The organism is Burkholderia anthina, assembly GCF_902498995.1.
In the GTDB taxonomy this organism is placed as follows: domain Bacteria; phylum Pseudomonadota; class Gammaproteobacteria; order Burkholderiales; family Burkholderiaceae; genus Burkholderia; species Burkholderia anthina.
Genome location: NZ_CABVLY010000012.1, coordinates 55706 through 113376 on the forward strand (window position 1 = coordinate 55706; position 57671 = coordinate 113376).

General features: G+C 66.1%; 49 protein-coding genes (2 of these 49 running past the window's edge). 38 read left to right on the forward strand and 11 right to left on the reverse strand.

All coding sequences use genetic code 11. The features are described 5' to 3' along the window. The 4 genes from BME24068_RS16980 to BME24068_RS16995 all read left to right on the forward strand — a co-directional run. Positions 1 to 171: the 3' portion of a MarR family winged helix-turn-helix transcriptional regulator gene (locus BME24068_RS16980; RefSeq protein WP_096506737.1), read on the forward strand. It extends 468 nt beyond the left edge of the window; the window shows 171 of its 639 coding nt (coding positions 469-639); its start codon lies off the left edge, out of view; it ends in the stop codon at positions 169 to 171. Between the two features lie 28 nt (positions 172 to 199). Further along, positions 200 to 910 (forward strand): glutamine amidotransferase, encoded by a 711-nt coding sequence (locus tag BME24068_RS16985; RefSeq protein WP_096506791.1) that lies wholly within the window; start codon positions 200 to 202, stop codon positions 908 to 910. A 194-nt stretch (positions 911 to 1104) separates the two neighbouring features. Next, complete coding sequence (locus BME24068_RS16990; RefSeq protein ID WP_174926763.1) at positions 1105 to 2217, forward strand: NADH:flavin oxidoreductase/NADH oxidase; 1113 nt, start codon at positions 1105 to 1107, stop codon at positions 2215 to 2217. A 179-nt stretch (positions 2218 to 2396) separates the two neighbouring features. Next, positions 2397 to 2918, forward strand: coding sequence for an SET domain-containing protein (locus tag BME24068_RS16995; RefSeq protein WP_096506735.1), 522 nt, complete (start codon positions 2397 to 2399; stop codon positions 2916 to 2918). A gap of 112 nt (positions 2919 to 3030) precedes the next feature. Here the strand turns inward: BME24068_RS16995 and BME24068_RS17000 are convergent, their stop codons facing one another. Then, a complete protein-coding gene (locus BME24068_RS17000; RefSeq protein ID WP_096506734.1) occupies positions 3031 to 4515 on the reverse strand; it encodes a sensor histidine kinase in 1485 nt (494 codons plus the stop codon). 115 nt (positions 4516 to 4630) lie between these two features. Continuing rightward, on the reverse strand, positions 4631 to 5323 hold the full coding sequence (locus BME24068_RS17005; protein WP_006401494.1) for a response regulator: 693 nt from the start codon (positions 5321 to 5323) through the stop codon (positions 4631 to 4633). Positions 5324 to 5445: 122 nt separating this feature from the next. Here BME24068_RS17005 and BME24068_RS17010 point away from each other — a divergent pair, with 122 nt between their 5' ends. Further along, positions 5446 to 5676, forward strand: coding sequence for a DUF3717 domain-containing protein (locus BME24068_RS17010; RefSeq protein ID WP_069746363.1), 231 nt, complete (start codon positions 5446 to 5448; stop codon positions 5674 to 5676). A 92-nt stretch (positions 5677 to 5768) separates the two neighbouring features. On the opposite strand, the gene BME24068_RS17015 is transcribed toward BME24068_RS17010, so the two are convergent. Together BME24068_RS17015 and phhA are read right to left on the reverse strand one after the other, a co-directional pair. Next, positions 5769 to 6077 (reverse strand): 4a-hydroxytetrahydrobiopterin dehydratase, encoded by a 309-nt coding sequence (locus BME24068_RS17015; RefSeq protein ID WP_096506733.1) that lies wholly within the window; start codon positions 6075 to 6077, stop codon positions 5769 to 5771. A 119-nt stretch (positions 6078 to 6196) separates the two neighbouring features. Beyond that, complete coding sequence (gene phhA, locus BME24068_RS17020; RefSeq protein WP_096506732.1) at positions 6197 to 7123, reverse strand: phenylalanine 4-monooxygenase; 927 nt, start codon at positions 7121 to 7123, stop codon at positions 6197 to 6199. 106 nt (positions 7124 to 7229) lie between these two features. Between phhA and BME24068_RS17025 the strand changes: the two genes are divergently transcribed. Further along, positions 7230 to 7715, forward strand: coding sequence for an Lrp/AsnC family transcriptional regulator (locus tag BME24068_RS17025; protein ID WP_006408082.1), 486 nt, complete (start codon positions 7230 to 7232; stop codon positions 7713 to 7715). A gap of 42 nt (positions 7716 to 7757) precedes the next feature. Here the strand turns inward: BME24068_RS17025 and BME24068_RS17030 are convergent, their stop codons facing one another. Together BME24068_RS17030 and BME24068_RS17035 are read right to left on the reverse strand one after the other, a co-directional pair. Next, positions 7758 to 8291, reverse strand: coding sequence for a class IV adenylate cyclase (locus BME24068_RS17030; RefSeq protein WP_096506731.1), 534 nt, complete (start codon positions 8289 to 8291; stop codon positions 7758 to 7760). Between the two features lie 174 nt (positions 8292 to 8465). Continuing rightward, complete coding sequence (locus tag BME24068_RS17035; RefSeq protein WP_096506730.1) at positions 8466 to 9365, reverse strand: LysR family transcriptional regulator; 900 nt, start codon at positions 9363 to 9365, stop codon at positions 8466 to 8468. A gap of 350 nt (positions 9366 to 9715) precedes the next feature. Between BME24068_RS17035 and BME24068_RS17040 the strand changes: the two genes are divergently transcribed. The 25 genes from BME24068_RS17040 (at position 9716) to BME24068_RS17160 (ending at position 38942) form a co-directional block, all read left to right on the forward strand. After that, positions 9716 to 11404 carry a GMC family oxidoreductase gene (locus BME24068_RS17040; RefSeq protein ID WP_174926764.1) on the forward strand — a complete coding sequence of 563 codons (1689 nt, stop codon included), beginning with the start codon at positions 9716 to 9718 and terminating at the stop codon, positions 11402 to 11404. 469 nt (positions 11405 to 11873) lie between these two features. Continuing rightward, positions 11874 to 12653 (forward strand): ABC transporter ATP-binding protein, encoded by a 780-nt coding sequence (locus BME24068_RS17045; protein ID WP_096506728.1) that lies wholly within the window; start codon positions 11874 to 11876, stop codon positions 12651 to 12653. Further along, positions 12650 to 13405: an ABC transporter ATP-binding protein gene (locus BME24068_RS17050; RefSeq protein ID WP_096506727.1), complete on the forward strand. Its 756-nt coding sequence runs from the start codon at positions 12650 to 12652 to the stop codon at positions 13403 to 13405. Before BME24068_RS17045 ends, BME24068_RS17050 begins: the two co-directional genes overlap by 4 nt. Before the next feature lie 77 nt (positions 13406 to 13482). Further along, positions 13483 to 14682: an ABC transporter substrate-binding protein gene (locus BME24068_RS17055; protein WP_174926765.1), complete on the forward strand. Its 1200-nt coding sequence runs from the start codon at positions 13483 to 13485 to the stop codon at positions 14680 to 14682. 114 nt (positions 14683 to 14796) lie between these two features. Next, positions 14797 to 15681, forward strand: a complete 885-nt coding sequence (locus BME24068_RS17060) for a branched-chain amino acid ABC transporter permease (protein ID WP_096506725.1) — start codon at positions 14797 to 14799, stop codon at positions 15679 to 15681. After that, positions 15681 to 16655, forward strand: a complete 975-nt coding sequence (locus BME24068_RS17065; protein WP_162826215.1) for a branched-chain amino acid ABC transporter permease — start codon at positions 15681 to 15683, stop codon at positions 16653 to 16655. Before BME24068_RS17060 ends, BME24068_RS17065 begins: the two co-directional genes overlap by 1 nt. Before the next feature lie 1118 nt (positions 16656 to 17773). Next, entirely contained in the window at positions 17774 to 18931 is a 1158-nt protein-coding gene (locus tag BME24068_RS17070; protein ID WP_096506722.1) for an ABC transporter substrate-binding protein, read from the forward strand. 198 nt (positions 18932 to 19129) lie between these two features. After that, positions 19130 to 20185, forward strand: a complete 1056-nt coding sequence (locus BME24068_RS17075; RefSeq protein ID WP_174926766.1) for a branched-chain amino acid ABC transporter permease — start codon at positions 19130 to 19132, stop codon at positions 20183 to 20185. A gap of 4 nt (positions 20186 to 20189) precedes the next feature. Continuing rightward, entirely contained in the window at positions 20190 to 21974 is a 1785-nt protein-coding gene (locus tag BME24068_RS17080) for a branched-chain amino acid ABC transporter ATP-binding protein/permease (RefSeq protein ID WP_174926767.1), read from the forward strand. Further along, on the forward strand, positions 21974 to 22729 hold the full coding sequence (locus BME24068_RS17085) for an ABC transporter ATP-binding protein (protein WP_096506790.1): 756 nt from the start codon (positions 21974 to 21976) through the stop codon (positions 22727 to 22729). The genes BME24068_RS17080 and BME24068_RS17085 overlap by 1 nt, the downstream gene beginning before the upstream one ends. Before the next feature lie 551 nt (positions 22730 to 23280). Beyond that, complete coding sequence (mnmG, locus tag BME24068_RS17090) at positions 23281 to 25251, forward strand: tRNA uridine-5-carboxymethylaminomethyl(34) synthesis enzyme MnmG (RefSeq protein WP_096506719.1); 1971 nt, start codon at positions 23281 to 23283, stop codon at positions 25249 to 25251. Continuing rightward, the gene (gene rsmG / locus BME24068_RS17095) at positions 25248 to 25934 is read left to right on the forward strand and encodes a 16S rRNA (guanine(527)-N(7))-methyltransferase RsmG (protein WP_096506718.1); all 687 of its coding nucleotides are present in this window, start codon (positions 25248 to 25250) and stop codon (positions 25932 to 25934) included. The genes mnmG and rsmG overlap by 4 nt, the downstream gene beginning before the upstream one ends. Positions 25935 to 25984: 50 nt before the next feature. Continuing rightward, the gene (locus tag BME24068_RS17100; protein ID WP_096506717.1) at positions 25985 to 26764 is read left to right on the forward strand and encodes a ParA family protein; all 780 of its coding nucleotides are present in this window, start codon (positions 25985 to 25987) and stop codon (positions 26762 to 26764) included. A gap of 31 nt (positions 26765 to 26795) precedes the next feature. Continuing rightward, entirely contained in the window at positions 26796 to 27689 is an 894-nt protein-coding gene (locus BME24068_RS17105; RefSeq protein ID WP_006482728.1) for a ParB/RepB/Spo0J family partition protein, read from the forward strand. Positions 27690 to 27702: 13 nt separating this feature from the next. After that, positions 27703 to 28833, forward strand: coding sequence for an SLC13 family permease (locus BME24068_RS17110; RefSeq protein ID WP_174926768.1), 1131 nt, complete (start codon positions 27703 to 27705; stop codon positions 28831 to 28833). 565 nt (positions 28834 to 29398) lie between these two features. Continuing rightward, the gene (locus BME24068_RS17115) at positions 29399 to 29935 is read left to right on the forward strand and encodes an ATP synthase subunit I (RefSeq protein WP_096506715.1); all 537 of its coding nucleotides are present in this window, start codon (positions 29399 to 29401) and stop codon (positions 29933 to 29935) included. Positions 29936 to 30046: 111 nt separating this feature from the next. Continuing rightward, positions 30047 to 30898 carry a F0F1 ATP synthase subunit A gene (gene atpB / locus BME24068_RS17120; protein ID WP_096506714.1) on the forward strand — a complete coding sequence of 284 codons (852 nt, stop codon included), beginning with the start codon at positions 30047 to 30049 and terminating at the stop codon, positions 30896 to 30898. A 77-nt stretch (positions 30899 to 30975) separates the two neighbouring features. After that, positions 30976 to 31245 carry a F0F1 ATP synthase subunit C gene (atpE, locus tag BME24068_RS17125; RefSeq protein WP_025990054.1) on the forward strand — a complete coding sequence of 90 codons (270 nt, stop codon included), beginning with the start codon at positions 30976 to 30978 and terminating at the stop codon, positions 31243 to 31245. 128 nt (positions 31246 to 31373) lie between these two features. Continuing rightward, positions 31374 to 31844: a F0F1 ATP synthase subunit B gene (locus BME24068_RS17130; protein WP_096506713.1), complete on the forward strand. Its 471-nt coding sequence runs from the start codon at positions 31374 to 31376 to the stop codon at positions 31842 to 31844. A 2-nt stretch (positions 31845 to 31846) separates the two neighbouring features. Then, positions 31847 to 32386, forward strand: a complete 540-nt coding sequence (locus BME24068_RS17135) for a F0F1 ATP synthase subunit delta (protein ID WP_096506712.1) — start codon at positions 31847 to 31849, stop codon at positions 32384 to 32386. A 48-nt stretch (positions 32387 to 32434) separates the two neighbouring features. Then, the gene (gene atpA / locus BME24068_RS17140) at positions 32435 to 33976 is read left to right on the forward strand and encodes a F0F1 ATP synthase subunit alpha (protein ID WP_174926769.1); all 1542 of its coding nucleotides are present in this window, start codon (positions 32435 to 32437) and stop codon (positions 33974 to 33976) included. 69 nt (positions 33977 to 34045) lie between these two features. Next, complete coding sequence (gene atpG / locus BME24068_RS17145) at positions 34046 to 34921, forward strand: F0F1 ATP synthase subunit gamma (protein WP_174926770.1); 876 nt, start codon at positions 34046 to 34048, stop codon at positions 34919 to 34921. A gap of 66 nt (positions 34922 to 34987) precedes the next feature. Continuing rightward, positions 34988 to 36382: a F0F1 ATP synthase subunit beta gene (gene atpD / locus BME24068_RS17150; protein ID WP_174926771.1), complete on the forward strand. Its 1395-nt coding sequence runs from the start codon at positions 34988 to 34990 to the stop codon at positions 36380 to 36382. Between the two features lie 159 nt (positions 36383 to 36541). Beyond that, entirely contained in the window at positions 36542 to 36967 is a 426-nt protein-coding gene (locus BME24068_RS17155; RefSeq protein ID WP_096506708.1) for a F0F1 ATP synthase subunit epsilon, read from the forward strand. Between the two features lie 247 nt (positions 36968 to 37214). Beyond that, entirely contained in the window at positions 37215 to 38942 is a 1728-nt protein-coding gene (locus BME24068_RS17160) for an AMP-binding protein (RefSeq protein ID WP_174926772.1), read from the forward strand. Between the two features lie 726 nt (positions 38943 to 39668). Here the strand turns inward: BME24068_RS17160 and BME24068_RS17165 are convergent. Then, positions 39669 to 40472 carry a transporter substrate-binding domain-containing protein gene (locus BME24068_RS17165; RefSeq protein ID WP_174926773.1) on the reverse strand — a complete coding sequence of 268 codons (804 nt, stop codon included), beginning with the start codon at positions 40470 to 40472 and terminating at the stop codon, positions 39669 to 39671. Between the two features lie 149 nt (positions 40473 to 40621). On the opposite strand from BME24068_RS17165, the gene hemE reads away from it, so the two are divergent. The 4 genes from hemE (at position 40622) to BME24068_RS17185 (ending at position 49979) form a co-directional block, all read left to right on the forward strand. Next, a complete protein-coding gene (hemE, locus tag BME24068_RS17170; RefSeq protein ID WP_096506704.1) occupies positions 40622 to 41716 on the forward strand; it encodes a uroporphyrinogen decarboxylase in 1095 nt (364 codons plus the stop codon). A gap of 448 nt (positions 41717 to 42164) precedes the next feature. Next, entirely contained in the window at positions 42165 to 44426 is a 2262-nt protein-coding gene (locus BME24068_RS17175; protein WP_174926775.1) for a primosomal protein N', read from the forward strand. 396 nt (positions 44427 to 44822) lie between these two features. Next, positions 44823 to 48755 carry a trifunctional transcriptional regulator/proline dehydrogenase/L-glutamate gamma-semialdehyde dehydrogenase gene (gene putA, locus BME24068_RS17180; RefSeq protein ID WP_096506702.1) on the forward strand — a complete coding sequence of 1311 codons (3933 nt, stop codon included), beginning with the start codon at positions 44823 to 44825 and terminating at the stop codon, positions 48753 to 48755. Between the two features lie 84 nt (positions 48756 to 48839). Then, complete coding sequence (locus BME24068_RS17185; RefSeq protein ID WP_096506701.1) at positions 48840 to 49979, forward strand: branched-chain amino acid ABC transporter substrate-binding protein; 1140 nt, start codon at positions 48840 to 48842, stop codon at positions 49977 to 49979. 125 nt (positions 49980 to 50104) lie between these two features. Here BME24068_RS17185 and BME24068_RS17190 read toward each other — a convergent pair whose 3' ends face one another. Continuing rightward, positions 50105 to 51622, reverse strand: a complete 1518-nt coding sequence (locus BME24068_RS17190) for a class I adenylate-forming enzyme family protein (RefSeq protein WP_174926776.1) — start codon at positions 51620 to 51622, stop codon at positions 50105 to 50107. A gap of 43 nt (positions 51623 to 51665) precedes the next feature. Then, positions 51666 to 53318 (reverse strand): acyl-CoA dehydrogenase family protein, encoded by a 1653-nt coding sequence (locus BME24068_RS17195; protein WP_174926777.1) that lies wholly within the window; start codon positions 53316 to 53318, stop codon positions 51666 to 51668. A 151-nt stretch (positions 53319 to 53469) separates the two neighbouring features. Here BME24068_RS17195 and BME24068_RS17200 point away from each other — a divergent pair, with 151 nt between their 5' ends. The 3 genes from BME24068_RS17200 (at position 53470) to BME24068_RS17210 (ending at position 56510) form a co-directional block, all read left to right on the forward strand. Further along, positions 53470 to 54150, forward strand: a complete 681-nt coding sequence (locus tag BME24068_RS17200; protein WP_174926778.1) for a TetR/AcrR family transcriptional regulator — start codon at positions 53470 to 53472, stop codon at positions 54148 to 54150. A 304-nt stretch (positions 54151 to 54454) separates the two neighbouring features. Continuing rightward, a complete protein-coding gene (locus BME24068_RS17205; RefSeq protein WP_174926779.1) occupies positions 54455 to 55609 on the forward strand; it encodes a pyridoxal phosphate-dependent aminotransferase in 1155 nt (384 codons plus the stop codon). A gap of 112 nt (positions 55610 to 55721) precedes the next feature. Then, positions 55722 to 56510: an ABC transporter substrate-binding protein gene (locus BME24068_RS17210; protein ID WP_096506696.1), complete on the forward strand. Its 789-nt coding sequence runs from the start codon at positions 55722 to 55724 to the stop codon at positions 56508 to 56510. 93 nt (positions 56511 to 56603) lie between these two features. Here the strand turns inward: BME24068_RS17210 and BME24068_RS17215 are convergent, their stop codons facing one another. Beyond that, on the reverse strand, positions 56604 to 57176 hold the full coding sequence (locus BME24068_RS17215) for a PadR family transcriptional regulator (protein ID WP_174926780.1): 573 nt from the start codon (positions 57174 to 57176) through the stop codon (positions 56604 to 56606). 68 nt (positions 57177 to 57244) lie between these two features. Next, on the reverse strand, positions 57245 to 57671 hold the 3' portion of the coding sequence (cadR, locus tag BME24068_RS17220) for a Cd(II)/Pb(II)-responsive transcriptional regulator (protein WP_011350541.1). The gene runs 5 nt beyond the window's last position; the window shows 427 of its 432 coding nt (coding positions 6-432); the start codon falls outside the window, past its right edge; the stop codon is at positions 57245 to 57247.

Here is a 57671-nt window from a genome sequence, read left to right on the forward strand (position 1 = left end):
TGCCTGACGTGCTCGTCGTTCCAGCCGGGCAAGCCGTCGAAGAAGACGCTGCACCACTGCGCGACGCTCGACATCTCGATGGCCGACAGCGATCTGCGTCTCGACTGTTCGGTGCACGAAGAAGCCGACGCGGCGACGCAAAAGAAGACCTGGAAGATTTTCGCCGGCTGACGTCCGTCGATCGACCGGGAGGCCGATGATGAACGCTGAAGTCGTGGCGATCCGCCATGTGCATTTCGAGGACCTCGGCAGCTTCGAGCAGGTGCTCGGGGAGCGCGGCCGCCGGGTGCGTTACGTCGACGTCGGATCGTCGCGCTTCGAGGTGCTCGACGCGCTGCAGCCGTCGCTGTTCGTCGTGCTCGGCGGCCCGCTCAGCGTGTATGACGATGCGCAGTACCCGTCGATCGCGCCGCTCGCGGCGCTCGTGCGCCGGCGTATCGACGCGGGCCTGCCGATCCTCGGCATCTGTCTGGGCGCGCAGTTCATCGCCCGTGCGCTCGGTGCGCGCGTCTATCCGGCGGCGCAGGCGGAACTCGGCTGGGCGCCGCTGACGCTCACCGACGCGGGCCGCGCGTCGCCGATGCGCCATCTCGATGGCGCGGCGACGTCGATGCTGCACTGGCACGGCGATACGTTCGACCTGCCGGGCGGCGCGATCCATCTCGCGTCGACGCCCGTGTGCCGCCACCAGGCGTTCGCGTGGGGGCAGCACGTGCTGGCGCTGCAATGCCATCCCGAAATCCGCGCCGACCGCTTCGAACCCTGGCTGATCGGGAACGCGGGCGAAATCGCGTCGACGCCGGGCATCGACGCGCGCCAGCTGCGCGCCGATACCGCGCAGCATGGTCCCGCGCTCGAGACGGCCGCGCGGCGCATGTTCGCGGAGTGGCTCGACAGCGTCGGGCTTTGATCCGGCGCATTCCGCGCCAAGCGTGACCGGCTCGCAGTCGAGCCGGCTTCACCACGCATCCTGCATCGCCAGCGGCCGCGCGCCAGCTCCGACTCCGACCTGACCATCCGCTTACTGCCGATCCGGCCGCCAGCACGCTTGAAGGCTGCGTGCTACGCTCGTCCGCTCTTTCCCTTTCCTGGCGAGCGGCATCCATGACTGCGCTGTTTTCCCCGTTCACGCTGCGCGGCGTGACCCTTCCGAACCGGATCGTGATCTCCCCGATGTGCCAGTACTCCGCCGAGCGCGGCGAGGCGACCGACTGGCACATGATCCACCTCGGCCATCTCGCGCTGTCGGGCGCGGGCCTGCTCTGCATCGAGGCGACCGCCGTCGAACCCGACGGACGCATCACGGCCGGCGACCTTGGTTTGTGGGACGACGTGACCGAAGCGGCGCTCAAGCCCGTGCTGGCGTCGATCCGCAAGTACTCGCCGGTGCGCGTCGCGATGCAGTTGTCGCATGCCGGGCGCAAGGCGTCGAGCGAGGTGCCGTGGAAGGGTGGCCAGCTCGTATCCGTCGCCGATGGCGGCTGGCTCCCGCATGCGCCGTCGGCCGTCCCGCACAAGGATGGCGAGACGCCGCCGCTCGCGCTCGATGCGGCCGGCCTGAACCGGATCCGCGAAGCGTTCGCGGCCGCCGCGAAGCGCGCGGCGCGCCTCGGCATCGATGCAATCGAAGTGCACGCGGCGCACGGCTATCTGCTGCATCAGTTCCTGTCGCCGATCTCGAACCGGCGCACCGACGAATACGGCGGCTCGCGCGAGAACCGGATGCGCTTCCCGCTCGAAATCTTCGACATCGTGCGCGCGGCGTTTCCCGAGGACCGGCCGGTCGGCGTGCGCGTGTCGGCGACCGACTGGGTCGAGGGCGGCTGGGAGCTCGACGACACGATCGCGTTCGCGCACGAGCTGAAGCAGCGCGGCTGCGACTGGATCGACGTGTCGTCCGGCGGCGTGTCGCCGCTGCAGAAGATTCCGCTGTCGCCGGGTTACCAGGTGCCGTTCGCGCAGGCGGTGAAGCGCGCGGTCTGGATGCCGACGATCGCGGTCGGCCTCATCAACGAGCCCGCACATGCGAACCGCCTGATCGAAGCCGGCGACGCCGACTTCGTCGCAATGGCGCGTGCGATGCTGTACGACCCGCGCTGGCCGTGGCATGCGGCCGCGGAGCTCGGCGCGCAGGTGACGGCGCCGCCGCAGTACTGGCGCTCGCAGCCGCGCGAGCACAAGGCGTTGTTCGGCGACATCGAATTCGGTCAACGCTGAGCGCCATGCGCGCAACATTGCGCGCGATGTTGAACGAAGCAATCGTGAACGTGTAGGATGCGGGTGATTCGCCGCATGCCCCGACGCGGCACCGAGCGGTGCCGCGTTTTCGTTTGCGCGGCGCAGGGCCGCGGTCGCGGCCGTTTTCCATTCAAGTCGTCTTCACAAGGATTCGTTCGATGAGTTCACGCAGGATCGCGGTGCGCCGCTCGGGAGTACACGGCAAGGGCGTGTTCGCGGTGGAACCGATCAAGGCCGGCGAGCGCGTAGTGGAATACAAGGGCGAGCGGATTTCGTGGAAGGAAGCGCTGCGCCGCCATCCGCACGACCCGAACGAGCCGAACCATACGTTCTACTTCGCACTGGAAGAGGGCGGCGTGATCGACGGCAAGATCGACGGCAACAGCGCGCGCTGGATCAACCATTCGTGCGCGCCGAACTGCGAGGCCGAGGAGATCAAGGGCCGCGTGTTCATCCACGCGCTGCGCGACATCGGCCCGGAAGAGGAGCTGTTCTACGACTACGGCCTCGTGATCGACGAGAAGCTCACGAAGAAGCTCAAGCGCGAATACGCGTGCCATTGCGGCACGGCGACGTGCCGCGGCACGCTGCTCGCGACGCCGGACGACGACGGCAAGAAGAAAAAGAAGAAGGACGGCAAGTCCGAGTCCGGCGCGAAGGACAAGAAAAAGAAGAAGTGAACGACGCGGCCGCGCATCGCGCGCGGCTGCTTTGCCGGATGGCCGCCGCGCGTCGTATCGCCGCGCGGCCTGGCCATCCCGATGCGGGCCTGCCGTGCCCGCCGTTCCCGGCTCAGTGCGCCGGTGTGGCGGCCGGGGTTTCGCTGGTCGGCGTCTCGGCCCGTTCGGCGAGCGGCACGCGCACCACGAAGCGCGAACCGCCTTCCGACGCATCCTCATACGACACCGTGCCGCCGTGCATTGCGATGATGTCGTGCACGATCGCAAGGCCGAGCCCGGCCCCCGTCTCGACGCCGTTGCCGCTTTGCGCATCGCCGCGGAAGAACCGCTTGAACAGGTCCGCCTGCTGGTTCGCCGGCACGCCCGGGCCGTTGTCCTCGACGACGATCTCGGCGGCCGGCTGGCCGCTCTCGAGCGCGCCGCGTGCGACGTTCACCGTGATCCGCGCGCCGTCCGGCCGCGCGAGCGGCACGTACTTCAGCGCATTGTCGAGCAGGTTCGCGATCACCTCGCGCAGCAGCACCGGGTTGCCGCGCACGTTCAGCTTTTCGTCGTCGCCGGGTTCGTCGCTGCGCTGGAAGCCGAGGTCGACATGCGACGCGAGCGCGCGCGGCACCCATTCGGCGCCCGTCTCGAACGCCATCGCCGCAAGGTCGACGTCGACGAAACGCGCGGCCTGCTCGCCCGGCTCCGCGCGAGCGAGCGACAGCAGCTGGTTCGACAGCCGCACCGCGCGGTCGGCGGCGGCCCGCAGCTCGCGCACCGCGGTATAGGTTTGCTGCGGGTCGCGCGCGACGGCCGCCTGCTCGGCATGCAGCTTCACGGCCGTGAGCGGCGTGCGCAGCTGGTGCGCGGCATCGGCGATGAACTTGCGCTGCGCGTCGAGCGCCGTCTTCAGGCGGCCGAGCAGTGCATTCATCGCGCTCGTCAGCGGCCGGATCTCGAGCGGCACGTCGGTTTCGTCGACCGGCTCCAGCGACGTGTGGGTCTGCCGGTTCAGCGAATCGGCGAGATGGGTGAGCGGGCCGAGCTGCTGGTTCACGACGCGCCACACGATGCCCCAGCCCGCGAGCAGCAGCAGCAGCAGCGGCATCATGATCGCGACGAGGAATTCGGCGGCGATCCGGTAGCGGTGCCGGACCGGCTGCGCGACTTCGACCACCATCGGCCGGCCGCCCTCGACATCGTCGACGCGCACCTGTGCGACCCGCACCGCACGGTTGTCGTACTCGGCTTCGAACACGTACGCGTGATGCATGCGGCGCACGTTGATGCCCTGCAGCGGCAGCTTCGGATCGCCGGCGAGTTCCTGTTCGCCGTCGCTGATCCGGTAGATCAGCGCCTCGGCGGGATCGGAGAACATCGCCTGCGCGAGCGGCGGCACCGTGAACGGCGCGTCGGGGCCGGCGATCTGGATCTGTTTGGAGATGGCGGTCGCGAGATCGGCGAGCGAGCGGTCGATCACGTGTTGCGTGTATTGCCACGCGAGCCAGTAGGCAATCAGGCCGCTCATCAGCGCGAGCATCGACAGCGGCGCGGCGAGGCGCCTGAGCAGCGAGCGGCGCAGGCTGGTGGTCACAGCCGGATCAGAAGACATTTCGACGGGCAAATGGATAAGCGCCGCTCATGGGGAGCGGCGCGGTCGTGCGTCGGACGGCGACGCGGGCAGGGCGCTCGCCGGCGGCACGCGGCCGGCCGGCGTGCGGCACCGCTCAGACGCTCGCCGTCTGGCGGATTTCCTGCAGCAGATAGCCGAAGCCGCGCACCGTGACGATTTCGACACGGCACTGCTCGAGTTTCTTGCGCACACGGTGCACGTAGACTTCGATCGCGGTGTCGCCGAGATCGCCGCCGAAGTGCGTGAGGTGATCCTGCAACTGGGCCTTGCTGACGACGCGGCCGTGACGCAGCAGCAGCATCTCGAGCACCGCGAACTCGCGCGGCGACAGTTCGAGCGGCTTGTCGTCGTTGAAGATGCGGCGATCGACGCCCGACAGGCGGACACCGCCGAGCGACACTTCCGGACGCGGCATGTCGCTGTGCGGGCCGCTGCGGCGCATCACCGCGCGGATGCGCGCTTCGAGCTCGGCCGGTTCGAACGGCTTGAGCATGTAGTCGTCGGCGCCGGAGTTCAGGCCCTGAATCCGGTCGTTCAGTTCGTCGCGCGCGGTCAGCACGATGACGGGCGTGTGGCGGTTCGTCTGGCGGAAACGCGTGAGCAGCGTCATCCCGTCGATGCCCGGCAGGCCGAGGTCGAGGATCACGAGTTCGTGGCGGTTCTGTGCCAGCGCCTGTTCGGCAAAAATGCCGTCATGCACCATGTCGACGGTGAAGCCAGCCTGCTCGAGGCTGCTTTGGATACCGCGTGCGATGGGGCGGTCGTCTTCGATCAGAAGGAGTCGCATGAAGTTCGCTCAAGTACAATGGGTTGGCGGTTCAGGCACGCGGACAGCACGACGCCGTTTCCACAGGGGCGCCGCATCGCCTGACATCAAGCATGGCGGCCAGCGAACGATTAAATCCAATCATGTCCGATATTTCGATCCACGACCTCGAAGCCGCGATCAATTTCTGGCGCGCCCGCTCGCCGTCGAGCGGCGACGAACTCAAACTCTGCGAAGAGGCCAACGCGCTCTCCAAGCCGTATGCGCTGCTGATTGTACAGCGCGAAAGCGCGCTGCAACTGGAAGGTTTGGACCCCAAGGCGCGGAAAGCGTACGAGACTTACGTGCGCCTTAAGGATGGCTTGGAAAGCTGAAGGCTTCCGCTGAGTACATCCTAGAAAACGTTCATCGAAATGAAAAGTTGACGCGCCGCGCGTCGAAAGAGGCGCGGCGGTAGAGGAAACGCTCAGGCGGCGGGTTGGGTGTGCGCGCAGGCCTGATCGATGAATTGCGCGAGCTGGATATCGCGTTCGGTCAGGCCGTCCGCGTCGTGGGTCGACAGCGTCACGTCGACGCGGTTGTACACGTTGAACCATTCCGGGTGGTGATTCATTTCCTGCGCCTTGATCGCGACGCGCGTCATGAAGCCGAAGGCCTCGTTGAAATCGGCGAAGCGCAGGCTGCGCTGGATCGCGTCGCGGCCCGGCACGGCCGTCCAGTGCGGCAGGCCTTCGAGCCGGGTCTTGCGTTCTTCGGATGTGAGCTTGTGGATCATGGTGCACCTCGTTCGGTAACGGCGCCCGCGCGCGGGCAGAGGCCACGCGGCAAAGCCGGTACCGGCCATTGTTTCATAGTTGGCGAACGGGCATCCGGAGGCGGGCGCCCGTGCTTGCGTCACGCATCCGCGTCGTCCGGCCAGCCTTCGCCCGTGCCGCGATGCAGCACGCGGTCGCCGTCGATCACCGCGCCGGCCGGAAATTCGGGCAGTTCGGCGAGCCGCTCGGCCAGCGCACGGCCGTCGACGTCGGCGAGCGCGAACAACTGCGCGAAATCGTCGATCACGAAGTAGGTCTTCTGGAACGTGTCGATCCGGTACTGCGTGCGCATCACGCGCTCCAGTTCGAAGCCGAGCCGGTTCGGCGCCGCGCTTTCGAGGCTGTACAGGCTCTCGCCCTTGCTCGACACGATCCCCGCGCCGTAGATCGACAGCCCGTTCGTGCCGTTCGGGTCGCGGATCAGGCCGAACTCCACCGTATACCAGTACAGCCGCGCCAGCCGCGCGAGCGCTGCTTCGTCGTCCGCGACCGCGAGCGCGGTGCGGCCGTACGCCTGCATGTAATCCGCGAATACCGGGTCGATCAGCAGCGGCACGTGGCCGAACAGGTCGTGGAAGCAGTCGGGTTCCTGCAGGTAGTCGAGCTGGTCCGGGCGGCGCATCCACCAGGTGACCGGAAAACGCCGGTTCGCGAGGTGTTCGAAGAACACGCGATCGGGCACGAGGCCCGGCACCGCGACGATCTCCCAGCCCGTGGCCGGCTTCAGCTGGCGGTTCACGTCGGCGAACGACGGCACGCGGTCGGCCGGCAGGTCGATCTTCCCGAGTCCGGCGACGAACGCGTCGCACGCGCGTCCGCGCAGCAGCGCCGACTGGCGCGCGTAGAGCTGCTGCCACACCGCGTGGTCGACCTGGCCGTAGCGTTCGAGCGGCTGGTCGATGGTGAAATCGGCGCGGGTTTCGAGGCCCGCGTCGAACTGCTCCTGCAGTTTCGCGGTGACGACGGTAGACATGATCGGGCTCTGCATGCTGTGGTTGGGAATCATGCAAGTGTAGAGCGGCAGTCGTGCGGAATGGGCGTAAAGATGGCGTGTATTTGCCTGTTAATGCGATAATCGCGCATCAAAACAGGAATGGATGCGGAGAATGCTCATGCTGGAATTAGATCACTTCGATCTCGCGCTGCTGGACGTGCTGCAGCGCTTCGGCCGCGCGACGCACCAGCAGCTCGGCGAGGAAGTGCCGCTGTCGCCGTCGCAGATCGGCCGGCGGCTGCAGCGGCTGGAAGCGGCGGGCGTGATCGAAGGCTACCGTGTGATGCTGCGCCCGGAAAAGCTCGGGCTCGGCGTCACCGCGTTCACGAGCCTGAAGCTCAAGCACCACGGCGATTCGATCATCGAGCAGTTCCAGCAGCAGATCGACGTGCTGCCCGAAGTGCTCGAATGCCATGCGGTGGTCGGCGATGCCGACTATCTGTTGCGGATCGTCGCGCCGGACCTGAACGCGCTGTCGCAGTTCGTGATGAAGAAGCTGATGCGCGTGCCGGGTGTCGACAGCGTGCGCTCGAACATCGTGCTGACGACCTTCAAGCGCAACGGCGCGCTGCCGCTCGCGCATCTGGCGCCCGGCGCGGCATGATGCGGCGGCCGGGCGCAAGGCCGCGCCGCGGGTAGGGCCGGATCAGGCCGCTTCGGACTGCGCGTCGGCGTTCAGCAGGTCGACGTACGCGACCGCGACGAGATCGTCCGCCGGCACGCCGAGCTTCGCGAACACATCGTGCGCTTCGGCTTCGCCGCCGGCTTCATCGTCATCCGGGCCGAGCACGACTTCCAGTTCGATGAAGTCGCCGAGGCCGTCGACGCGGTCGAGGTGGATGCGCGTGCGGCCGGCCAGGTACACGTGCCGTTCCTTCGTCACGATTCCGCGCGTGGTCAGCGCGGTCGCGAGCAGCGAATGCATCGCGTCCGGGTTCGTGACCGGGCTGCGCGTGTAGTACGACGCCTTCGGGCCGTCGCGGTCGTCGCGCTGGTAGAAGATCAGCTCGGCCGGCGTGCCGTCCTCGAAGCGGCGCAGCTTCAGCCGGCCGCGCGGCACGTCGTAGAAGAAATCCTGCTGGCGGTAGAAGAGCGGCGCCTCGGTGGCGAGCGCCGCCGCGCGTTCGCGCAGTTGCTCGAATTCGCGGGCGCGGGCTTTGATCTCGATGTTGCGGGCCATGCGGGTCTCCTTCAATCCGGGTCTCGCGGTGTGCGAACGCACAATCTAGCAAAAAGCTTGCGATGGTGGCGTGACGACGCGGTGACGCGAGGCGGCTCGTCCGTGTCGCAACCGCGGTTGCCCCCCATGCGTCGACGTCCACCGCCCGTCGGCCCGCGGCGCCATCAGCCGCGCTCATGTCGCCCACTGAGTCTCGATCAGCCGCAGCGCCGCCGTGATCGCAGGCTCGTCGCGCCGCTCGGCGAGCGCCACGAACGTCAGTTGGGTCGGCACCGTCACGCGTTCGACGATCGTCAGCGCATGTGCGTGCGCTTCGGCCAGCGCGGTCGAATCGCGCGCGAGCGTCAGCCCGATGCCCGATTTGACGAGATCGAGCATCGATTGCTCCTGGTCGACCTCGGCAACCTTGACCGGCTGCGCGCCGGCCGCCGCGAACACGCGCGACAGCAGCCGGTGATGCGCGGATGCCGGCGGCGTCCAGATCCACGGCAGCGCGGCGAGCGCGCGCCAGTCGTGCGCGCGCTGCACGCGCTCGCGCCAGCCAGCCGGTGCGAGCACGCGATACTGGAAATGCGTGAGCGTGACGGTGTGAAAGAGCGCATCGTCGCGCGGATCGTCCTCGCCGGGCCGGCCGATGTAGTAGCCGACGTCGAGCGCGCGCGCCCGCACCTGTTCGAGCACCCATCCCGACATGCCGTGCCGCAGCGCGGTTTCGACCTGCGGGTAGGTTTCGACCAGCGCGCGCAGGAAGCCGCCGAGCCGCAGGAAGCCCGGATCCAGAATCGTGCCGATCCGGAGCCGGCCGCGCACCTCGTGCCGCAGCGCAGCCGCGGCGCGCGCGACGTCGGCGGCCGCGGCCAGTGCGCGCTCCGCGTGCGGCAGCAGCGTCTGGCCGTCGCGGGTAAGCGCGAGCCCGCGCGACGTGCGCGTGAACAGCGCGACGCCGAGCGTTTCCTGCAGATGCTTGATCTGCAGACTCACGGCCGGCTGCGTTACGTGCAGCTGGGCGGCGGCGCGCGTCAGGTTGCCTTCGCGGGCGACCGTCGCGAACGCGCGGAGCAGGGTGAGATCCATCGTCGTGATATGAGCGCAGCTTATGACGCAGTTCAGCATAACTCATTGGATCGGCGGCCGGCTGCGGGAGTACGCTTCATCGATCGCGTCGCCGGCGACGCACTATGCTGGGAATGAGAGCGGCGCCGCGCCGCGCGTTGGACAACAAGAAGATTGGGGTGGGATACGAGTGAGTGTTGAAGCGCTGACTTCGTCCAGCCACGCCGTGGGATTCGAGTAGGCGTTGAAGCGCTGACTCGGGCCGACCGCCGTGGGGATGGAGTACGCGCTGAAGCGCCAACTCCATCCAGCCACGCCATGGGATCCGAGTAATCGCTAAAGCGCTAACTCGGATCGACAGGAGACATACCGTGACTACTCAACGCACGCTCGAGGGCGAATTCGATTACGTGATCGTCGGCGCAGGCACCGCAGGCTGCGTGCTCGCGAACCGCCTGACCGAGGACCCCGACATCCACGTGCTGCTGCTCGAGGCGGGCGGCAAGGACGACTACCACTGGATTCACATCCCGGTCGGCTATCTGTACTGCATCGGCAATCCGCGCACCGACTGGCTGTACAAGACGCAGCCCGAAGCAGCGCTGAACGGCCGCGCGCTGTCATATCCGCGCGGCCGCGTGCTCGGCGGCTGCTCGTCGATCAACGGGATGATCTACATGCGCGGCCAGCGCGAGGATTACGACAGCTGGGCGGAGGAAACCGGCGACGCCGGCTGGTCGTGGGACAGCGTGCTGCCGGTCTTCAAGCGCAGCGAGGATCACCATGCGGGCGCAAGCGACGCGCACGGCGCGGGCGGCTACTGGCGCGTCGAGAAGCAGCGGCTGCGCTGGGAGATCCTCGAATCGTTCGCGCAAGCCGCGCAGCAGACGGGCATCCCGGCAACCGACGATTTCAACCGCGGCGACAATTCCGGGGTCGGCTATTTCGAGGTGAACCAGAAACGCGGCGTGCGCTGGAATACGTCGAAGGCGTTCCTGCGGCCCGCGATGACGCGCCCGAACCTGACCGTGATCACCGGCGCGCAGGCGCAGCGGGTGGTGTTCGACGGGCGGCGCGCGGTGGGTGTCGAATATCGTGGCGGCGGCACCGATTATGTCGCGCGCGCCCGCGCCGAAGTGCTGCTGACCTCCGGCGCGGTGAATTCGCCGCAACTGCTCGAACTGTCGGGTATCGGCGCGGGCCATCGGCTGCAGGCGCTCGGCATCGACGTCGTGCAGGACCTCCCGGGCGTCGGTGAAAACCTGCAGGATCACCTGCAGCTGCGGATGGCGTATCGCGTCGAAGGCGTGCGCACGCTCAACACGCTGTCCGCGCACTGGTGGGGCAAGCTGATGATCGGCGCCGAATATGCGCTGCTGCAACGCGGGCCGATGTCGATGGCGCCGTCGCAGCTCGGCGCGTTCGCAAAATCCGATCCCGACGATCCGGCGCTCACGCGTCCGGATCTCGAATACCACGTGCAGCCGCTGTCGCTCGAGCGCTTCGGCGAGCCGCTGCACCGTTTCAACGCCTTTACCGCATCCGTGTGCCATCTGCGGCCGAGCTCGCGCGGCAGCGTGCATATCGCCAGCCCCGATTCGGCTGTCGCACCCACGATCGCGCCGAACTATCTGTCGACCGATCACGATCGCCATGTCGCCACGAACGCGCTGCGACTCACGCGCCGGATCGCGTCCGCGCCGGCGCTCGCGCGCTACCGTCCGCAGGAGATCCTGCCGGGCACGCAGTATCAGACCGAAGCGGAACTGATCGAAGCGGCGGGCGCCGTGGGCACCACGATCTTCCATCCGGTCGGCACTTGCCGGATGGGCCGCGCGGACGACGATCGCGCGGTAGTCGACAGCCGGCTGCGTGTGCGCGGCGTCGCCGGACTGCGGATCGTCGACGCATCGGTGATGCCGTTCATCACGTCCGGCAACACGAATTCGCCGACGCTGATGATCGCGGAGCGCGCGAGCGACATGATCCGCGCCGATCGTCGCGCATTGCGCGAAGAAGCGACGCAGGTGCGAACGGAAGCGGTGGCGACGGCGGCGTGACGCCGCGCCGACCGATGCTGACAGGCGCTGACATGCACGACAGCGGGTGGTCATCCCGGCGCCTGCTGATTCGCTATGCGAAGCAACTTGCGCGCCGCGCCCGGTTGCCGTGCTCGACGGAATGAATCGTGCGAGCCGCGCATCGAGCGCGGCTTTTTTCGTGCGGTGTGGACGCACGGGTGCAGCGCGATGCGCACCATCGCCGATGATGCACCAGCCAAAAAAAACGCGTCGTGAACCGTGCACAGCGGCGCCCCGTATGGCGGCCAGCCCTATAAGTGCAAATCCCGATGATTGCACTGCACCAACGGGGCGACAATGTTGCGCAGCATGCATACGCATCGGCGCGGGAGACCACCCTCGACGCGTAGCACGGCGCCCGGGGGCAGTCCGCTCATCCGCTGACCCGTTCGCGGTCGCTTGCGCGAATCTTCCCCGGTGCTTCGCCCGACTTCGTACGGAAGGGAACATGATTCTCGGCGACACGATTCTGGAAACACGTGGACTAACGAAGGAATTCAGGGGCTTCACCGCCGTGAATGGCGTCAACCTGCGTGTGCGACGCGGTGCGATTCATGCGCTGATCGGACCGAACGGCGCAGGCAAGACCACCTGCTTCAACCTGCTGACCAAGTTCCTGACGCCGACGGCTGGTCAGATCGTTTTCAACGGGATCGACATCACCGACGAGCGGCCCGCACAGGTTGCACGCCGCGGCATCATCCGTTCATTCCAGATCTCGGCGGTATTCCCGCACCTGACCGCGTTGCAGAACGTGCGCATCGGCCTGCAGCGCGCGCTGGGCACCGAATTCCATTTCTGGCGCAGCGAGCGCACGCTGCGGCGCCTCGACGATCGCGCGATGGACCTGCTCACGCAGGTCGGTCTCACCGATTTCGCGCATGTGCCGACCGTCGAGCTCGCCTACGGCCGCAAGCGCGCGCTCGAGATCGCGACGACGCTCGCGATGGAACCCGAACTGATGCTGCTCGACGAGCCCACGCAGGGGATGGGCCACGAGGACGTCGACCGCGTGACCGCGCTGATCAAGAAGGTCGCGAACGGCCGCACCATCCTGATGGTCGAGCACAACATGAACGTGATCGCGGGCATCTCCGACACGATCACCGTCCTGCAGCGCGGCGAAGTGCTGGCCGAAGGCTCGTATGCGGAAGTATCGAAGAATCCGCTCGTGATCGAGGCATACATGGGCAGCGCCGACGCGGCGCTCGCGGGGGCGCACGCATGAAGCGCAGCGAACGGGAGGAACGCGAATTGAGCGGTGTCGAAAGCGGCACGCCCGCGCTGGAGATCACGGGCCTCGAAGCCTGGTACGGGGAATCCCACATATTGCACGGTGTCGACCTGAGCGTTCATCGCGGCGAGGTCGTCACGCTGCTCGGCCGCAACGGCGCGGGCCGCACGACGACGCTGCGCGCGATCATGGGACTCACGGGCCGCCGCAGCGGCTCGATCAAGGTCGCGGGCAACGAGACGATCGGCCTTGCGACACATCGCATCGCGCATTTCGGTGTCGGCTACTGCCCGGAGGAGCGCGGGATCTTCTCGAGCCTGTCGTGCGAGGAGAACCTGATGCTGCCGCCGCCGATCGGGCCGAGCGACCATGCGATGTCGCTCGACGAGATCTACGCGATGTTTCCGAACCTCGCCTCGCGCCGGCAGAGCCAGGGCACGCGGCTGTCAGGCGGCGAACAGCAGATGCTGGCGGTCGCGCGGATCCTGCGTACCGGCGCGAACCTGTTGCTGCTCGACGAGATTTCCGAAGGCCTGGCGCCGGTGATCGTGCAGGCGCTCGCGCGGATGATCGTCGCGCTGAAGGCGCGCGGCTACACGGTGGTGATGGTCGAACAGAATTTCCGCTTCGCCGCGCCGCTCGCCGATCGCTTCTACGTGATGGAGCATGGCCGCATCGTCGAGCATTTCCGCGCGGCCGAACTGGAAGGCAAGATGCCGATCCTTCACGACCTGCTTGGGGTGTGACGCCGCCCCGTTTCCCTTGCCGCTAGCCGTGGCGGCCCTCGAACAACCACAACGCATCAGAACAACAGGAGACGTCAATGAAAATGAAGACCCTTGCGCACGCGTGTCTCGCACTCGCCACTGCAACGCTGACCGCCGGCGCCGCACACGCCGCGGACAGCGTGAAGATCGGCTTCATCACCGACATGTCGGGGTTGTACGCGGACATCGACGGGCAGGGCGGCCTCGAGGCGATCCGGATGGCGGTCGCCGACTTCGGCGGCAAGGTGCTCGGCAAGCCGATCGAGGTCGTCTATGCGGATCACCAGAACAAGGCGGACATCGCCGCGTCGAAGGCGCGCGAGTGGATGGACCGCGGCGGGCTCGACCTGCTGGTCGGCGGCACGAACTCCGCGACCGCGCTGTCGATGAACCAGGTCGCGGCCGAGAAGAAGAAGGTCTACATCAACATCGGCGCGGGCGCCGACACGCTGACCAACGAGCAGTGCACGCCGTACACGGTCCACTACGCATACGACACGATGGCGCTCGCGAAGGGCACGGGGTCGGCGGTGGTGAAGCAGGGCGGCAAGACGTGGTTCTTCCTGACCGCCGACTATGCATTCGGCAAGGCGCTCGAGAAAAACACGTCGGACGTCGTGAAGGCGAACGGCGGCCAGGTGCTCGGCTCGGTGCGGCATCCGTTGTCGGCGTCGGACTTCTCGTCGTTCCTGCTGCAGGCGCAGTCGTCGAAGGCGCAGATCCTCGGCCTCGCGAACGCGGGCGGCGACACGATCAACGCGATCAAGGCCGCGAAGGAATTCGGCATCACGAAGACGATGAAGATCGCCGCGCTGCTGATGTTCATCGACGACGTGCACAGCCTCGGCCTCGAGACGACGCAGGGCCTCGTGCTGACCGACAGCTGGTACTGGAACCGCGACGCGGCGTCGCGCCAGTGGGCGCAGCGCTACTTCGGCAAGATGAAGAAGATGCCGTCGAGCCTGCAGGCGGCCGACTATTCATCGGTGACGACCTACCTGAAGGCGGTGCAGGCCGCCGGCACGACCGACTCCGACAAGGTGATGGCCGAGCTGAAGAAGATGAAGATCAACGACTTCTACGCGAAGGGCACCATCCGCCAGGACGGCAGCATGATCCACGACATGTACCTGATGGAAGTGAAGAAGCCGTCGGAATCGAAGGAGCCGTGGGACTACTACAAGGTGCTCGCGACGATTCCGGGCGACCAGGCGTTCGGCACCAAGCAGGAATCGCGCTGCGCGCTGTGGAAGTAAGCGCGACGTAGCGGCGCGCGGCGGCGGCCGCAGCGATGCGCCCGCTGCGCCGCCTGCGTGCGCGACGGCTTGAACGTTGCGCACGCAACGAAACTCATTCTGATGGCTAAGTCGATGGAAATCTTTGGCATTCCGTTGCCGGCGATGCTCAGCCAGTTGCTGCTCGGGCTCGTCAACGGCTCGTTCTACGCGATCCTGAGTCTCGGGCTCGCGGTGATCTTCGGGCTGCTCAACGTGATCAACTTCGCGCACGGCGCGCTGTTCATGCTGGGCGCGATGCTCGCGTGGATGGGGTTGTCGTACTTCGGGTTGCCGTACTGGGCGATGCTCGTGCTCGCGCCGCTGATCGTCGGCGCGTTCGGGATCGTGATCGAGCGGACGATGCTGCGCTGGCTGTACAAGCTCGATCATCTGTACGGACTGTTGCTCACGTTCGGCCTCACGCTCGTCGTCGAAGGCGTGTTCCGGTCGATCTACGGCTCGTCCGGGCAACCGTACGACGTGCCGTCGCAGCTGTCCGGCGCGACCAATCTGGGCTTCATGTTCCTGCCGAACTACCGCGCCTGGGTGGTCGTCGCGTCGCTCGCGGTGTGCCTCGCAACGTGGTTCGTGATCGAGAAGACGCGGCTGGGCGCCTATCTGCGCGCGGGCACCGAGAACCCGAAGCTCGTCGAGGCGTTCGGCGTGAACGTGCCGATGATGATCACGCTCACCTACGGGTTCGGCGTCGCGCTCGCGGCGTTCGCGGGCGTGCTGGCCGCGCCGGTGATCCAGGTGTCGCCGCTGATGGGCCAGCCGATGATCATCACCGTGTTCGCGGTGGTCGTGATCGGCGGGATGGGCTCGATTCTCGGCTCGATCATCACCGGCTTGCTGCTCGGCGTGATCGAGGGCTTCACGCGGGTGTTCTATCCGGAAGCGTCGGCCACCGTCGTGTTCGTGATCATGGCGATCGTGCTGCTGATCCGCCCGGCGGGCCTGTTCGGCAAGGAAAAATGATGCAGAGAAAAGTGCTCTACGGCGTGCTGCTCGCCGCACTGCTCGCCGCGCCGTTCATCGGCGCGTATCCGGTCTTCGTGATGAAGGTGCTCACGTTCGCGCTGTTCGCGGCCGCGTTCAACCTGCTGATCGGCTATACGGGGCTGCTGTCGTTCGGCCACGCGATGTTCCTTGCGACCGCCGGCTACGCGACCGGCTATGCGATCCAGACGCTCGGCTTCACGCCGGAGCTCGGCGTGCTCGTCGGCACGTTCGCCGCGACGCTGCTCGGGCTCGTCGTCGGCCTGTTCGCGATCCGCCGGCAGGGCATCTATTTCGCGATGATCACGCTCGCGTTCGCGCAGATGGTCTACTTCATCTACCTGCAGGCGCCGTTCACCGGCGGCGAGGACGGCCTGCAGGGCGTGCCGCGCGGGCGTCTGTTCGGCTTGCTCGACCTGTCCAGCGACATGACGCTGTACTACATCGTGCTCGCGGTGATCGTCGCCGCGTGCGCGTTCATCGTGCGGATCGTGCACTCGCCGTTCGGCCAGGTGCTCGTCGCGATCAAGGAGAACGAGGCGCGCGCGATCTCGCTCGGCTACGATACCGACCGCTTCAAGCTGCTCGCGTTCATCCTGTCGGCCGGGCTCGCGGGGCTGGCCGGTTCGCTGAAGGTGCTCGTGCTCGGCTTCGAGACGCTGTCCGACGCATACTGGACGATGTCGGGGCTCGTCGTGCTGATGACGCTCGTCGGCGGGATGGGCACGCTGTTCGGGCCGCTGCTCGGCGCGGCGCTGATCGTCGCGCTGGAGGATCGCCTCGGCGACATCGGCGAATGGCTCGCGTCGACCACCGGCATCGGCTGGTTCCACTCGCTGGGCGAGTCGGCGACGATCGTCACGGGGCTCATCTTCATCGCATGCGTGCTGGCGTTCCGGCGCGGGATCGTCGGCGAGATGGTCGCGCGGATCAAGCCGCTCAGGCCGTCCTGAAAGCGGGGGGCCGGGCGTTGCGGCGCGTTGATGCGAAGCACCATCCGGCGCGCCCGGAAAGGGCATCGCGGCCGGCTCTGGCCGGCGTCGCGCGGCAAGGCTGGTGCCCCAATTTCGTGCGGCGATGCACCATAGGGGTAAATGCTAAGTTGTCGCGGGATGAAAGCTCCTTTAATCTTCGTTTCAGTTCTGATGCACCGCGAAACGAATTTGCAGGTGGAGAACGAGGAGACAATCGAGGCACAAAGTGCCCGGACCCCAAAGCGCTGTTGGACGGAATCCAACAGCGCTTTTTCATTTGTGTGCGCGAATTACCTTCAATGGTGCAGCGGCCGGCGTCGCAGGTTCGCGACCGCGTCGGTATCCCGCATCTCTCCGGGTGCTCGCCCGTCCCCCCGTTCTTCCCCTTTCCCGCAAGCACGTCGCGGCTGGCGCGCGGCCACGCGCATGCCGTTCGGGCTTACCCGGTTGGCGTGCGCAAAAAGCGTCCGTTACACTCGGCTTTCGCCGACCGGGCGGTCGGGAAAATCGGTCGGCAGTTCTCCTACAAGCAGAATGCAGAAGAGGGAGCACGGTTGGATGAGAAGCGCAGGACGAATGGTCGGGGCAGCAGGGGCGGCTGGAGCCGCTCGTTCGTGTTCGGGGGTGCCTGGGTATATCCCGGCTGTCGCGAACCGTCCTGCGGCGGGTATGCGCGTTCTGGCGCGATTTGCCCGCACGACCGTCGCGCCGCTCGTTGTATCCGCATCCGAATGCGCGATCGCCCGCGCATGAGCGGCCGCTTTTCCTGTCTTGTGCCGTCGGCGAGCGTGGTCGAGCCGTGCCAGGTCTGCGCATCTTTCCCTGATCGTTGCGTCCGCAACGTCATCTTTTCCGGCTTTCTTCATCCTGGCGACATTGCGGCCACGCATCGTGGCGGTCGCACGACTGTTGCGGCCGCGAAGCGGCACGTGCGTGCGCGGTGCCGATGCCGGCAGAGGTTCGTCGCGGCGGCGTTTCACGGGAAAACGAGCGTAGGCAGCGGCACAGCGAGATACTTAAAATATTAACTTGTTTGATGACCGGGAGCCGCCCGAGCGACCCGCGGATTTTTCGAGCAGCGTTTGGAGACAACATAAATGAAGATGAATCGATGGATGGAGGCCGTGCTTGCCGTGGGCCTCGTGTGTGCGTCGGCAACGGCGTCGGCACAGGTGAAGATCGGCGTCACGCTGTCGGCCACCGGCCCGGCCGCGTCGCTCGGGATTCCGGAAAAGAACACGATCGCGCTGCTGCCGAAGGAAATCGCCGGCAAGAGCGTGCAGTACATCGTGCTCGACGATGCGTCCGACACGAGCCGCGCGGTGCAGAACGTGCGCAAGCTGATCGACGAGGATCATGTCGACGCGATCATCGGTTCGTCCGTCACGCCGAACTCGCTCGCGATGCTCGACCCGGTGTCGCAGGGCAAGACGCCGACGATCTCGCTCGCGGCGAGCGCGCAGATCATCGCGCCGATGGACGCGAAGCGCGCGTGGATGTTCAAGGTGCCGCAGAACGACCAGCTGATGGCCGACGCGATCGCCGGCTACATGGCCAAGCACGGCGTGAAGACGATCGGCTTCATCGGCTTCGCCGACGCGTACGGCGACAGCTGGTACAACACGTTCAACGCGGCGGCCGCGAAGAACGGCCTGAAGGTCGTGTCGAACGAGCGCTACAACCGCACCGACGCATCGGTGATGGGGCAGGTGCTGAAGCTGATGAGCTCGAATCCGGACGCGGTGCTGATCGCCGGTTCCGGCACGCCGGCCGCGCTGCCGGCCAAGACGCTGAAGGAGCGCGGCTACAAGGGCAAGATCTACCAGACGCACGGCGTGGCGAACAACGACTTCCTGCGTGTATGCGGCAAGGATTGCGAAGGCGAGATCCTGCCGGCCGGCCCGGTACTCGTGACCGACCAGCTGCCCGATTCGAACCCGGTGAAGAAGCCGGCGCTCGCGTACAAGGCCGCGTACGAGAAGGCGTATGGCGCGGGTTCGCTGTCGACGTTCGGCGGGCATGCGTGGGATGCGGGGCTGCTGCTGCAGCGCGCGATTCCCGACGCGCTGAAGAAGGGCCAGCCGGGCACCGAAGCGTTCCGCGAGGCGCTGCGCGCGTCGCTCGAGAGCGTGAAGGATCTGCCCGTGTCGCATGGCGTGATCAACATGACGCCGACCGATCACAACGGCTTCGACACGCGTGCGCGCGTGATGGTGCAGATCGTCGACGGCAAGTGGAAACTGCAGGCCGAGTAAGCATCACGTGAAACCGGCGTGCACGGCGCGAACGGCGCCGCGCACGCCGTCGGCGGCGCAGGGCCTCGCGGCCCGCATTCGCGCCGCATGGAACTTCCGGGAAGCCCCCGCGCGGCGCCTGTACTCCGGTCCTGCCGTCCACGCGCCCGGGCCGCTCCCGTCGCCGTTTCTCCGCAGCATTCTCGATACACGAAACGTATGGATCTCTCGATTGCGGCGATCCTCGCGCAAGACGGCATCACGACCGGCGCCATTTATGCATTGTTGTCGCTGGCGCTCGTGCTGGTGTTTTCCGTCACGCGGGTGATCTTCATTCCCCAGGGCGAATTCGTCGCCTACGGTGCGCTGACGCTCGCTGCGTTGCAGGCGCAAAAATTTCCCGCCACCTGCTGGCTGTTGTTCGTGATGGGCATCGCGTGCTTCCTGCTGGAAGTCGGCGGGCTGGTCCGCCATCGCGAGCGCCGCCATCAACTCGGCCGCACGCTCGCGACGCTCGCCAGCCGCTACGTCCTGCTGCCGCTGGCGGTGTTCGCGATCACGCGCGGCGTCGCCGCGCAGCCGTTGCCGATGCTCGCGCAGATCGCGCTCACGCTCGCGATCGTCGTGCCGATGGGGCCCTTCATCTATCGGCTCGTCTATCAGCCGATCGCGGAAGGCACGACCTTGCTGCTGCTGATCGTATCGGTCGCCGTCCATTTCGCGATGGTCGGCCTCGGGCTCGTGATGTTCGGTGCGGAAGGTTCGCGCACCAACGGATTCGCCGATGCGTCGCTGGCGATCGGCAGCATGACGGTGTCGGTGCAGAGCATTCTCGTGGTCGTGACCGCGCTGGTGCTGATCGGCGCGCTCTATGTGTACTTCGGCCGCACGATCGCCGGCAAGGCGCTGCGCGCGACGTCGGTGAACCGGCTCGGCGCGCAGCTGGTCGGCATCGGCACGACCGCGGCGGGGCGGCTCGCGTTCACGCTGGCGGCGGGGCTCGGCGTGCTGTCCGGCATTCTCGTCGGCCCGCTGACGACGATCTATTACGACTCCGGTTTCCTGATCGGCCTGAAGGGCTTCGTCGGCGCGATCATCGGCGGCCTCGTCAGCTATCCGCTCGCGGCCGCCGGCTCGCTGCTCGTCGGCGTGCTCGAATCGTATTCGTCGTTCTGGGCGAGTTCGTACAAGGAAGTGATCGTGTTCACGCTGATCATCCCGGTGCTCCTGTGGCGCAGCTTCGCGACGCCGCATGCGGAAGAGGAAGAGGAGTGACGCGATGAAGACGATCGTACGCAACAAGACCTTCTGGGTGTTTCTCGTGGTGCTGTTCGCGCTGCCGGTGCTGCCCGGCGCGGTGCAGGTGCCCGAATACTGGATCACGCTGCTGAACTACATCGGCCTGTACGCGATCGTCGCGATCGGGCTGGTGCTGCTGACGGGCGTCGGCGGGATGACGAGCTTCGGGCAGGCCGCGTTCGTCGGCATCGGTGCCTATGCGACCGCGTTCCTGACGACGCAATACGGCGTGTCGCCGTGGCTCGCGCTGATCGTCGGCGTCGTATTGACGGCGCTCGTCGCGCTCGTGCTCGGCGCGGTCACGATGCGGCTGTCCGGACACTTCCTGCCGCTCGGCACGATCGCGTGGGGCCTCGCGCTGTTCTATCTGTTCGGCAACCTCGAACTGCTTGGCAAGTACGACGGGATCAACGGGATTCCGGCGCTGAACCTGTTCGGCATCGAGCTCGACAGCGGCCGCAGCCTGTACTTCCTGATCTGGGCCGTCGTGCTGGCCGCGATCGTGTCGGTGCAGAACCTGCTCAACAGCCGGCCCGGCCGCGCGATCCGCGCGCTGCGCGGCGGCGGCGTGATGGCCGAGGCGATGGGCGTGAACACGGCATGGATGCGCGTCGTGATCTTCGTCTACGCGGCCGTGCTCGCGGCGGTGTCGGGCTTCCTGTACGCGCACCTGCAGCGCGCCGTGAACCCGACCCCGTTCGGCCTGAACCACGGGATCGAATTCCTGTTCATGGCCGTGGTCGGCGGCGTGTCGCATGTGTGGGGCGCGGTGCTCGGCGCGGCGATCCTCACCGTGCTGCAGGACTACCTGCAGACGCTGCTGCCGAAGCTGCTCGGCTCGGAAGGCAACTTCGAGATCATCGTGTTCGGCGTGCTGATGGTGCTGCTGCTCCAGTACGCGCGCCAGGGCGTATGGCCGTTCGTCGCGAGGCTGTTTCCGCGCGGGCCGCGTGCGCACGTGCCCGAACATGCCGATCCGTTGCCGCAGCGCGGCAAGCCTGTGGCGGGCGAGCCGCTGCTCGTGGTCGACAACGCGCGCAAGCAGTTCGGCGGGCTGGTGGCGGTCAACGACGTCAGCTTCGACGTGAAAGCGGGGCAGATCATCGGGTTGATCGGGCCGAACGGCGCCGGCAAGTCGACCACGTTCAACCTCGTGACCGGTGTACTGCAGCCGACCGGCGGCACGATCACGTTCCGCGGAGAACGGATCGACGGGCTCACGTCCCGCCAGATCGTGCGGCGCGGCATCGGCCGGACGTTCCAGCACGTGAAGCTGCTGCCGACGATGACGGTACTCGAGAACGTCGCGATCGGCGCGCACCTGCGCGGCCGGACGGGCGTGTGGCGCAGCATCGCGCGGCTCAATGCGCATGAGGAAGCACAGCTGCTCGCCGAAGCCGCGCGGCAGATCCGCCGCGTCGGGCTGGAAAAGCACATGTACGACGAAGCAGGCAGCCTCGCGCTCGGCCAGCAGCGCATCCTCGAAATCGCACGCGCGCTGTGCTGCGACCCGACGCTGCTGCTGCTCGACGAGCCGGCCGCCGGGCTGCGTTACCAGGAGAAGCAACAGCTCGCCGACCTGCTGCGGCGCCTGAAGGCCGAGGGGATGAGCGTGTTGCTCGTGGAACATGACATGGATTTCGTGATGAATCTCACCGACCGGCTGGTGGTGATGGAATTCGGCACGCGCATCGCGGAAGGGCTGCCGCAGGACGTGCAGCAGGACCCGGCGGTGCTCGAAGCGTATCTGGGCGGGGTGGAATGATGACGGACACGACGATGCCGATTCTCGAAGTACGCGGGCTGGCGGTCCGGTATGGCAAGGTCGAGGCGCTGCACGGTGCAGCGATCAAGGTCGAAGCAGGGCAGATCGTCAGCGTGATCGGCCCGAACGGCGCCGGCAAATCGACGCTGCTGAACGCGATCATGGGTGCGCTGCCGGTGACCGGGCATGCGTCGGGCGCGGTCGTGTATCGCGGCAACGACGTCGGCGCGTTGCCGGTCGAGCAGCGCGTTGCACGCGGGATGTGCCTCGTGCCGGAGAAGCGCGAGCTGTTCAGCACGATGACGGTCGAAGACAACCTCGTGCTGGGTGCGTACCGCCGCAAGCTGGCGGGCGAATCCGGCTTTCTGGATCAGCTTGATCCTGTATTTGCGTTGTTTCCGCGGCTCAAGGAGCGGCGCAAGCAGGCCGCCGGCACGCTGTCGGGCGGCGAACGGCAGATGCTCGCAGTTGGCCGTGCGCTGATGGGCAAGCCGGATCTGCTGATGCTCGACGAGCCGAGCCTCGGGTTGGCACCGCTGATCGTGAAGGAGATCTTTCATATCATCAGCGCGTTGCGCGGCACGGGCGTCGCGACGCTGCTGATCGAACAGAATGCACGGGCCGCGCTGCAGATCTCCGACTATGGCTATGTGCTGGAGACGGGCGAGTTTGCGCTCGAAGGGCCGGCGGCCGAGTTGGCGCAGAATCCGCGTGTGATCGAGACATACCTAGGGTTGGCGAAGAAAACGGCTTGATGATCAGGGCGGTTGGCGGGAAACGGGCGGCGTGTTTCACGTGAAACACGCCGTTTTTGTTTTTGGGCAAGGGGCGATTGGGTTGCGTTGGGGCTGCTCGGGGCAGGGGATAAGTGCCGAAGGAATAGTCGGAAGCGCTGTGATAAACGGGAAAGGGATGGTTCGTGGTGCAGTGTGTGTCGCACAGAATCGCAAGAGTCAGGTGCCCGGGAGGGCTACGCCGCCGCGTGTTGCGCGGCACAGTGGATAAGTATCGGGCGACGAATCGGAAATACTGTGAGGAGAGTGCGGAGGGTGGCGTTCGCTCCATTCCGCCTTACCCGGTTGCTGATTTCGCACAGCGTGACGATGTGCAGTGAGATGGCGGATGCGCGGCCGGAGCAGGGCTCAGCCTCACAGTTCGGCCACTTGGCAGGCAAAAAGACAAAAAAACAGCGAAACGAACCGACCCTACCATTCGGACGGTCTTCGGGAGAAAAGCGAACCCGCTATAATTCGGCCCATACATTTCTCAGATAGGTTCGTGCGCAGCTCTGCGTACGGAATCCACCATGCTTTTTCCCACAGAATTTGACGTCATCGTCGTCGGTGGCGGTCATGCCGGCACGGAGGCTGCGTTGGCATCCGCGCGTATGGGCGCGAAGACGCTGCTGCTGACCCATAACATCGAAACGCTCGGACAGATGAGCTGCAATCCGTCGATCGGCGGCATTGGCAAGGGCCATCTGGTCAAGGAAGTCGACGCGCTTGGCGGCGCGATGGCGGCCGCGACGGACGAGAGCGGTATTCAGTTCCGGATCCTCAATTCGTCGAAGGGGCCGGCTGTGCGTGCGACGCGCGCACAGGCCGACCGTATCCTGTACAAGGCCGCGATTCGCCACCGGCTCGAGAACCAGCCGAACCTGTGGCTGTTCCAGCAGGCCGTCGACGACCTGATGGTCGAAGGCGACCGCGTGGTCGGCGCCGTTACGCAGATCGGCATCCGCTTCCGCGCACGCGCGGTGGTGCTGACGGCCGGCACGTTCCTCGACGGCAAGATCCACGTCGGCCTGAACAACTACACGGGCGGGCGCGCGGGCGATCCGGCGGCCGTGTCGCTGTCGGCGCGGCTGAAGGAGCTGAAGCTGCCGCAGGGGCGCCTGAAGACCGGTACGCCGCCGCGTATCGATGGCCGCTCGATCGACTTTTCGAAGCTCGACGAGCAGCCGGGCGACCTCGATCCGATCCCCGTATTCTCGTTCCTCGGCCGGGCAGAGCAGCATCCGCAGCAGTTGCCGTGCTGGGTCACGCACACGAACGAGCGCACGCACGACATCATTCGCGGCGGCCTCGACCGTTCGCCGATGTATACAGGCGTGATCGAAGGCGTCGGCCCGCGTTATTGCCCGTCGATCGAGGACAAGATCCACCGGTTCGCGTCGAAGGAATCGCACCAGATCTTCCTGGAGCCGGAAGGGCTGACGACCAACGAGTTCTATCCGAACGGGATTTCGACGAGCCTGCCGTTCGACGTGCAGCTCGAGCTCGTGCACTCGATGCGCGGCCTCGAGAACGCGCACATCCTGCGCCCTGGCTATGCGATCGAGTACGACTACTTCGATCCGCGTGCGCTGAAGGCGTCGCTCGAGACGAAGGCGATCAACGGACTATTCTTTGCGGGCCAGATCAACGGCACGACCGGCTATGAAGAGGCTGCGGCGCAAGGCCTGCTGGCCGGCCTGAACGCCGGTCGTTATGTGCAGGAGAAGGACGCATGGTGCCCGCGGCGCGACCAGGCTTACCTGGGCGTGCTGGTCGACGATCTCGTCACGCGCGGCGTGGCCGAGCCGTACCGGATGTTCACGAGCCGCGCCGAATACCGCCTGAGCCTGCGTGAAGACAACGCCGACATGCGCCTGACCGAACTGGGCCGCGAACTGGGTCTCGTCGACGACGTGCGTTGGGATGCGTTCAGCCGGAAGCGTGACGCTGTTTCACGTGAAACCGAACGACTGAAGTCCACGTGGGTCACGCCAAAGACGCTGCCGCCGGAAGAGGCGGCCGCGTTGCTCGGCAAGGCGATCGACCACGAGTACAGCCTTGCCGAACTGCTGCGCCGTCCGGGCATTAGCTACGACGGTGTGTGCGGGCTGAAGGGCGGCGAGTGCGGCCCCGCGGAGCCGCTCACGGACGATCCGGTGCTGCTCGAGCAGATCAAGGAGCAGGTCGAGATCGGCATCAAATACCAGGGCTATATCGAGCGTCAGGCGAGCGAGATCGAACGCAACGATGCGAACGAGAACACGCGCCTGCCAGACGGAATCGACTATCGCGAGGTGCGAGGCCTGTCGTTCGAGGTGAGCCAGAAGCTCAACGAGTTCCGGCCGGAAACGATCGGCCAGGCATCGCGTATCTCGGGCGTCACGCCGGCTGCGATCTCGCTGCTGATGGTGCACCTGAAGCGCCGTGGTCTTGGCCGTCGTAACGGTACCGCTGCAGAGGCGACCGAGCAGGGGGACGGCACCGTCCCGACGCAACAATGACGGCGCGTCGCGCGCCGGCGGTTAATCGGGACGTACTTGAAGGGATGCTCGTCGACGGCACGGCTGCGCTCGACATCGCATTGACGGATGCGCAACGCAACCAGTTGCTCGACTACGTGGCGCTGCTCGGCAAGTGGAACGCGGTCTACAACCTGACCGCGATCCGCGACCCGAAGCAGATGCTGATCCAGCACATCCTGGATTCGCTCTCCATCGTCCCGCATCTGCGCGGCCGGGCGTCGGCGCGTGTGCTCGACGTCGGTTCGGGCGGCGGGTTGCCCGGTATCGTGCTGGCAATCGTGCAGCCGGAATGGCATGTGACGCTGAACGATATCGTGCAGAAGAAGTCTGCATTCCAGACCCAGATGCGTGCGGAGCTGAAGCTCTCGAACCTGTCGGTCGTCACTGGCCGGGTCGAATCGCTGCAGCCGGGCGTCGAAGTGCCGGAAAAATTCGACATGATCGTATCCCGCGCTTTCGCGGATCTGTCCGATTTCGTTAAACTTGCTCGACATCTCGTCGCGCCCGGCGGCTCGATCTGGGCAATGAAGGGTGTGCACCCGGACGACGAGATCGCCCGGCTGCCGGAGGGGAGTCGTGTGAAGCGGACGATGCGGCTGGCGGTGCCGATGCTCGATGCCGAACGGCATCTGATCGAAGTCACGGTCGCCGAAGCGAATTGAGGGCGCGCGGTAGCGCGCCATTTGTTTGAAGTAAGAGGAACACACCAACGATGGCAAAGATCTTCTGCGTTGCGAACCAGAAGGGGGGCGTCGGCAAGACGACGACATCGGTCAATCTCGCCGCAAGCCTTGCAGCGCAGGAGCAACGAGTCCTGCTGATCGATCTCGACCCGCAGGGTAACGCGACGATGGGCAGCGGGATCGACAAAGCCTCCTGCGAGTCGACCGTGTACGAAGTGCTGGTCGACGGCGTATCGGTGGCCGATGCGCGCGTGCGTCCGGAAGGCGTCACGTACGACGTGCTGCCGGCCAATCGCGAGCTGTCCGGTGCCGAGATCGAACTGATCAACATCGACAACCGCGAGCGCAGGCTGAAGGCCGCGCTCGAGCGCGTGGCCGATGATTACGACTTCGTGCTGATCGATTGCCCGCCGACGCTGTCGTTGCTGACGCTGAACGGGCTGTGCGCGGCGCATGGCGTCGTGATCCCGATGCAGTGCGAGTACTTCGCACTGGAAGGTCTGTCCGACCTCGTCAACACGATCAAGCAGGTTCACGCGAACATGAACCGCGACCTGAAGATCATCGGCTTGCTGCGCGTGATGTTCGATCCGCGCATCACGCTGCAGCAGCAGGTCTCCGATCAACTGAAAGCGCACTTCGGCGACAAGGTGTTTGACGCGGTGATTCCGCGTAACGTGCGCCTGGCGGAAGCGCCGAGTTACGGGTTGCCGGGCGTCGTGTTCGACCGCAACTCGCGCGGTGCGCAGGCGTATCTCCAGTTCGGTGCCGAGATGATCGATCGCGTGCGCGCGTTCGAGGTGTCGTGATCCGGACATGAGCGAAGCGAGGAAGAAAGACATGAACGCGGTACCAAAGAAGAAGGGCTTGGGACGTGGCCTCGAAGCGCTGCTGGGCGGCAGCGCGGACATCACCGAAGCGGTGAAGATCGAAGGGGCGCCGAACACGCTCGCGCTCGGCAAGTTGCAGGCCGGCAAGTACCAGCCGCGCACGCGGATGGACGAGGGCAGCCTGCAGGAGCTGGCGGCCAGCATTCGCGCGCAAGGCGTGATGCAACCGATCCTGGTACGGCCCATTTCATCAGACAAATACGAGATCATCGCGGGCGAGCGGCGTTTCCGCGCGGCACGCCTGGCCGGTCTCGATGAAGTGCCGGTACTCGTGAAGGACGTGTCCGATCAGGCCGCCGCCGCGATGGCGCTGATCGAGAACATTCAGCGCGAGGATCTGAACCCGCTGGAAGAGGCGCACGGCATTCAGCGCCTGCTCGACGAGTTCGGTTTCACGCACGAGCAGGCGGCCGAATCGGTCGGCCGTTCGCGCAGCGCGGTGTCGAACCTGCTGCGTCTGCTGAACCTCGCGTCGCCGGTGCAGACGATGCTGCTGGCCGGCGATCTCGACATGGGGCATGCGCGCGCGCTGCTCGCGGTCGACGCGGCGACGCAGATCACGCTTGCGCATCAGGTCGTCAACAAGCGCATGTCGGTGCGCGAGACCGAGAAGCTCGTTGCGCACACGACGAAGGAAGCGCCGGCCGTGAAGGCACGCGCGAAGGATGATGGCGGCCGCGACACGCGCCGTCTCGAGGAGGAGTTGTCCGACCTGCTCGCATCGACGGTGAAGATCAAGCTCGGCCGCCGCGGGCGAGGGCAGGTGCTGATCGACTTCGGCAACCTCGATGCGCTCGAGGGCATTCTCGCGCGTCTGCGCGGCAACGTCGCGACCGAAGAGTAACGAGGCTCGATCGATGGAAAACACGGGCGCGGCCGCGCCGCGCCGGTGGCTCGGATGGCTGTTGCAGGAGCCGGTACTGACGGTGCTGGCGCTTGCGTTGATTATTCTTCAATGGTTGCGTCCGCAACCAATTGCCGCACTGACCGGCCTCGTCGACTGGCAAACCGTGCTGACGCTGGCCGGCCTGCTGATGCTGACCAAGGCGCTCGAGTTGTCCGGGTGCCTGATGTGGCTTGCGCATCGCATCGTGCATCACGTGCACTCCGAGCGCGGGCTCGCGATGCTGCTCGTCATATTCGCGGCCGCGCTTGCGATGTGGCTCACCAACGACGTCGCGCTGTTCGTCGTCGTCCCGCTGATGGTGTCGCTGCGCGCACTGACGCCGCTGCCGTTCCGGCGGCTCGTGATCGTGGTCGCGCTGGCCGTCAATGCGGGGTCCGTCGCGACGCCGCTCGGCAATCCCCAGAACCTTTTCCTGTGGCAATTGAGCGGTGTGTCATTCGGCCGTTTCGTCGTCACGCTCGGGCCGCTCGCGCTTGCATTGATGGTGCTGCTGCTCGTGCTGACGGCGTGCGCGTTTCGCGCGAAGCCGCTTGACCTGTCCGGAGACGTCGATCCGGTCCCCGTGCAGCGCATGCACGCGCTGCTCGCGGTGGTGCTGTTCGGTGCGTTCGTGTTGCTCGCCGATGCGCACCACCCGGTGCCGGGCCTCGTCGCCGTCGTGATCGCGCTGCTCGTCGCGAAACGTGATGCAGTCCTGAAGATCGACTGGCTGCTGCTGCTGATTTTCGTGCTGATGTTCGTCGTGCTGCGCAGCGCGGCCGCGCTGCCCGTCGTTCACGATGCGATCGCGCGTGCACAGCTCGATTCGCCGTTGCGCGTGTTTGCTGCGGGCGCGGTGCTGTCGCAGGGCATCAGCAACGTGCCGGCCGCGATCCTGTTGTCGGAATTCACGCACGACTGGCGTGCGCTCGCGTTCGGCGTATCGGTCGGCGGCTTCGGGTTCGCGATCGGCTCGCTCGCGAACCTGATCGCCGTGCGTCTCGCGAAGGAGCCGCGCATGTGGCTGCCGTTTCACCTGGTGTCGATTCCATTTGCACTCGCGAGCGCCGCGCTCGGTGCGTGGCTGCTCGTGCACGGCTGAACCCGCGGTAGCGCGTGGCACAGGCGCTCGATCCGGCGGGCGAGGAGGGTGCACAGCATTCCCGGTGGTTGCCGGGTTGTGGATAAGTCCGGCGATCCACAGTCGATCGCCTGTGGTGATGTTGCAACTGATTGCAGGGGGGGGGGGGGCGGGTTCGCGGCCGGCTCGTCTCGTGCGATGAGTGCGGCCTGTCATCACAGCGTTCCGCTTGTTCCCGATCCTTGTGTTGCAGTGTTTTCTGCGGTCGTTCCGCAGGGAATTTTTTGCCTGTGCGCCTGCCGGGTGGCCGAGGCGCTCGCCGAACGCCGGTTCTGCGCCATTCGTTGCGGCCACACTTTTCCAGCAAGAAGTACCGACGCGAAAATCCCACCTTACAACTGTCATCGTACGTCGCTCGTTCGCGCGTTTTTCACATGATGAGGACGCGTTTTACGCAGATTTTTGTCGCGTCTAAAGCCTTGAATCACCTGCAACTATCGCTTACAATCGCCCGGATTTGTTAGCTAGGCACCCCCGAAAGCTTTCGGAAAGTTTGGGGCGGATTGGGAATTTGCGGAAGGTAGCGATGGCGAGTCAGGAGCAGCCGGTCAATGGGCACGACGAGCGCAGCGCACGCCGCAACACCGAACCGGCTGTCGGGCAGCGGCATGCAGCCGCCGACGACTGGGATGCCGAGCAGCAAGACGACACAACAATCGTTCCGCTTACGCGGGCCGAAGCGGAAACGCTGTTCGGGCCGGACGTAAGCCGACCCTCGCGGATTACGCCCTACCGGGTCGTGATCGCGCAAGTGGTCCTGTCCTTGGTTGCAACGCTGGCGTGGTGGCTGTTTTCCTCGAAGCCGCCGGGCGCCGCTGCGCAATCCGCATTTTTGGGCGGAGCGATTGGCTGGGTGCCGAGCGCATTGTTCGCGGCGCGTTTGAGGCGAGGCGGTGCCGACACCGTGATGGGTTGGGTGGTCGGCGAAGTACTCAAGATGGGAGCGACGATCGCGTTGTTCGTAGCGATTGCCGTGTGGTACCCCGGCGTGCACTGGGTGCCCTTGCTCATTACGTACTTGCTCGTGCTGAAAACGTACTGGATTGCGTTGGCCTGGCGATAGGCTGTGAGACCTTGCGCAGTTCGACCGGAACATGCGCAGGCGCGTTCCCGCAATAGAGTGTTGCGGTGAAGCGAAAGACCGATTTTCGACAATTTGGGTGGCACTAACGATATGGCAACCAGCGAAGGCTCGCGTGCTCTGGATCCGTCCGAGTACATTGCGCACCACTTGCAGAACTTCTCCACCGCGCATCAGACGTCGATTTTCGATATCCACGTCTGGAATCTCGACACGTTGTTCTGGTCGATCGTCTGCGGTGTCGTCACGATCCTGATCCTGTACATGGCTGCCCGCAAGGCGACGCCGGGCGTCCCGGGCCGTTTCCAGTGCATGATCGAAATGATCGTCGAGATGGTCGAAGACCAGTCGAAGGCTGTCGTGCACGGCAATCGTACCTTCATTGCTCCGCTCGCGCTGACCGTGTTCGTCTGGGTCGCGCTGATGAACTCCCTCGACTTCCTCCCCGTCGACCTGCCGGGCCGCGTGATCGGCTGGCTGGGCCTGTCGGAAGTCATTCCGCATCACCGCATCGTTCCGACGGCCGACCTGAACGGCACGATCGGCATCGCGCTCGGCGTCTTCGTGCTGATGATCTACTACAGCATCAAGATCAAGGGCCCGGGCGGCTTCCTGCATGAACTCGTGTCGGCTCCGTTCGGCGCGCACCCGCTGCTGTGGATCCCGAACCTCGGCCTGAACATCGTTGAATACGTCGCCAAGACCGTTTCGCTCGGCATGCGACTGTTCGGCAACATGTACGCAGGCGAACTGCTGTTCCTGCTGATCGCGTTGCTCGGCAGCATGTGGGGCTTCGGTGCGGACGCGTCGGTGCTCGGCTTCATCGGCCACATCCTCGCGGGTAGCGTCTGGGCGATCTTCCACATCCTGATTGTTTTGCTGCAAGCGTTCATTTTCATGATGCTCACGCTGGTGTACCTCGGCCAGGCTCACGAATCGCACTAAGCAGCCGGACAATCAAGCAGGTTTGTTTTTAGTTTTCTTTTAATTCCAGTTCCAAGTCTTTTCACAAAGGAGTGATCATGCAAGCTTTCATCGCCAACATCCAGGGTCTGACCGCTATCGGTATCGGTATCATCATCGGCCTGGGTGCGATCGGCGCCTGTATCGGTATCGGTCTGATGGGTGGCAAGTACATCGAAGCATGCGCACGTCAGCCTGAGCTGATCAATCCGCTGCAAACGAAGATGTTCCTGCTGGCTGGTCTGATCGACGCGGCGTTCCTGATCGGCGTTGGTGTGGCAATGCTGTTTGCATTCGCGAACCCGCTCCTGTCGAAGCTCGCAGGCTAAGGTTCCTCGGAAGATTTGCGCCAGCGACAAGCCGGCGCAGGGTGGAACGGATGACGAGCGCCAATCGAATTCATTTTCGACGCGCTCCTCCTCGTTTCAATTTCCGGAATAGCAGATAAGGAAACACCGTGAATCTCAACGCAACCCTGTTTGCGCAAATGGTCGTGTTCCTGATCCTCGCGTGGTTCACGATGAAATTCGTGTGGCCGCCGTTGGTCAACGCCCTCGACGAGCGCTCGAAGAAAATTGCCGACGGCCTGTCAGCCGCGGAAAAGGGTCAGGCGGAACTCGCAGCGGCGCACAAGCGCGTCGATCAGGAGCTCGCGCAAGCCCGTAACGACGGTCAACAACGCATTGCCGACGCTGAAAAGCGCGCGCAGGCCGTGGCCGAAGAAATCAAGGCTCAAGCCCATGCCGAAGCCGCCCGCATCATCGCTCAGGCGAAGGCGGACGCGGATCAGCAAATCGTGAAGGCGCGTGAAACGCTGCGCGGCGAAGTCGCCACGCTGGCGGTCAAGGGCGCCGAGCAGATCCTGAAGCGCGAAGTCGATCAAACGGCCCACGCCGAACTGCTGAATCAACTGAAAGCCGAGCTCTGATCATGGCCGAACTTGCAACCATCGCCCGCCCTTACGCAGAAGCGCTGTTCCGCGTGGCCGAGGGTGGTGATATCGCCGCCTGGTCCACGCTCGTGCAAGAGCTGGCTCAGGTTGCGCAACTGCCCGAAGTGCTGTCCGTCGCGTCGAGCCCGAAAGTGGGCCGTGCGCAGGTCAACGAGCTGTTGCTCGCCGCGGTGAAGTCGCCGCTCGCGACCAGCGCGGAAGCGAAGAACTTCGTGCAGATGCTGGTCGAAAATCACCGTATCGCGCTGCTGCCGGAAATCTCCGTACAGTTCGAAGAACTGAAGAATGCGCGCGAAGGCGCGGCCGACGTGCAGATCGTCAGCGCGTTTCCGCTCGAAGGCGCACAGCTCACCGAACTCCTCGCCAGCCTCGAACGCAAGTTCAAGCGCAAGCTGAAGCCGACGGTCCAGACCGATGCGTCGCTGATCGGCGGCGTGCGCGTGACGGTCGGCGACGAAGTGCTCGATACCTCGGTCCGCGCGCGGCTCGCCAGCATGCAGACAGCCTTGTGCGCTTGAGCGCCCAGGCAGCCGGCACGCAACAGAATTGACTATCAGGAGCGAATAATGCAACTCAATCCCTCTGAGATCAGCGAGCTGATCAAGAGCCGGATCCAGGGCCTTGAAGCGAGCGCAGACGTTCGCAACCAGGGCACCGTGATCTCCGTGACCGACGGTATCGTGCGTATCCACGGCCTGTCGGACGTGATGCAGGGCGAAATGCTCGAGTTCCCGGGCAACACGTTCGGCCTCGCGCTGAACCTCGAGCGCGACTCGGTCGGCGCGGTGATTCTCGGCGAATACGAACACATCTCGGAAGGCGACATCGTCAAGACGACGGGCCGCATTCTCGAAGTGCCGGTGGGCCCGGAACTCGTCGGCCGCGTGGTCGATGCGCTCGGCAACCCGATCGACGGCAAGGGCCCGGTCAACGCGAAGCTGACCGACGCGATCGAAAAGATCGCCCCGGGCGTGATCTGGCGTAAGTCGGTGTCGCAGCCGGTGCAAACTGGCATCAAGTCGATCGACGCGATGGTGCCGATCGGCCGTGGCCAGCGTGAGCTGATCATCGGCGACCGTCAGTGCGGCAAGACCGCGGTGGCGCTCGACGCGATCATCAACCAGAAGGGCAAGGACCTGATCTGTATCTACGTCGCGATCGGCCAGAAGGCTTCGTCGATCATGAACGTGGTTCGCAAGCTCGAAGAAACGGGCGCGATGGAATACACGATCGTCGTCGCCGCTTCTGCATCGGATTCCGCCGCAATGCAGTACCTGGCGCCGTACGCCGGCTGCACGATGGGCGAATACTTCCGCGACCGCGGCCAAGACGCGCTGATCATTTACGACGACTTGACCAAGCAAGCTTGGGCGTATCGTCAGATCTCGCTGCTGCTGCGCCGCCCGCCGGGCCGTGAAGCTTACCCGGGCGACGTGTTCTATCTCCACTCGCGTCTGCTCGAGCGTGCTGCTCGCGTGTCGGAAGAGTACGTCGAGAAGTTCACGAACGGCGAAGTGAAGGGCAAGAGCGGCTCGTTGACGGCACTGCCGGTCATCGAAACGCAGGCTGGCGACGTGACCGCGTTCGTTCCGACGAACGTGATCTCGATTACCGACGGCCAGATCTTCCTGGAAACCGACCTGTTCAACGCAGGCATCCGCCCGGCAATCAACGCCGGCGTGTCGGTGTCGCGAGTCGGCGGCGCCGCTCAGACGAAGGTCGTGAAGAAGCTGTCGGGCGGTATCCGTACCGACCTCGCGCAGTACCGTGAACTCGCTGCATTCGCGCAGTTCGCATCGGACCTCGACGAAGCGACCCGCAAGCAGCTCGAGCGCGGCCGCCGCGTGACGGAACTGCTGAAGCAGCCGCAGTACCAACCGCTGCAGGTCTGGGAACTGGCCGTGTCGCTGTACGCCGCGAACAACGGCTTCCTCGACGACCTCGACGTGAAGCAAGTGCTCGCGTTCGAGAAGGGCCTGCGCGACAACCTGAAGACCAGCCACGCTGACCTCATCAAGCGCATCGAAGACACCAAGGATCTCTCGAAGGACGACGAAGGCGCGCTGCGCGCGGCAATCGAGTCCTTCAAGAAGTCGGGTGCCTATTGATCCGCGAGTGACACACTGAGGCCGCGCGGGTGCTGATGCGCCCGCGCCGCTTCGGTCAAGGAGCAAGCTATGGCTGGAATGAAGGAAATTCGCGGCAAGATCAAGAGCGTGCAAAACACGCGCAAGATCACGAAGGCGATGGAGATGGTGGCCGCATCGAAGATGCGCCGCGCGCAGGAACGCATGCGCGCAGCACGTCCGTACGCGGACAAGGTCCGTGCCATCGCCGCGCACATGAGCCGCGCGAACCCGGAATACCGCCACCCGTTCATGGTGGCGAACGACGGCGTGAAGACGGCCGGCATCATCCTCGTCACGACCGACAAGGGTCTGTGCGGCGGTCTGAACACCAACGTGCTGCGTGCGACGGTGCAGAAGTTCAAGGAGCTGGAAGAGAAGGGGCAGAAGGTCGAAGCCACCGCAATCGGTAGCAAGGGCCTTGGGTTCCTGAATCGCTTCGGCGCGAAGGTGATGTCGCAGGTCGTGCACCTCGGCGATACCCCGCACCTGGACAAGCTGATCGGCGCGGTCAAGACGCAGCTCGATCTGTACTCGGAAGGCAAGCTGTCGGCGGTTTATATCGCGTACACGCGCTTCGTCAACACGATGAAGCAGGAAGCCGTGATCGAGCAACTGCTGCCGCTGTCGTCGGAACACTTCGAAGCGGATGACGGCACGCCGTCGACGTCGTGGGATTACATCTACGAGCCGGACGCACAGGCTGTCGTCGACGAACTGCTCGTGCGTTACGTCGAGGCGCTGGTGTACCAGGCCGTCGCGGAAAACATGGCGTCCGAGCAATCGGCGCGGATGGTCGCGATGAAGGCTGCGTCCGACAACGCGAAGACGGTGATCAGCGAACTGCAGCTCGTGTACAACAAGAGCCGTCAGGCCGCGATTACGAAAGAACTGTCGGAGATCGTCGGCGGCGCAGCCGCTGTTTAAGCGCGCGCCCCGGACGACAACTGCGCCCTTGCGCGAGTAAAGAATCAGGTATTTAAAGGAAAAGCGATGAGTACTGCTGCTTTGGTAGAAGGCAAGATCGTACAGTGCATCGGCGCCGTTATCGACGTGGAATTCCCGCGCGAAAGCATGCCGAAGATCTACGACGCGCTCATTCTCGATGGCTCGGAACTGACGCTCGAAGTCCAGCAGCAGCTGGGCGACGGCGTGGTCCGTACCATCTGTCTGGGTGCATCCGACGGCCTGCGCCGCGGTCTGACCGTGAAGAACACGGCAAAGCCGATTTCGGTGCCGGTCGGCAAGCCGACCCTCGGCCGTATCATGGACGTGCTCGGCCGTCCGATCGACGAAGCCGGCCCGATCGAGAGCGACGTGACGCGCTCGATCCACCAGAAGGCTCCGGCGTTCGACGAACTGTCGCCGTCGACCGAACTGCTCGAAACGGGTATCAAGGTTATCGACCTGATCTGCCCGTTCGCAAAGGGCGGCAAGGTGGGCCTGTTCGGCGGTGCCGGCGTGGGCAAGACCGTCAACATGATGGAGCTCATCAACAACATCGCGAAGGAACACGGCGGTTACTCCGTGTTCGCGGGCGTGGGCGAGCGTACCCGTGAAGGGAACGACTTCTACCACGAAATGAAGGACTCGAACGTTCTCGACAAGGTCGCGCTGGTGTACGGCCAGATGAACGAGCCGCCGGGCAACCGTCTGCGCGTCGCGCTGACCGGCCTGACGATGGCCGAGCACTTCCGTGACGAAGGCCTCGACGTGCTGTTCTTCGTCGACAACATCTACCGTTTCACGCTGGCCGGTACCGAAGTGTCGGCACTGCTCGGCCGTATGCCGTCGGCAGTGGGCTATCAGCCGACGCTGGCTGAAGAAATGGGCAAGCTGCAGGAACGCATCACGTCGACCAAGAAGGGCTCGATTACGTCGGTTCAGGCCGTGTACGTCCCTGCGGATGACTTGACCGACCCGTCGCCGGCTACGACCTTCGGCCACCTGGACGCAACCGTCGTTCTGTCGCGTGACATCGCTTCGCTGGGTATCTACCCGGCGGTCGACCCGCTCGACTCGACGTCGCGCCAGATCGACCCGAACGTGATCGGTGAAGAGCACTACTCGATCACGCGTCGCGTTCAGCAGACGCTGCAGCGCTACAAGGAACTGCGCGACATCATCGCGATTCTGGGTATGGACGAACTGTCGCCGGAAGACAAGCTGTCGGTCGCACGTGCGCGTAAGATCCAGCGTTTCCTGTCGCAGCCGTTCCACGTCGCTGAAGTGTTCACGGGCTCGCCGGGCAAGTACGTACCGCTGAAGGAAACGATCCGTGGCTTCAAGATGATCGTCGACGGCGAGTGCGACCACCTGCCGGAACAGGCGTTCTACATGGTCGGCACGATCGACGAAGCCTTCGAAAAGGCCAAGAAGATCCAGTAAGGGCTTGAGTGAGTGGCATGCCGGCACGTGCCGGCCGAATGCATAAGTCAGTGGTGACTTATGCACCGGCCGGCCGCACCGGCCGCAATAAGCTCAACCCGCCGTGCATGGGACGAGTGTGGGCGCCGCAGGCGCGGGCACTCGTTGACAGGAGTCGATATGGCAACCATCAAAGTAGACGTCGTCAGCGCGGAAGAGCAGATCTTCTCGGGCCAGGCGAAATTCGTCGCGCTGCCGGGCGAAACGGGTGAGCTGGGTATTCTGCCGGGTCACACGCCGCTGATCACGCGGATTCGTCCGGGTGCGGTGCGCATCGAAGTCGAGGGCGGCAACGACGAATTCGTGTTCGTCGCAGGCGGCATTCTCGAAGTGCAGCCGGGCGCCGTGACGGTGCTCGCCGATACCGCGATCCGCGGCAAGGACCTCGACGCGGCGAAAGCCGAGGAAGCGCGCAAGCGTGCCGAGGAAACGCTGCAGAACGCGAAGTCGGACCTCGACCTCGCAAAGGCGCAATCGGAGCTCGCGACCGCGATGGCGCAGCTCGAAGCGATCCAGCGTCTGGCGAAGGTTCGCAGCCGGCACTAAGCCGCGCGCGCGTACCTCGCGAAAGAAAGCAGCCTTCGGGCTGCTTTTTTTTCGCCCGCGGCCCGTGTGCCGCGTTGTTTCGTCCGGTCGTGCTATTTCATCCATCCGCCGCGATTTGATGTCAGAGTGTCGTCAGCGGAGCGCGGCATCATGCGCGGTGAGGCTGTCCGCCGCCAATGGCGGCGGAGCGGGCGCATGCGTCAGTCGCGCGCCCGGGCCGATCAGACAAAAACGGATGGAGACATTGATGGCAGCAGACCTTGGCAAGGCGGCGCTGATCGCGCCCGAAAACGGACTGTCGTACGTGCGCGGCGAGGCCGGTGTACCACTCTCCGAAGCGACGATCGGCCGGTTCCTGCTCGACACGGCCGGCCGCTTTCCCGATCGTCCGGCCGTCGTGTTCCGCGAACAGCAGGTGCGCTGGACGTGGCGCGAGTTCGCGCACGAGATCGACGTGCTCGCGGCGGGCCTCGCCGCGCTCGGCATCGCGAAGGGCGATTGCGTCGGCATCTGGTCGCCGAACCGCAGCGAATGGCTGCTCACGCAGTTCGCGACCGCGCGCATCGGTGCGATCCTCGTCAACATCAATCCGGCCTACCGGCTCGCGGAGCTCGAATACGCGCTGAACAAGGTCGGCTGCAAGGCCGTGATCGCGGCCGAGCGCTTCAAGAGCTCGGCGTACGTCGAGATGCTGCAGACCATCGCGCCCGAGCTCGCGAGCGCGACGCCGGGCGACCTGCATGCGGCGCGCGTGCCGAGCCTGCGCACGGTCGTGTCGATGGGCGAGGTGGCGCCGGCCGGGATGTTCCGCTTCGCGGACCTGATGGCGCGCGGCCGCGACACGCTCGACGTCGCGGCGCTCGATGCGATCGGCGCGACGCTCTCGGCGACCGACCCGATCAACATCCAGTTCACGAGCGGCACGACCGGCAGCCCGAAGGGCGCGACGCTCACGCACCGCAACGTCGTCAACAACGCACGGTCGATCGCGATGGCGATGCGCTTCACCGAGCAGGACTCGCTGTGCATCCCGGTGCCGCTGTATCACTGTTTCGGGATGGTGCTGGCGGTGCTCGCGTGCGTGTCGAAGGGCGCGGCGATGGTGTTCCCCGGCGAGGCGTTCGACCCGGTCGCCACGCTCGCGGCCGTGGCCGACGAACGCTGCACCGCGCTGCACGGCGTGCCGACGATGTTCATCGCGGAGCTCGATCATCCGGCGTTCCCGAAATTCGACCTGTCGACGCTGCGCACCGGCATCATGGCCGGCTCGCCGTGCCCGATCGAGACGATGAAGCGCGTGGTGTCGCAGATGCACCTGTCGGAAATCACGATCGCGTACGGGATGACGGAGACGAGCCCGGTGTCGTTCCAGAGCTCGACCGACGATCCGCTGGAGAAGCGCACGACGACGGTCGGGCGCATCCAGCCGCACCTGGAAGTGAAGATCGTCGATCCGAACGGCGATATCGTGCCGGTCGGTGCGACGGGCGAGCTGTGCACGAAGGGCTATTCGGTGATGCTCGGCTACTGGGACGACGACGCGAAGACGCGCGAAGTGCTGGTCGACGGCTGGATGCATACGGGCGATCTCGCGACGCTCGATGCGGACGGCTACTGCAACATCGTCGGCCGGCTGAAGGACATGGTGATTCGCGGCGGCGAGAACGTGTATCCGCGCGAGATCGAGGAATTCCTGTTCAGGCATCCGAAGATTCAGAGCGCGCAGGTGTTCGGCGTGCCGGACGCGAAGTACGGCGAGGAGCTGTGCGCGTGGATCGTGCTGCGCGCGGACGAGCACATGACCGAGGACGACGTGCGCGCGTTCTGCAGCGGCCAGATCGCGCACTACAAGATTCCGCGCTATATCCGTTTCGTCGACGAATTGCCGATGACGGTGACGGGCAAGGTGCAGAAGTTCGTGATGCGCGAGCGGATGATCGACGAGCTGAAACTCGGCGTGCAGAAGACCGCGTAAGGCGATCCGGCGGCGGGAAAAACGCGGCGGCCTGCGGGCCGTTGCGTTTTCTATGGACGAAAAAAAGCGGGCTTATTAGCCCGCTAAAAACCACACGCTACGGGGTTAGCGCGAGGAGACCAAAGATGAAACCGTATCCGGCGGGGGGCCGGAAACGACTCCAACAGGGATGCCCCTCGGAAGGGCTTCGGTACGTGACCGACTGGCTCGCAGCGCTTCGCGTCCGCTCACACTTGGCACACGAGACCGCATCCGTGTTGAAACCGTTGAAGCCATTGTGGGCGAATTAATGACCCCTCGCGGTAACAAAGTGTTTCAGGTTGTAACGCCCGCCAGATAAGGCTTTGCGGGATTTTTTGCTGTTTTCGGGGGGCTGAAAAAGGCAATATTTACCCGTCTTTTCGGCGGAGTTTTCATCGCATGCGCGCGACGCGTTTTTCGTGCGTTTTCGCGTCGGTGAATTGCCGATTTGCACGGCGAAAATGGCATCGCACGACAGATACCACGCATGACGATTGAATCGTCAGAAAGATTTTGAAACGTGATCGGCGCGCGCAATAGTCGGCCATTTGGCTAATTTTGCGGTTTTATGCGATGCGCGCGGCAGGTCGATGTGTAACGGCGGTGCGCGGGGTGCCGCCGCACACCGCCGTTCGCGGCGGGTTTGCGGGGCGCGACCGCGGGGTCGCGCCCGTTATCGAGCGCGCCCGCCTAGGCCGGATCGGCTTACTTCAGCCACTTGTCGGAGATCGCCTGGTATTCGCCGGTCGACAGCGCGAGGTGCAGCCACTGGTCGACGTACTGCTGGAACACGACGTCGCCGCGCGGCACCATGTACGCTTTCTCGCCGAACTGGAACGGCTTGTCCGGATGCACCGAGCACAGGCCCGGATTCAGCTTTTGCTGCAGCAGCGTTTCGGATGCATCGGTCACCATCACGTCCGCCTTGCCCGCGAGGATCTGCTTGAAGATCGTCACGTTGTCCGGATAGACGGTCAGGTTCGCATGCGGGAAAAACTGCTTCGCAAAGCGCTCGTTGGTGCCGCCGGGATTCACGATCACGCGTGTCTCGGGCCGGTCGATCTGCGCGACCGTCTGGTACTTGCCGGCGTCGGCGCAGCGCGCGATCGGCGTCTTGCCGTCGACCACGTACGGCTGCGTGAAGAACGCGCGCTTCTGGCGCTCGAGCGTCGTCGAGACGCCGCCCACGGCGATATCGCACTTCGCGATGAAATCGTTGGTGAGGTTCGACCAGCTCGTCTTCACGAAGTCGGCCTTTACGCCGAGCGATTTCGCGAGCGATTCGGCCATGTCGATGTCGATGCCCTCGAAGCGGCCGTCGGTTCGATAGTACGAATACGGCTTGTAGTCGCCGGTCGTGCACACGCGCAGCGTGCCGCGCGCGATCACGTCGTCGAGCCGCGAGCCGGCGGCGGGCGCGGCAGCGGCGGCCGAGCCGGACTGCGCATGCGCGGCGGCGCAGCAGAGCATGGCAGCCGTCGTGAGCGCCAGCGTGGCGAACGTCTTCATCGGTCTCCTCCTTCATTCGGTTTGATATCAGCGTCCGATCATAACGGAGCCATCGCGCGCGTCATATGGCCGCCATCGCATCGGCATACGCAGCCGTGCGGCCCCGCTCCGGTAAAATGCCGCTTTGCCTTCGCATCGTCGCTCCTACCGTGGCCCATAACCTGCTCAACGACACCTTCCTGCGTGCGCTTCTGCGCGAGCCGACCGACTACACGCCGATCTGGCTGATGCGCCAGGCGGGCCGCTATCTGCCCGAATACAACGCGACCCGCGCGCGCGCGGGCAGCTTCCTCGGCCTGGCGAAAAATCCCGACTACGCGACCGAAGTGACGCTGCAGCCGCTCGATCGCTTTCCGCTCGACGCCGCGATCCTGTTCTCGGACATTCTGACGATTCCCGACGCGATGGGCCTCGGCCTCGACTTCCAGGTCGGCGAAGGGCCGAAGTTCGCGCATCCGGTGCGCACCGAGGCCGATGTCGCGAAGCTCGCGGTGCCGGACATCGAGGAGACGCTCGGCTACGTGACCGGCGCGGTGCGCGAGATCCGCCGCGCGCTGACCGACGCCCAGGGCCGCCAGCGCGTGCCGCTGATCGGCTTCTCGGGCAGCCCGTGGACGCTCGCGTGCTACATGGTCGAAGGCGGCGGGTCGGACGACTTCCGCACGGTGAAGTCGATGGCGTATTCGCGCCCCGACCTGATGCACCGGATCCTCGACGTGAATGCGCAGGCGGTGGCCGCGTACCTGAACGCGCAGATCGAAGCCGGCGCGCAGGCCGTGATGATCTTCGATACGTGGGGCGGCGCGCTGGCGGACGGCGCGTACCAGCGCTTCTCGCTGGACTACATCCGCCGGGTGGTCGCGCAGCTCAAGCGCGAGCACGACGGCGAGCGCGTGCCGGTGATCACGTTTACGAAGGGCGGCGGCCTGTGGCTCGAGGAAATCGCGGCGACCGGCGTCGACGCGGTCGGGCTCGACTGGACGGTCAACCTCGGCGCCGCACGCGAGCGCGTGGGCGGCCGCGTCGCGCTGCAGGGCAACCTGGATCCGACGATCCTGTTCGCGCCGCCGGCTGCGGTGCGCGAACAGGCGCGCGCGGTGCTCGACAGCTACGGCAACCATCCGGGCCACGTATTCAACCTCGGCCACGGGATTTCGCAGTTCACGTCGCCGGATCACGTCGCCGAACTCGTCGACGAAGTGCATCGCCACAGCCGCGCAATCCGTAGCGGAGCGGCAGGCTGAATGCAAGGGCAGTTATGTTGCACTGCGGGGTAACGGCGTTTCGCTGTCTGCGCTAAACAGGGCGCAACCCCGCCCCAGTTGCCGATTCCTTGCTTGTCAAGACTTGACTTATGCACATTTTCCACGTTGCAGCGCGGTAGAGCCCTGTATCGGTCGAATTGTCTCGCTATGGTTGGGTAATTTGAATAGCAGCCTTATGGAATAAGGCTCCGCGGGGCGCGGCAATGGGCGGCCGAAATCGGCGGAAAGCACGGCCCCGCGTGCTTCGCGGCTGTTGAACGGCGAGTTCTCAACAAAGTTATCCACAGGCTGGCCAGGGTATACGGCGATTCCTAATGCGAATCCAAAACTTAGCGCCGAATCTGAAGTTTTACTTTAAGTTCGCCACCTTGACGCGGACACGGGTGCAAGTCGTCCGCACCGCCCGAGTCGCTGCCGGAGTGCAGTGATGGACGGCACGTACCTGCGGGTCGCGCTCGACCATCCGCTCGCCACCCTGTTCGACTACCGCTGCGACGTGCAGCCGGCGCCTGAGCCCGGCACGCTCGTGCAGGTGCCGTTCGGCAAGCGGCAGGCCGTCGGGCTCGTCTGCGAAGTAACGACTCACACCGATGTGCCGCCGTCCCGGCTGCGCGCGATCGACGCCATCTGCACCGAACTGCCGCCGCTGTCGCCGGACTGGCTCGCGCTCGTCTCGTTCGCGGCCGACTACTACCAGCGCGGGCGCGGTGAAGTCGCGCTGCCGGCGCTGCCGCAGGCGCTGCGTGACGCGCAGCGCTGGGGGCGGCTGCTTGCCCCCGAGGTTCGCTACCGGCTGACCGACGCCGGCCATGCTGCGCTTCCCGATGCGCTGCCCGTGCGCGGGGCTGCCCTGCGCCGGCTCGCGCAGGCGCTTGCCGACACCGATTCGCTGACGCTGCCCGATGCGCGCGTGCTGCATCCGAAGGCGGTCGCGACGCTCGACGACTGGGCGGCGCGCGGCTGGGTCGCCGTCGAGGAAATCGGCTGGGCCGATGCGCCTGTGCCCAAAGCTGTGGATAACCTGTCGACAACCAGTGGACGAACTGTGCCGCCGGCGCTCACCGACCAGCAGGCCGAGGCGCTGGACGCGATTCGCGCGGGCCAGGGCTTCGCGCCGTTCCTGCTGCACGGCGTGACGGGCAGCGGCAAGACCGAGGTCTATCTGCACGCGCTGGCGGCGCTGCTCGACGCGCGGCCGGACGCGCAGGCGCTCGTGCTCGTTCCCGAAATCAACCTGACGCCGCAGTTCGAGGCGGCGTTTCGCGCGCGCTTCGCGGGCACGCTGGCCGACGACGCGATCGTCACGCTGCACAGTGGACTCGCCGAAGGCGAGCGTGCGCGCAACTGGCTCGCCGCGCATACGGGCCGCGCGCGGATCGTGCTCGGCACGCGCCTCGCGGTGCTCGCGTCGCTGCCGACGCTTGCGCTGATCGTCGTCGACGAGGAACACGAGCCCGCGTACAAGCAGCAGGAAGGGTTGCGCTATTCGGCGCGCGATCTCGCCGTCTGGCGCGCGAAACACCTCGGCATTCCGGTCGTGCTCGGCTCGGCGACGCCGTCGCTCGAAAGCTGGTGGCAGGCCGAGCAAGGCCGCTACACGCGGCTCACGCTGTCGCGCCGCGCGGTGGCCGACGCGACGCTGCCGACCGTGCGGCTGATCGATCTCGAAGAGGAGCGGCGGCGCGGACGCGCGTCGATGGGCGGGCTGTCCGGGCCGCTCGTCGCGGCGCTGAAGGCGCGGCTCGAGCGTGGCGAACAGAGCCTCGTATTCCTGAACCGGCGCGGCTACGCGCCGCAGCTCGCATGCGACGCATGCGGCTGGGTCGCCGGCTGCCCGCGCTGCAGCGCGTACGTCGTGCTGCACAAGCCCGAGCACGCGCTGCGCTGCCACCACTGCGGCTGGGAAGCGCGCATTCCGCGCTCGTGTCCGGAGTGCGGGAACGTCGACATCGCGCCGCTCGGGCGCGGCACGCAGCGCATCGAGGAGGCGCTCGCCGAGGCCGTGCCGGGCGCGCGCGTGTTGCGGATCGACGCGGACAGCACCCGCCGCAAGGGCAGTGCGCAGGCGCTTTTCTCGGACGTGCATGCGGGGGAAGTCGACATTCTCGTCGGCACGCAGATGATCGCGAAGGGGCACGACTTCCAGCGCGTGTCGCTCGTCGGCGTGCTCAATGCCGATACGGCGCTGTTCTCGCACGACTTCCGCGCGAGCGAGCGGCTGTTCGCGCAACTGATGCAGGTGAGCGGCCGCGCGGGGCGCGCGGGCCTGCCGGGCGAGGTGCTCGTGCAGACGCGCTATCCGCGTCACGCGCTGTATCACGCGCTCGGTCGGCAGGATTACGTCGGCTTCGCGAATTCGACGCTCGGCGAGCGTCGCGATGCGCATCTGCCGCCATTCGTCTACCAGGCGCTGCTGCGCGCCGAAGGGCGCACGCTGGATGCGGCGCTCGCGTTCCTGCAGCAGGCCGCGGCTGCATTGCCGGGGCTGCCGGGCGCCGATCGCGTGACCGTGTACGACGCGGTGCCGATGACGATCGTGAAGGTTGCGAACGTCCATCGAGCGCAACTGTTGCTCGAAAGCGCGTCGCGGGCCGCGCTGCAGCATGCGCTGCGCGCATGGCAGCCGGAGCTGCGTGCGCTGAAGGGCGTGCTGCGGTGGAGCGTCGAGGTCGATCCGCTGGATATCTGAGTATCCGGGCGGCGCCGGCGCGGCTGTCGCGCTGCCCGTCACCGTCTTGCCGTCCGGCGCCCGGGCCGACCGCCGGGCCGCGCCATCTCCCGTCTCTCGCTCCCGCTCCGCCCGTTGCGCGGACTCGCCCGCACACCAGTGCAACCTGTTTCCTCTCGCCGTCGTACGCACCAAAGGTTGCGCATATTGGCCGAATCGGCCCCGATCAGGGAAAACACCGATCCGCCGACCACGGGCAACCCCTAGGTTGCAACCATCTAAGTGGCTGATTATATTGACTAACTTAAGGGTGCAACCTGTCTCGCAATTTGGTTGCACCTTTTTATTGCGTGCCGTAGGATTTCGCGCATCCTCTCACACCATATTGCCGGGCTCGCACCGGCGCACGAACCCACCATGGCAAGCACGACTCTCGGCGTCAAAGTCGACGACCTTCTCCGCTCGCGCCTGAAAGACGCGGCAGCGCGTCTCGAGCGCACTCCCCACTGGCTGATCAAGCAGGCGATCTTCGCGTATCTCGAGCGGATCGAGCACGGCCAGTTGCCGCCCGAGCTGTCGGGCAGCAGCGGTGTCACGGAGCTGGCCGACGCGCAGTCGACGGACGGCGACGACGACAACTCGCCGCATCCGTTCCTGGAGTTCGCGCAGAACGTGCAGCCGCAGTCGGTGCTGCGCGCGGCGATCACGGCCGCGTACCGTCGCCCCGAGCCGGAGTGCGTGCCGTTCCTGCTTGGCCAGGCGCGCCTGCCGGCGAACCTGCAGGCCGACGCGCAGGCGCTCGCGACGACGCTCGTCGAGGCGCTGCGCGAGAAGAGCTCGGGCGGCGGCGTCGAAGGGCTGATCCACGAGTTCTCGCTGTCGAGCCAGGAAGGCGTGGCGCTGATGTGCCTGGCCGAAGCGCTGCTGCGCATTCCCGATCGCGCGACGCGCGATGCGCTGATCCGCGACAAGATCAGCAAGGGCGACTGGCGCTCGCACGTCGGCCACGCGCCGTCGCTGTTCGTGAACGCGGCGACCTGGGGGCTGATGATCACCGGCAAGCTCGTGACGACCAACAGCGAAGCGGGCCTGTCGTCGGCGCTCACGCGCCTGATCGGCCGCGGCGGCGAGCCGCTGATCCGCAAGGGCGTCGACATGGCGATGCGCCTGATGGGCGAGCAGTTCGTCACCGGCGAGACGATTTCCGAAGCGCTCGCGAACAGCCGCAAGTACGAAGCGCGCGGCTTCCGCTACTCGTACGACATGCTCGGCGAAGCGGCGACGACCGAAGAGGATGCGCAGCGCTACTACGCATCGTACGAGCAGGCGATCCACGCGATCGGCAAGGCAGCCGGCGGCCGCGGCATCTACGAAGGCCCGGGCATCTCGATCAAGCTGTCGGCGCTGCACGCGCGCTACTCGCGCTCGCAGCAGGACCGCACGATGAGCGAACTGCTGCCGCGCGTGCGCGCGCTGGCGCTGCTCGCGCGCCGCTACGACATCGGCCTGAACATCGACGCGGAAGAAGCGGACCGTCTCGAACTGTCGCTCGACCTGCTCGAGGCGCTGTGCTTCGATCCGGATCTCGCGGGCTGGAACGGCATCGGCTTCGTCGTGCAGGGCTACCAGAAGCGCTGCCCGTTCGTGATCGACTACCTGATCGATCTCGCGCGCCGCAGCCGTCACCGCCTGATGATCCGTCTGGTGAAGGGCGCGTACTGGGACACCGAAATCAAGCGAGCGCAGGTCGACGGCCTCGAAGGCTATCCGGTCTATACGCGCAAGATCTACACGGACGTGTCGTACCTCGCGTGCGCGAAGAAGCTGCTCGCGGCGCCCGACGCCGTCTACCCGCAGTTCGCGACGCACAACGCCTACACGCTGGCCGCGATCTATCACCTGGCGGGCCAGAACTACTACCCGGGCCAGTACGAATTCCAGTGCCTGCACGGAATGGGCGAGCCGCTGTACGAGGAAGTCACCGGCCGCGACAAGATGAACCGCCCGTGCCGCGTGTACGCACCGGTCGGCACGCACGAAACGCTGCTTGCGTACCTGGTGCGCCGTCTGCTGGAGAACGGCGCGAACACGTCGTTCGTGAACCGCATCGCGGATAAAGCCGTGTCGGTGAAGGAACTGGTTGCCGACCCGGTCGACGAGGCATCGAAGGTTGTGCCGCTCGGCGCGCCGCACGCGAAGATCCCGCTGCCGCGCAACCTGTACGGCGACGAACGCCCCAACTCGATGGGCCTCGACCTGTCGAACGAACACCGTCTCGCGTCGCTGTCGTCCGCGCTGCTCGCGAGCGCGCACCATCCGTGGCGCGCGGCACCGATGCTGGCCGACGATGCGCTCGCCGACGCACCGGCGCGCGACGTGCGCAACCCGGCCGACCAGCGCGACATCGTCGGCACGGTCAGCGAAGCGACGGCCGAACACGTGAGCGCGGCGCTCGCGCATGCGGTGGCTGCCGCGCCGATCTGGCAGGCGACGCCGGTCGATGCGCGCGCCGACTGCCTGGTGCGCGCGGCCGACCTGCTCGAAGCGCAGATGCACACGCTGATGGGCCTGATCGTGCGCGAAGCCGGCAAGTCGCTGCCGAACGCGATCGCCGAAATCCGCGAAGCCGTCGACTTCCTGCGCTACTACGCGGCGCAGATCCGCGACGAATTCTCGAACGACACGCACCGTCCGCTCGGCCCCGTGGTCTGCATCAGCCCGTGGAACTTCCCGCTCGCGATCTTCATGGGCCAGGTAGCCGCGGCGCTCGCGGCCGGCAACACGGTGCTCGCGAAGCCGGCCGAACAGACGCCGCTGATCGCCGCGCAGGCCGTGCGTTTGCTGCGCGAAGCCGGCGTGCCGGCCGGCGCGGTGCAACTGCTGCCGGGCACGGGCGAAACCGTCGGTGCTGCGCTGGTCGCCGATCCGCGCACGCGTGCGGTGATGTTCACGGGTTCGACCGAAGTCGCGCGCCTGATCAACAAGACGCTGTCCGCGCGCCTCGACCCGGACGGCAAGCCGATTCCGCTGATCGCCGAAACGGGCGGCCAGAACGCGATGATCGTCGACTCGTCGGCGCTCGCGGAGCAGGTCGTCGCGGACGTGATGCAGTCGTCGTTCGACTCGGCCGGTCAACGGTGTTCGGCGCTGCGCGTTCTGTGTCTGCAGGACGATGTCGCGGACCGCACGCTGACGATGCTCAAGGGCGCGATGCACGAGCTGGCGCTCGGCAACCCGGACCGGCTGTCGACGGACGTCGGCCCGGTGATCGACGCCGAAGCGAAGCAGACGATCGACACGCACGTTGCGTCGATGAAGGACAAGGGGCATGCGGTCACGCAACTGCCGTCGCCGGAAGCGTGCGCGCACGGCACGTTCGTGCCGCCGACGCTGATCGAGATCGGCAGCGTCGACGAATTGAAGCGTGAGGTGTTCGGCCCCGTGCTGCACGTCGTGCGTTACCGCCGCAGCCAGCTCGACAAGCTGCTCGACGCGATTCGCGCGACCGGCTACGGCCTCACGCTCGGTATCCACACGCGGATCGACGAGACGATCGCGCACGTGATCTCGAATGCGCACGTCGGCAACATCTACGTGAACCGCAACGTGATCGGCGCGGTGGTCGGCGTGCAGCCGTTCGGCGGCGAAGGGCTGTCGGGCACGGGCCCGAAGGCCGGCGGCGCGCTGTATCTGCAGCGGCTGCTGGCGACGCGTCCGTCGGGCCTGCCGCGTTCGCTCGCGCAGATGCTGATCGCGGACGGCGCGGTCGCCGGCGAGCAGCGCGACAATCCGGCGGCGGCGCTCACCGCGCTGCGCGACTGGCTGATCGAGCAGCGCGAGCCGGCGCTCGCCGCACGCTGCGACGGTTATCTCGCGCAAGTGCCGGCCGGCGCAACCGCGGTGCTGAGCGGGCCGACGGGCGAGCGAAACACGTATACACTCGGCCCGCGCGGCACAGTGCTGTGCGTCGCGGCGACGCCGGGCGGCGCCCGCGCGCAGTTCGCGGCGGTGCTGGCGACGGGCAACCGCGCGCTGTTCGCCGGCGCGGCGGGCGAGGCGCTGGCGGCCGCGCTGCCGGCTGCGCTGAAGGCGCATGCGGCCGTGCGCAAGCAGGCCGACGCACCGTTCGACGCGGTGTTGTTCGAAGGCGACAGCGACGAACTGCAGAAGCTCGTGAAGGACGTCGCGCAGCGGCCGGGCCCGATCGTGTCGGTGCAGGGCGTGTCGGTGGGCGCGTTCGAGAACGGCGATGCGGAAGACTATGCGCTCGAGCGGCTGCTGACCGAGCGCTCGGTCAGCGTGAACACGGCCGCGGCGGGCGGCAATGCGAATTTGATGACGATCGGCTGATCATCCTTGCCGTTCGGATCAATCAAAGGAAGCGGCAAGGCGATCCCGAAGCCGCTCCATTTACCCTGGTACCAAGGAGATGCTATGCAACACACGATGAAAAAGCTGGCAGGCGCGACGTTTGTCGCAGTCATGTCGCTTGCGGGGACGGCCCATGCGGATGATGTGAAGATCGGTTACGCGGGGCCGATGACGGGTGCCCAGGCACACTACGGCAAGGATATGCAGAACGGGATCGTGCTCGCGGTGGAAGACTTCAACGCGACGAACCCGAAGATCGGCGGCAAGCCGGTGAAGTTCGTGGTCGAGACGCAGGACGACCAGGCTGACCCGCGCACCGGCACGACGGTTGCGCAGAAGCTGGTCGACGACGGTATCAAGGGCATGCTCGGCCACTTCAACTCGGGCACGACGATCCCGGCTTCGCGCATCTACGCGAACGCCGGCATTCCGGAAATCGCGATGGCGACGGCACCGGAATACACGCAGCAAGGTTACAAGACGACCTTCCGCATGATGACGTCCGACACGCAGCAGGGCTCGGTGGCGGGCACGTTCGCGTCGAAGGATCTCGGCCTGAAGAAGATCGCGATCGTCGACGACCGCACGGCCTACGGCCAGGGTCTTGCCGACCAGTTCGAGAAGGCCGCGAAGGCCGGCGGCGCGACGATCGTCGACCGTGAATTCACGAACGACAAGGCAGTCGACTTCAAGGCGATCCTGACCAAGATCAAGGCGACGAAACCGGACCTCGTCTACTACGGCGGCGCGGATTCGCAGGCAGCGCCGATGGTCAAGCAGATGAAGACGCTCGGCATCACCGCACCGCTGATGAGCGGCGAAATGGTGAAGACGCCGACGTTCCTGAAGATCGCAGGCCCCGCGGCCGAAGGCACGATCGCATCGCTGGCAGGCCTCCCGCTCGACGAAATGCCGGGCGGCAAGTCGTACGCCGAGAAGTACAAGAAGCGCTTCGGCGAAGACGTGCAGACCTACTCGCCGTACGCATACGACGGCGCGATGGCGATGCTCAACGCGATGAAGAAGGCCGATTCGACCGATCCGGCGAAGTACCTGCCGGTGCTCGCGAAGACCGACATGGCCGGCGTCACGTCGACGCACGTCGCGTATGACGCGAAGGGCGACCTGAAGAACGGCGGCATCACGATGTACAAGGTCGAGAAGGGCGAGTGGAAGCCGCTGAAGAGCATCGGCGGCAAGTAAGCAGCATGGGAGTCACGGGCGGCGTCGAGAGGCGCCGCCGTGCGCAGCATGTGAAGAAGCCCACCGGGCCGTCGGGTCCGGTGGTTTTTTCTTTTTTGGATGCGGATGCGGCCCGCGTTTCGACGCTACTCGCGCCGCACGCGCAGCAGGAATTTCTGCAGCTTGCCCGTCGGCGTGCGCGGCAGCGTTTCCACGAACACGAATTCGCGCGGGATCTTGTAGGCGGCGAGCCGCTCGCCGCAGAACGCGCGCAGCGCGTCCGCATCGGGCGCGGCGCCCGCACGCATCACGACGTGCGCGACGACCGTCTCGCCCCAGTCCGGATGCGCGACACCGACGACGGCCGCTTCCACGATCGCCGGATGTGCGCCGAGCACGTCCTCCACTTCCTTCGAATAGACGTTCTCGCCGCCCGTCACGATCATGTCCTTCAGCCGGTCGACGATGAATAGATAGCCATCCTGATCGATCCGTGCAATGTCGCCGGTGCGATACCAGCCGTCCGGCGCGAACGCGGCGCGCGTCGCGGCCGCGTCGTCGAGATAGCCGAGCATCATGCTGTCGGCCTTCAGCCAGATCTCGCCGGTTTCGCCGGGCTGCGCATCGCGCGCTTCGTCACCGTTCATGGACACGACGCGCAGGTCGACGCCGGGGCCGCCCTGGCGGCCGATCGAGCCGGCCTTCGCGATCTGCTCGTCCGGATACAGCGTGGTGCCGGCCGGGCCCGTCTCCGTCATTCCGTACACCTGGAAGAACGCGTGGCTGCGGTACGCGCGTGCGAGCCGTTCGGCCTGCGCGGCGCCGATCGGGCCGCCGCCATAGAGCCACGCGCGCACGCTCGACAGGTCGAACGTCGCGAAGTGCTCGATCGTGTCGAGCGGCAGCGTGTACGACACCGGCGCACCGAAATACAGCGTCACGCGTTCGCGCTCGATCGTCTGCAGGAAGCGCAGCGGATGGTATTCGCGCAGCAGCACGACGGTGCCGCCCGCATACAGCGTGCCGCCGAACCAGTTGTTCAGCGGCGACGAATGCCAGATCGGCATCGCCATCAGCGTGCGTTCGTTGCGGCCGATCCCGGTCGCGAGCGCGGCCGCCATCGCCGCGAACGTCACCGTGCGGTGGCTGTGCACGCAGCCTTTGGGGCGGCCGGTCGTACCGGACGTGTAGAGGATCTGCGCGACGTCGTTGTCGGCCGGCTCGATGCCCGCGATGCCGTCCGTCTTCGCGCACATCGCGTCGAAGTCCGGCACGCCGTCGGCACGGCCTTCGGTGACGAGCCGTTGCGCCGGATGGATCACGCGCGACAGCACCGGCGCGAGCGCCGCATCGAACAGGATCACCTTGCTGCGGCTGTGTTCGAGCACGTAGTCGATTTCCGGCGCCTGCAGCTTGTGGTTGACCGGCACGAACGCGGCGCCGAGCCGCCACGCGCCGAACATCAGGTCGACGAACGCGGGCGTGTTCACGCACATCGCGGCGACGCGGTCGCCGGCCGCGACGCCGAGCGCGCTCAACACGGCCGCCGCGCGATGCGAGCGCTCGCGCGCGGCGGCGTACGTGATCGTCGTGTCGTCGTGAATCAGGAACGGCTTGTCGGGCGTCGCGCGGGCGGCGCGATCGAGGGCGGCGACGAGATTCATCGGGGCTCCGGGCGGGCGTGACGAATGAGCGGGCGGCCGGGCGTCAGGCCGGGTACGCGCGCTGCAGCAGCGCGGCGACGTCGATCGCATGCGGATCGAAGCCGCCCGCGATGCGGCCCCAGTCGGGTGCGGCGAGCCGCGTCGCGACGAACGCGTCGGCGACGGCCGCGGGCGCATCGCGACGCAGCAGGCACGCCTGCGCGACGAGCGCGAGCCGCTGCGCGAACACGCGCGCCGATGCCTCGAGCGTGTCGGCCGGCGCCGCGAGCATCGCGCGCAGCGCGTCGAGCGCCGCGCGGATGCGCGGTTCGCCCGCACCGAGATCGGTCAGCTCGGCCAGCAGCGCGGCGGCCGCATCGGGCTCGCGCGACACCGCGCGCAGCACGTCGAGGCACATCACGTTGCCGGAGCCTTCCCAGATCGAGTTGACGGGCGCTTCGCGAAACAGCCGCGCGATCGGCCCGTCGTCGACGTAGCCGTTGCCGCCGAACACTTCCATCACCTCGCCGCTCAGTTCGACCGCGCGCTTGCAGACCCAGAATTTCGCGGCAGGCGTGACGATCCGCTTCCACGCGCGTTCGCGCGGCGAGTCGTCGCGCTCGAACGCATCGGCCAGGCGCATCGCCAGGGCAAGCGCGGCTTCGCTTTCGAGCGCGAGATCGGCGAGCACGGTGCGCATCAGCGGCTGCTCGGCGAGCGCGCGGCCGAACGCGTGGCGCTGACGCGTATAGGCGATCGCCTGCACGACGCCCTGGCGCAGCATCGCCGCGCTGCCGAGCACGCAGTTCAGCCGCGTGTAGGTGGCCATTTCGATGATGGTCGGAATCCCGCGGCCTTCGTCGCCGAGCATGATGCCCCACGCGTCGTTCAGCTCGATCTCGCTGCTCGAATTGCTGCGGTTGCCGACCTTGTTCTTCAGCCGCTGGATCTCGACCGCGTTCTTCATGCCGTCCGGTCGCCAGCGCGGCACGTAGAAGCACGACGGGCTGCCCGCTTCGGTGCGGGCGACGACGAGGTGCGCGTCGCACATCGGCGCGGAGAAGAACCACTTGTGGCCGCGCAGCCGGTACTCGCCGCCGCGCCCGCCCGCGCCGACGGCGGTCGCGAGCGTCGTGTTCGCGCGCACGTCGGAGCCGCCCTGTTTCTCGGTCATTCCCATGCCGAACCAGATCGAACGCTTGTCGGCGACGGGCACGTCGCGCGGGTCGTAGTCGTCGCTGTAGAGCTTGTCGCGCAGCAGCGCCCACAGCGCGGGCTCCTTCTGCAGCACCGGCATCGCGGCCTGCGTCATCGTGGCCGGGCACAGCGTGCCGGCCTCGATCTGGCCGTGCAGGTAGAAGCCGGCCGCGGTCGCGGCCCAGCGGCCGGGGCGCGTATCGCGGAACGCGAGCGACACGAAGCCTTCGTTGCGGTACATCCCGAGCAGCGTGTGCCAGGCCGGATGAAAATCGACGCGGTCGATGCGCCGGCCGCGCCGGTCGAACGCGCTCAGCTCCGGCGTGTGGCGATTCGCTTCGTCGGCGAGCCGCGCGGTGTCGGCGCTGCCGAGCCGGGCGCCATAAGCGTCGAGCCGCGGCACGGCCCAGTCGGCGCCGGCGCGGACGAGCGCCTCGCGCAGCGCGGCGTCCGTCGCGAAGAGGTTATAGTCGACCAGTTCGTCGAACTGGTTCGTGACGGCATGGGTCGATTCGGTCATCGGGTTGTCTCCGGTCTCATGCTTCGCGGCTTCGCGGCTTCGCGGCTTCGCGGCTTCGCGCCCGGTCGGCCGGGTGCCGCGCTGCCGGCGCGTGCATGCCGGTGCCGGCTTCCGGTCAAACGTGTTTCCGCTGAATTTCAGAGTAGCAAATATGCCGCCGCGACATGTTCAGGTTCCGGCGCCGCCCGGCCAGCCGGCGGCGCAACCCGCGCCCGCATTGCGCCGCCGGCCGCGCCAGTCGCGCGCGCAGGCCACGTCCGATGCGCTTCAGCAGGCGTTCGTTCAGCTTTTGCTCGAACGCGGCTATGCGAAGGCGACGATCCGCGAGATCGCAGCCGTCGCGGGCGTGAGCGTCGGCACCTTCTACGAATACTTCGGCGACAAGCAGAGCCTCGCCGCGCTGTGCATTCACCGGCGCGTGCTCGCGCTGGCCGACCGGCTGCGCGACGCGGCGCACGGGTTGCGCGGCGCGCCGCGCAACGAACTCGCGGCCGCGCTCGTCGACCTGCAGATCGATGCGATCGGCGCGGACGCCGCACTGTGGAGCGCGCTGTTCGCGCTGGAGCGGCAGGTGTCGCCGCTCGCCGCCTACCGCCGGCACTACGACGCCTACGTCGCGCTGTGGCGCGACGCGCTCGCTCAGGCCGCCGATCCGCCGCCGGCCGGGCGGCTCGACGGGCTCGCGCGGATGGCGCATGCGGTCTGTTACGGCGGCGTGTCGCAGGCGCTGCTGACGCTCGGGCCGGCACTCGACTTCGGCGCGCTGCGCGGCGAGTTGCACACGCTGCTGCGCGCGTATCTGGCGGCCGGCGCCTGCCCGTCATCCATGTGAACGGGCTTTCAGGGCACGTTCCCCTGTTTTGGAAAATTCATGCGTGGGGCTGGCCAGCGCAAGCCCGTTATTAGTGCGGACAGGCCCTAGCGGACAAGCCCTAGGGTAATGCCCGATTCGCATGCGGCGCGGGCGACGCCATCGTGGCGCCGAGCCTTTGGTGTCGCGAGCCATGAGGAAAATGCATGGCCGCCATGACGAACTTTCGATTGTCCGCCGATATTGGCTGGGGCTAAATCATGCGGCATGTGCAGGGCCGCGCGTTTCGTGCAGGCCTGCTCGAAGGACATCAGAAGGAGGAGTCATGCGAAGCGCCACCACGCCCCGTTCGAAACTGCCCGACGTCGGGACGACGATCTTCACGGTGATCGGCCAGCTTGCCGCGCAGCACGATGCGCTGAACCTGTCGCAGGGCGCGCCGAATTTCGCGCCCGATCCCGCGCTCGTCGAGGGCGTCGCACGCGCGATGCGCGACGGCCACAACCAGTACGCGCCGATGGCCGGCATCGTGTCGCTGCGCGAGCGGCTCGCGGAGAAGACCGAGGCGCTGTACGGCACGCGCTACGATCCGGGCACCGAGATCACGGTGATCGCGAGCGCGAGCGAAGGGCTCTATGCCGCGATCAGCGCGCTCGTGCATCCGGGCGACGAAGTGATCTATTTCGAGCCGTCGTTCGACAGCTACGCGCCGATCGTGCGGATGCAGGGCGCAACGCCGGTCGCGATCAAGCTGTCGCCCGAGCATTTCCGCGTGAACTGGGACGAAGTCGCCGCGGCGATCACGCCGCGCACGCGAATGATTATCGTGAACACGCCGCACAACCCGACCGCGACGGTGTTTTCCGCCGACGATCTCGAGCGGCTCGCGCAGCTCACGCGCAATACCGATATCGTCGTGCTGTCCGACGAGGTCTACGAGCACGTCGTGTTCGACGGCGCGCAGCATCAGAGCGTCGCACGTCACCGCGAGCTGGCCGAGCGCAGCGTGATCGTGTCGTCGTTCGGCAAGTCGTTTCACGTGACGGGCTGGCGCGTCGGCCACTGCATCGCGCCGGCCGCGCTGATGGACGAGATCCGCAAGGTGCACCAGTTCATGGTGTTCTCGGCCGATACGCCGATGCAGGTCGCGTTCGCGGAAATCCTCGCGCGGCCGGAAAGCTATCTCGGACTGTCGGCGTTCTACCAGGCCAAACGCGACCTGCTCGCGCGCGAGCTGGCCGATTCGCGTTTCGAGCTGCTGCCGAGCGAAGGCTCGTTCTTCATGCTCGCGCGCTTCAGGCACTTCTCGGACGAAAGCGACAGCGATTTCGTGCTGCGCCTGATCCGCGATGCGCGCGTCGCGACGATTCCGCTGTCGGCGTTCTACACCGACGGCACCGACGCGGGCGTGATCCGGCTCAGTTTCTCGAAGGACGACGCGACGCTGATCGAGGGCGCGCGGCGGTTGCGCTCGCTGTAATCGCGGGCACGGCCCGCACCCACGCAGGCGACGTCTACGTCGCACGGAAAGCCACGGATGGGCCGCAGCACGTGCCGAAGCACGGCTGCGGTCGACCAGTCAGGAGATCACGATGAAACATGGACACACCCTGAAACTCGCGTTCGCATTCGCGTGTGCGCTCGGCTCCGGCGCGGCGCTCGCCGACGGGCAGACGCTGCGCTTCGGCCTCGAGGCGCAATACCCGCCGTTCGAGTCGAAAGCGCCGAACGGCGACCTGCAGGGTTTCGACATCGACGTCGGCAATGCCGTCTGCCAGACGGCGAAGCTGTCGTGCAAGTGGGTCGAGACGTCGTTCGACGGGCTGATTCCCGCACTGAAGGGCCGCAAGTTCGACGCGATCAATTCGGCGATGAACGCGACCGAGCAGCGGCGCCAGGCAATCGACTTCACGACGATCATCTACCGCGTGCCGACGCAGCTGATCGCGCGCACCGGCAGCGGCCTGCTGCCGACGCCCGAATCGCTGAAGGGCAAGCGCGTCGGCGTGCTGCAGGCGTCGATCCAGGAAACCTATGCGAAGGCGCACTGGGAGCAGGCTGGCGTGTCGATCGTCGCGTACCAGGATCAGAACCAGGCGTACGCGGATCTCGTGTCGGGCCGCCTCGACGCGACGCTGGTGCTCGCGCCGGCCGGCCAGCGCGGCTTCCTGTCGCGTCCGGACGGCAAGGGTTTCTCGTTCGTCGGTCAGCCGGTGCGCGACGACAGGATTCTCGGCAGCGGGATCGCGTTCGGACTGCGCAAGGGCGACGACGCGCTGAAGACGAAACTCGATGCGGCGATCGACAAGCTGAAGGCGGACGGCACGGTGAAGTCGCTGGGCCGGAAGTACTTCGGCAATATCGACATCTCGACGCAGTAAGCGGGGAAAGCGGCGGCCGCGATGGCCGCTGCCAGGCATGACGGGCCGTGGACGCGCGGCGCTCGCGCGTTCGCCGTCAAGTCGGCCGTCGAGTCAGCCGTCGACCCAGCGCAGCGCGCCGATCTTCAGGTGTTCGACGACGCTGCGGGCCCAGTCGAGCTCCGCGTTGAGCAGCACGAGCGCGTGCTCGTTCTGCAGCAGGAACAGGCGCGGCACCTGCTCGTTCTGCGCGGCGTTGCGCAGCGATTCGAGGCGTTCGCGCTCGGCTTCGAGCGCGGCGATGCGGCGCTCGAGCTGGTGGCGCGCATCTTCGGCGTCGAGCAGCGGCAGGAAGGCAAGGCCGGCGCCGAATGCCGGGAATTCGCGCGCGGGCTCGGCGAGCAGCGCATGCAGCCACGCCTGCCCGGCCGTGTGTCCGGTTTCGGTCAGCGTGTACAGCGTGCGCTCGGGAAACGCGCCGTCGCGCTCGGTATCGTGCACGGCGATCAGCCCGTCGCGCAGCAGCCGGTCGATCGTCTGGTAGAGGCTCGTGCGCTGCCGCACGTTGACGACTTCGTCGTAACCGCGGGCCTTCAACTGTTGCAGCATCCCGTACGGATGCATCGGCGTTTCGGAGAGCGTCGCGAGGACCGCGAGCGCAAGCGGAGACGGGTGGCTCGATGTCATGAATAGTTCGATTATGTCTAGTGAGAATATAACTAGTATTAACTAGACTATCATATTCCACAAGGGTTTCAGCCGAGGTGCGAGCGCTTCGCAGCCGGTGCGACGGTTTCCATCGTCGCCAGACCATGCACGATGCCGCAGTCTTCGACCGAATGTTCGCCGACGCATTGACGCCGCAATTCGGTGAGCTGATCGCGCAGATGCGTGAGTTCCGCGAGGCGTGCGTCGACGTGGCCGATGTGCTCGTCGAGCAGCGAGTTGATCGAATCGCACGGGTCGGCCGGCGTATCGGTGAGCTGAAGCAGCGCGCGGATTTCGTCGTGCGCCATGTCGAGCGCACGGCAGTTGCGAATGAAGCGCAGCCGCTCGACGTGCACGTCGGTGTAGTTCCGGTAGTTCGAATCGGTACGCTCCGCATCCGGCATCAGACCCTCCTTCTCGTAGAAGCGGATCGTTTCGGGCGTGCAGCGGGCCGCTTTGGCCAGTTCGCCGATC

Excerpts from the sequence above, each read along its gene's own strand:
- BME24068_RS17080 (WP_174926767.1), top strand. The coding sequence starts at position 20,190 with ATGAAGACGATCGTACGCAACAAGACCTTCTGGGTGTTTCTCGTGGTG.
- BME24068_RS16990 (WP_174926763.1), top strand. The coding sequence starts at position 1,105 with ATGACTGCGCTGTTTTCCCCGTTCACGCTGCGCGGCGTGACCCTTCCG.
- BME24068_RS17045 (WP_096506728.1), top strand. The coding sequence starts at position 11,874 with ATGATTCTCGGCGACACGATTCTGGAAACACGTGGACTAACGAAGGAA.
- BME24068_RS17205 (WP_174926779.1), top strand. The coding sequence starts at position 54,455 with ATGCGAAGCGCCACCACGCCCCGTTCGAAACTGCCCGACGTCGGGACG.
- BME24068_RS17010 (WP_069746363.1), top strand. The coding sequence starts at position 5,446 with ATGTCCGATATTTCGATCCACGACCTCGAAGCCGCGATCAATTTCTGG.
- BME24068_RS17025 (WP_006408082.1), top strand. The coding sequence starts at position 7,230 with ATGCTGGAATTAGATCACTTCGATCTCGCGCTGCTGGACGTGCTGCAG.
- atpG (WP_174926770.1), top strand. The coding sequence starts at position 34,046 with ATGGCTGGAATGAAGGAAATTCGCGGCAAGATCAAGAGCGTGCAAAAC.
- mnmG (WP_096506719.1), top strand. The coding sequence starts at position 23,281 with ATGCTTTTTCCCACAGAATTTGACGTCATCGTCGTCGGTGGCGGTCAT.
- BME24068_RS17215 (WP_174926780.1), bottom strand. The coding sequence starts at position 57,176 with ATGACATCGAGCCACCCGTCTCCGCTTGCGCTCGCGGTCCTCGCGACG.
- BME24068_RS17055 (WP_174926765.1), top strand. The coding sequence starts at position 13,483 with ATGAAAATGAAGACCCTTGCGCACGCGTGTCTCGCACTCGCCACTGCA.
- BME24068_RS17075 (WP_174926766.1), top strand. The coding sequence starts at position 19,130 with ATGGATCTCTCGATTGCGGCGATCCTCGCGCAAGACGGCATCACGACC.
- BME24068_RS17135 (WP_096506712.1), top strand. The coding sequence starts at position 31,847 with ATGGCCGAACTTGCAACCATCGCCCGCCCTTACGCAGAAGCGCTGTTC.
- BME24068_RS16995 (WP_096506735.1), top strand. The coding sequence starts at position 2,397 with ATGAGTTCACGCAGGATCGCGGTGCGCCGCTCGGGAGTACACGGCAAG.
- atpE (WP_025990054.1), top strand. The coding sequence starts at position 30,976 with ATGCAAGCTTTCATCGCCAACATCCAGGGTCTGACCGCTATCGGTATC.
- BME24068_RS17160 (WP_174926772.1), top strand. The coding sequence starts at position 37,215 with ATGGCAGCAGACCTTGGCAAGGCGGCGCTGATCGCGCCCGAAAACGGA.
- rsmG (WP_096506718.1), top strand. The coding sequence starts at position 25,248 with ATGACGGCGCGTCGCGCGCCGGCGGTTAATCGGGACGTACTTGAAGGG.
- phhA (WP_096506732.1), bottom strand. The coding sequence starts at position 7,123 with ATGATTCCCAACCACAGCATGCAGAGCCCGATCATGTCTACCGTCGTC.
- BME24068_RS17115 (WP_096506715.1), top strand. The coding sequence starts at position 29,399 with ATGGCGAGTCAGGAGCAGCCGGTCAATGGGCACGACGAGCGCAGCGCA.
- BME24068_RS17065 (WP_162826215.1), top strand. The coding sequence starts at position 15,681 with ATGCAGAGAAAAGTGCTCTACGGCGTGCTGCTCGCCGCACTGCTCGCC.
- atpA (WP_174926769.1), top strand. The coding sequence starts at position 32,435 with ATGCAACTCAATCCCTCTGAGATCAGCGAGCTGATCAAGAGCCGGATC.
- BME24068_RS17060 (WP_096506725.1), top strand. The coding sequence starts at position 14,797 with ATGGAAATCTTTGGCATTCCGTTGCCGGCGATGCTCAGCCAGTTGCTG.
- BME24068_RS17200 (WP_174926778.1), top strand. The coding sequence starts at position 53,470 with ATGCCGCCGCGACATGTTCAGGTTCCGGCGCCGCCCGGCCAGCCGGCG.
- BME24068_RS17035 (WP_096506730.1), bottom strand. The coding sequence starts at position 9,365 with ATGGATCTCACCCTGCTCCGCGCGTTCGCGACGGTCGCCCGCGAAGGC.
- BME24068_RS17050 (WP_096506727.1), top strand. The coding sequence starts at position 12,650 with ATGAAGCGCAGCGAACGGGAGGAACGCGAATTGAGCGGTGTCGAAAGC.
- atpB (WP_096506714.1), top strand. The coding sequence starts at position 30,047 with ATGGCAACCAGCGAAGGCTCGCGTGCTCTGGATCCGTCCGAGTACATT.
- BME24068_RS17070 (WP_096506722.1), top strand. The coding sequence starts at position 17,774 with ATGAAGATGAATCGATGGATGGAGGCCGTGCTTGCCGTGGGCCTCGTG.
- putA (WP_096506702.1), top strand. The coding sequence starts at position 44,823 with ATGGCAAGCACGACTCTCGGCGTCAAAGTCGACGACCTTCTCCGCTCG.
- atpD (WP_174926771.1), top strand. The coding sequence starts at position 34,988 with ATGAGTACTGCTGCTTTGGTAGAAGGCAAGATCGTACAGTGCATCGGC.
- BME24068_RS17005 (WP_006401494.1), bottom strand. The coding sequence starts at position 5,323 with ATGCGACTCCTTCTGATCGAAGACGACCGCCCCATCGCACGCGGTATC.
- BME24068_RS17110 (WP_174926768.1), top strand. The coding sequence starts at position 27,703 with ATGGAAAACACGGGCGCGGCCGCGCCGCGCCGGTGGCTCGGATGGCTG.
- BME24068_RS17105 (WP_006482728.1), top strand. The coding sequence starts at position 26,796 with ATGAACGCGGTACCAAAGAAGAAGGGCTTGGGACGTGGCCTCGAAGCG.
- BME24068_RS17100 (WP_096506717.1), top strand. The coding sequence starts at position 25,985 with ATGGCAAAGATCTTCTGCGTTGCGAACCAGAAGGGGGGCGTCGGCAAG.
- BME24068_RS17000 (WP_096506734.1), bottom strand. The coding sequence starts at position 4,515 with ATGTCTTCTGATCCGGCTGTGACCACCAGCCTGCGCCGCTCGCTGCTC.
- BME24068_RS17155 (WP_096506708.1), top strand. The coding sequence starts at position 36,542 with ATGGCAACCATCAAAGTAGACGTCGTCAGCGCGGAAGAGCAGATCTTC.
- BME24068_RS17085 (WP_096506790.1), top strand. The coding sequence starts at position 21,974 with ATGACGGACACGACGATGCCGATTCTCGAAGTACGCGGGCTGGCGGTC.
- BME24068_RS16985 (WP_096506791.1), top strand. The coding sequence starts at position 200 with ATGAACGCTGAAGTCGTGGCGATCCGCCATGTGCATTTCGAGGACCTC.
- BME24068_RS17165 (WP_174926773.1), bottom strand. The coding sequence starts at position 40,472 with ATGAAGACGTTCGCCACGCTGGCGCTCACGACGGCTGCCATGCTCTGC.
- BME24068_RS17195 (WP_174926777.1), bottom strand. The coding sequence starts at position 53,318 with ATGACCGAATCGACCCATGCCGTCACGAACCAGTTCGACGAACTGGTC.
- BME24068_RS17175 (WP_174926775.1), top strand. The coding sequence starts at position 42,165 with ATGGACGGCACGTACCTGCGGGTCGCGCTCGACCATCCGCTCGCCACC.
- BME24068_RS17190 (WP_174926776.1), bottom strand. The coding sequence starts at position 51,622 with ATGAATCTCGTCGCCGCCCTCGATCGCGCCGCCCGCGCGACGCCCGAC.
- BME24068_RS17030 (WP_096506731.1), bottom strand. The coding sequence starts at position 8,291 with ATGGCCCGCAACATCGAGATCAAAGCCCGCGCCCGCGAATTCGAGCAA.
- BME24068_RS17185 (WP_096506701.1), top strand. The coding sequence starts at position 48,840 with ATGCAACACACGATGAAAAAGCTGGCAGGCGCGACGTTTGTCGCAGTC.
- BME24068_RS17015 (WP_096506733.1), bottom strand. The coding sequence starts at position 6,077 with ATGATCCACAAGCTCACATCCGAAGAACGCAAGACCCGGCTCGAAGGC.
- BME24068_RS17210 (WP_096506696.1), top strand. The coding sequence starts at position 55,722 with ATGAAACATGGACACACCCTGAAACTCGCGTTCGCATTCGCGTGTGCG.